Genomic DNA, 55,735 nt, shown 5'->3' with positions numbered 1-55,735 from the left:
CCGGTCTGCTGCACGACGACGTGACTACGGTGATGGGCAAAGGTTTGCGCGCGCACAGCCAGGAAGGCTTCCTGCAGGATGGTGAACTGGCGCTGCGCGACGCACCGGCCATTTCCGGCGACAGCAATGTGGTGCGCACTGTCGGCGACGCTTTCTCGGCCGATGGCGGCCTCAAGGTGCTGGCCGGCAATATCGGCCGCGCGGTGATCAAGGTCTCCGCCGTCAAGCCCGAGCATCGTGTGGTAGAAGCGCCGGCCGTGGTATTCCACGACCAGAACGAACTGATCGCGGCGTTCAAGCGCGGCGAACTCGAAAAAGACTTTATCGCGGTGATCCGCTTCCAGGGCCCGCGCGCCAACGGCATGCCCGAGCTGCACAAACTGACGCCGCCGCTGGGTGTGCTGCAGGAGCGTGGCTTCAAGGTAGCGCTGGTCACCGACGGCCGCATGTCAGGTGCCTCCGGCAAGGTGCCGGCGGCGATTCACGTCTCGCCCGAAGCGGTGCTCGGCGGTGATATCGCCAAGGTGCGCAACGGCGACCTGCTGCGTCTTGATGCCGACAAGGGCGAGCTGACCGTCCTGGTGGATGCTGCCGAATGGGCGGCGCGCGAGCATGTTGCGGCCAACCTTGACGGCAACCAGCGTGGCGTAGGCCGCGATCTGTTTGCCGGCTTCCGCCAGCTGGCCACCACGGCCGAAGAAGGCGCGATGAGCTTTGCCCACCCGCTGTGGACCAAAGCACAATAATCGGATGTTGCCGGGCGGCCATCGCCGCCCGCCTGAAAGGATGAAACCATGGATGCACTGAATCTGCTTCGTCAAAGCCCGGTGATGCCGGTGATTGTGGTCAACGATGCGGCCATCGCCGTCGACCTCGCCCATGCCCTGGTGGAAGGCGGCATCCGCACCCTCGAAATCACCCTGCGCACCAAGGCCGCGCTGGCCGCCATGCGCCGCATCCGTGACGAAGTGCCGGATGCGCTGGTTGGTGCCGGTACCGTGCGTACCCGCGCCCACCTCGAAGCGGCGCTCGACGCCGGTGCCCAGTTCGGCATCAGCCCGGGCCTGACCCACGAGTTGGCCGCAGCCGCACGCGCCTCCGGCATCCCGTTTATCCCCGGCGTGGCGACGCCGTCCGAGGCAATGCAGGCTCAGGACGAAGGCTTCAATATCCTGAAGCTGTTCCCGGCCGAAGCAGTCGGCGGCATCAAGCTGCTGAAATCACTGGCCGGCCCGCTGCCGGAAGTGCGTTTCTGCCCGACCGGCGGCATCGACATCCACAGCGCGCCCAACTATCTGGCGCTGCCGAATGTACTAGCCGTAGGCGGCAGCTGGCTGACGCCGGATGACGCCATTGCCAGTGGCGACTGGGCGCGCATTACCGCGCTGGCCAAAGAGGCCAATGCCCTGGCCAAGCGCTAAACCGCTACACCATTACTACCGTTTTTCACAAGGGCTTGCCGACTCTCCCCGGCAGGCCCTTTTTTTCGTCCATAGCCTCTTTGGGCTTGCCGTCACGACGATGGTATCCTTGATGCTGACAAACTATTCGGCGGAGAGCAGATAATGAGCATACTGGTAACAGGCGGGGCGGGTTTTATCGGCGGCAATTTCGTCCTCGACTGGTTGGCCGCACACGACGAGCCGGTGATCAATCTCGACAAGCTCACCTATGCCGGCAATCTGCAAACCCTGCAAAGCGTGCTGGACGACCCGCGCCATGTGTTCGTGCAGGGCGATATTGCGGACCGCACCTTGCTGGCCGGCCTCCTGGCCGAACACCAGCCACGCGCAGTGATCAATTTCGCCGCCGAGAGCCATGTCGACCGTTCGATCCACGGCCCCGGCGACTTCATCCAGACCAATATCGTCGGCACGTTCAATCTGCTCGAGGCGGTACGCGGCTATTGGCAGGGCCTGCCGGCGGCAGAACAGGCAGCCTTCCGCTTTCTGCATGTTTCGACGGATGAAGTCTACGGCACGCTGGGCAAAGATGATCCGGCCTTCAGCGAGCAGCATCGCTACGAGCCTAACAGCCCCTACTCGGCCAGCAAGGCCGCCAGCGATCATCTGGTGCGCGCCTGGTACCACACCTACGGCCTGCCGGTCGTCACCACCAATTGCAGCAATAACTACGGGCCTTATCACTTTCCGGAAAAACTGATTCCGCTGATGATCCTGAATGCGCTGGGCGGTAAGGCACTGCCGGTGTATGGCGATGGCCAGCAGGTGCGCGACTGGCTATATGTGAAAGACCACTGCAGCGCGATTCGCCGGGTGCTCGAGGCTGGCCGTCTGGGTGAAACCTATAATGTCGGTGGCTGGAACGAGAAAACCAACCTCGAGGTCGTGCACACTCTGTGTCAGCTGCTCGACGAACTGCAACCTCGCGCCGACGGCCAGAGCTATCGCAGCCAGATCAGTCATGTGACCGACCGGCCAGGCCACGATCGCCGTTACGCGATTGATGCGCGCAAGCTGCAGGATGAGCTCGGCTGGTTGCCGGCCGAGACCTTCGACAGCGGCATCCGCAAGACGGTTGCCTGGTACCTGGCCAACACGGACTGGGTAGCAGGCATCCAGAGTGGTGCCTACCGTGACTGGCTGAGCCGCCAGTATGGAGAATGAGATGACCCGCATTCTGCTGACCGGGGCCAGTGGCCAGGTAGGTTTCGAACTCAAACGCAGCCTCGCCCTGCACGGCACTCTGCTCTGCCCTTCGCGCCAGGAGCTGGATCTGGCGCAACCCGACAGTATCGCGCTGGCGCTCGACAATTGGCGGCCTGACATCATCGTCAACCCAGCTGCCTATACCGCGGTCGACAAGGCCGAAGACGAGCCGCAACTTGCCCATGCCATCAATAGCACGGCACCAGCAGCGATGGCGCAATGGGCCGCGGCCAACCAGGCCCTGCTGCTGCATTACTCCACCGACTATGTATTTGATGGCCAGAAACACGGCCCCTGGCGCGAGGACGATGCGGCCAATCCGCAGTCGGTCTATGGCCTGTCCAAATGGCAGGGCGAGCAGGCGATCCGCGCCAGTGGCTGTCGCCATTTTATCCTGCGCACCTCGTGGGTGGCCGGCAGCCATGGCCAGAACTTCATGAAAACCATGCTGCGCCTTGCCGCCAGCCGCGACAGCCTGTCGGTAGTGGCCGACCAGTTCGGCGCACCAACCTCAGCCAGCCTGCTGGCCGATATTGCGGCCAACCTTGTCGCACGCAGCCTGCAGCAGCACGAACAGCCCTACGGTACTTACCATGTGGCAAGCCAGGGCTGCACCAGCTGGCACGAGTACGCGAGCTTCGTGATCGCGCTGGCACGCACCGCCGCCTGGCCGCTACGCCTTTCCGGCAGCCCGACTGCCATCCCCAGCCGCGACTACCCGCAAAAAGCCAGCCGGCCCGCCAATTCGCAGCTCGATTGCCACAAACTGCAACAGACTTTCGGCCTCAACCTGCCAGACTGGCAAAGCGCCATCTTTCACTTGTTCCAGACCCTGGACTCAGCGAGAAAACCATGACACGCAAGGGCATCATCCTCGCCGGCGGTTCCGGCACCCGTCTTTATCCGGCCACCCTAGCCGTCAGCAAACAGCTGCTGCCGATCTACGACAAGCCGATGATCTACTATCCGCTGTCCACCCTGCTGCTGGCCGGCATCCGCGACATCCTGATCATCTCAACCCCGCAGGACACGCCACGCTTTGCTCAATTGCTGGGTGATGGCAGCCAGTGGGGCATTTCGCTGCAATACGCGGTGCAGCCCAGCCCGGATGGCCTCGCCCAGGCCTTCATCATCGGCGAGGATTTTCTCGCCGGCGCACCGTCGGCACTGGTGCTCGGCGACAATATCTTTTACGGCCACGACTTCCCGCGCCTGCTGCAGGCCGCCAATGACAGTACCACCGGTGCCACGGTATTTGCCTACCATGTACAGGATCCGGAACGTTACGGTGTGGTCGAGTTTGACCATGCCGGCCACGCCATCAGCATCGAAGAAAAACCGGCGCAGCCCAAGTCGAACTACGCGGTAACCGGCCTGTATTTCTACGACCAGCAGGTGGTCGACATTGCCAAAAACATCCGGCCGTCACCGCGTGGCGAGCTCGAAATTACCGATGTGAACCTCGCCTATCTGCAGCGCGACCAGCTCGATGTGCAGACCATGACGCGCGGTTATGCGTGGCTGGATACCGGCACGCATGACTCGATGCTGGAAGCCAGCCAGTTCATCGCCACCATCGAAAACCGTCAGGGCCTGAAAGTCGCCTGCCTTGAGGAGATCGCCTGGCGCAGCGGCTGGATTGACGATGCGCAGCTGGAAAGGTTGGCCGCGCCACTGAAGAAAAACGCCTACGGCCGCTATCTGCAAGGCTTGCTGGGCTGAGTCCGGACCATGGCAGGCGCGGCAACTTGCCGCGCTCGCCAAATCCGGCCGCAGGCACTAACATCGGCGGCATGACTTACATCAGGCTGACAAGATGAAACTGCTGCTTGCCGAAGACGATGCCGTACTGGCCGATGCCCTGCTGACCCGCTTTGGCCGGCTGGGCTTCAGCCTCAGCCATGCCAATGATGGTCTGCAGGCGCAAACCCTGTTGCTGGCGGAAAACTTCGATGCGGTGATTCTGGATATCGGCCTGCCCACCCTCAGCGGGCTGGAAATCCTGCGCAATGTCCGTGTGCACAAGCCGGCGCTACCCATCCTGATTCTCACCGCGCTGGACAGCATGGAAGACCGTGTCGCCGGGCTGGATGCCGGTGCCGATGATTATCTGGTCAAGCCTTTCGAATTTCCCGAGCTCGAAGCGCGCATCCGTGCGCTGCTGCGCCGCCAGCGCGCCAGCCAGCCGCTGCCGACGGCAGAACAGCAGTTCGGCAGCCTGCGGCTGGATCAGGCCGGCCAGCGCGCGTGGTCTGGCCAATCGGCACTGGACCTGTCGGCGCGCGAGCTGGAGCTGTTGCAGATCCTGTTTGACCACCGCGAACGGGTCATTACCAAGGAGCAGATTGCCGGCGAGCTTACCAGCAGCGGCGAGGAAATCGGTGCCAATGCCGTAGAAGTCTATGTACATCGCCTGCGCAAGAAACTCGACGGCAGCGATATCGTGATCAAGGCAGTGCGCGGGCTCGGTTATCTGCTGACCCGCCAGCCCGGCTAAACTGCGGCCAAGCTGTCATGGCCAAGGCCCAGCTCTCCCTGCGACGCCAGCTCACGCTGTGGCTGCTGTTGCCGCAACTGGTGCTCTGGTTGGCCGCGGCGGCACTGGCCTACACCATGACCCTGCGCTACACCGACGAGGTAATAGACCGCACGCTGGCCAAGTCTTCGCGGGCGCTGGCACGCCAGGTCAAACCCTTCGGCAACGGTTTTTACATCGACTTTCCGCGTGCTGCACGCGACATCCTCGAGCAAGATCCGAATGACCGCTTCTATTATCAGGTCAGCTCCCCACCCGAATCTTTCCTGCTCGGCGACCCGAATCTGCCACCGCCGCCAGCACTGACTTCACGCCAGCCTGGCAACACCATCTTTTACAACGGCAAAATGGGCAGTGTGGATGTGCGTGTGGTGGCGCTGTATCTGCATGCCGGCACGCCGGACCGGCCCGAAATGATGCTGGTGCAGATTGCCAAGAGCCGCGCGCTGAATGCCGAGCTGGCGCAAAAGATCCTGCTCGACATGGGCTTGCCGCTGTTTGTGCTGATGGGCATGACCAGCGTGCTGGTCTGGGCCGGTATCAGCCGCGGACTTTCACCCTTGCGTGATTTGCGCCGCACGGTGGAAAACCGCTCGGCACGCGATCTGGCCCCGATCGCCATCGATAATGCCCCCGCCGAAGTGCGCACGCTGGCGCGGGCGATCAATGATCTGCTGGACGAGGTCAACCGCCAGGTGCTGCAACAGCGCCGCTTTATTGCTGATGCCGCCCACCAGCTGCGCACGCCGCTGGCCGGGCTGAAATCTCAGGCCGAACTGCTGCAAGGCGAGCTGGCCGAGGTCGAGCCTGATCACCTGTCGCTGGCCAGACAGCTGTCGCAGCTGCAAAGCGGCGTGGCGCGCGCCATCCGCCTTGTCAACCAGCTACTGGCACTGGCTCGGGCCGAGCCGGAAGCCGGCCTGCAGATGCAGACGCTTGATCTGCTAGCCCTGGCGCGCGAAGTCGCCAGCGAGATGGTGCAAGCCGCATTGCGCAAGAATCAGGATCTCGGTCTCGAAGGCGAAGCTGACAGCCTGCCGGTAATGGGCCACGCCGGCCTGCTGCGCGAGCTGATTGCCAATCTGCTGGATAACGCCATCCAGTATTCCCCCGAAGGCAGTGAAATCACCCTGCAACTGTCGCGCCACGCCGGCATGGTCACCTTGGCCGTGCGCGATAACGGGCCGGGCATCCCGCCAGCCGAGCTTGCCCATGTGTTCGAACGCTTCTACCGCGGCAGCGCCGAAGGCCGGGGCAAAGGCTGCGGCCTCGGCCTTGCCATCGTGCAGGAAATCGCGCTGCGCCATCGCAGCCAGATCCAGCTGGAAAACCTGCCAGGCGGGGGGCTGCAATCCAGCTTTACCCTGCCACTCTCCCCATCAGCCTGAAACCGTGGCGTAGTTTGCACACTACATTCGCAGCGCAGTGCTGCGACGCACAATCCCATCCAGCCTAGCCAGACCGGCTATCCGGCGCACGACAACATCGCAGTGCAACATGTCAGTCGTCCTGTTTTCTTACAGCGCCACGCAAAGTCTTACCAATTTCTTACACAAAACTTACTAAGCAGTCTTATAGTTAGTCCAGCCAGCAAGCGCCAAACAAGAGTCAGCCCTGGCAGCCGACACAACAGGAGATAGAACATGCAACTCAAGCGTCTGACCCTGGCCATCATGGCCGCATCCCTTTTGCCAAGCATCGCATTTGCCGGTGATGTTGAAGTGCTGCACTGGTGGACCTCCGGTGGCGAGGCCAAATCCGCGGCCGAACTGAAAAAATTGATGACCGCCAAGGGTCACACCTGGAAAGACTTCGCCGTAGCCGGTGGTGGTGGTGACAACGCCATGACCGCACTGAAAACCCGTGTTGTTTCCGGCAACCCGCCAACCGCCGCCCAGATCAAGGGCCCGGCCATTCAGGAATGGGGTGCAGAAGGCGTGCTGGCTGACATCGATGCCGTGGCCAAAGCCGGCAACTGGGACAAACAGCTGCCAACCGTGGTCAGCAACGTGATGAAATACAAAGGCAAGTACGTGGCCGCCCCGGTCAACGTACACCGCGTGAACTGGCTGTGGGTGAACCCGGAAGCCTTCAAGAAGGCCGGCGCCACTGTACCGAAAACCTGGCCGGAATTCTTTGCAGCCGCCGACAAACTTCAGAAAGCCGGCATCCAGCCGATCGCTCACGGTGGCCAGCCATGGCAAGACGCTACCCTGTTTGAATCGGTGGCGCTGGGTGTAGGCGGTGCCGACTACTACAACAAGGCCTTCGTGAAACTGGACAAGGCTACCGTAGGCGGTGCGACGACCGTCAAAGTGTTCGAGACCATGGCCAAGCTCAAAACCTATATCGACAAGGGTGCCGCTGGTCGCGACTGGAACCTGGCCACCGCCATGGTGATCAACGGCAAGGCTGGCATGCAGTTCATGGGTGACTGGGCCAAGGGCGAATTTACCGCCGCAGGCAAGGTGCCGGGCAAAGACTTCATCTGTACCGATGCGCCGGGTACCCAGAATGCCTTCACCTTCAACATCGACTCCATGGCCATGTTCCAGCAGAAGTCTCCGGCCGCGGTGAAAGCCCAGGCCGACCTGGCTGCCACCATCATGAGTCCGGCCTTCCAGGAAGTGTTCAATCTGAACAAGGGCTCCATCCCGGCTCGCCTGGATACCCCGATGGCCAAGTTTGACGACTGCGCCAAGAAGTCCAGTACCGACATGAACGCCGCCGCCAAAGGAGGCAAGCTGGTACCGAGCTTTGCCCACAAGATGGCCATGCCGTCAGCTACCGAGGGTGCCATGGTGGACGTGATCTCCCAGTTCATGAACTCAAACATGACCCCGGCCCAGGCTGCCGAGCGTCTGGCCAAGGCCAGCGCAGTACGCTAAGTGCCAACACCCTGCCGCACGGGCGGCAGGGTGTTGCCTGAACCGTGTCACGACAGGCCGCCTGGCGGCCTGTCACCCGCCGCCCATGTCCGTCGTCCGTCCCGTCATGCTGCATGCTTGCGGCAGGGCGATGTGTTGCCGGCTGCTGGGCAAGCGGGCGTGTTCTCCCTAAACGAGACAGCAAGGAATCACACATGTCTGCCTCCGCATCGCAAGGCCGTCTCAGTGCACTGGCCGACCGCTGGCTGCCCAAGCTGGTACTGTCGCCGACGCTGGCTGCCAGCCTGGTTTTTGTCTATGGCTTCATCGCCTGGACCGGCTGGCTTTCCTTTACCGAATCCCGACTGATGCCCCGTTTCGAGTGGGCTGGCTTCGTGCAGTACCAGGCGCTATTCGAAAACGAGCGCTGGTGGACCGCTGCGGCCAACCTTGGCATCTTCGGCAGCCTGTTCATCCTGATCTGCCTGCTGGTGGGTCTGCTGATGGCAGTGCTGCTGGACCAGAAAATCCGTGCCGAAGGCGCGCTGCGTACTATCTACCTGTACCCGATGGCGCTGTCCTTCGTGGTAACCGGTACCGCCTGGAAGTGGATGCTGAACCCGGACATGGGTCTGCAGAAGGTGATGAACGATTTCGGCTTCGCCGACTTCACCTTCGACTGGCTGGTGAACCCGGACATGTCCATCTACACCGTGGTGATCGCCGGTGTATGGCAAAGCTCCGGCTTCGTGATGGCGCTGTTCCTGGCCGGCCTGCGCGGTATCGATGACTCCATCATCAAGGCCGCCCAGGTGGATGGCGCCAGCCTGCCCACCATCTACCGCCGCATCCTGATTCCCAGCCTGCGCCCGGTGTTCTTCAGCGTGCTGCTGATCCTGTCGCACATTGCCATCAAGAGTTTCGACCTGGTGATGGCGCTGACCGGTGGCGGCCCGGGTACCTCGTCCGACGTGCCGGCCATCTTCATGTACCAGTTCGCCTTTACCCGCGGCCAGCTGGGCCAGGGCGCGGCATCCGCGATGATGATGCTGTTCACCATCGTGGCCGTACTGGTACCGCTGATGTACATGGAAACAAGGAGTGCCAAACGTGTTTAAGAACCTTACCGTTGGCCGCGCGCTGGTCTACGCCGCGCTGCTCCTGATGGCCATTTACTACCTGCTGCCGCTGTATGTGATGCTGACCACCTCGTTCAAGAGCCTGGACGACATCCGCAGCGGCAATATGCTGTCACTGCCGCAAGTGTGGGAAGGCGGTGCCTGGGCCAAGGCCTGGGCCAGTGCCTGCACCGGCGTGGAGTGCAACGGCATGCAGGGCTTCTTCTGGAACTCCATCAAGATGACCGTGCCGGCGGTGCTGATCTCTACCTTGATCGGCGCGCTCAATGGCTACGTGGTGTCGATGTGGCGTTTCCGCGGCTCCGACGCGCTGTTCACCATGCTGCTGGTAGGCTGCTTCATCCCGTTCCAGGTGGTGCTGCTGCCGATGGCGCAACTTCTGGGCATGCTGGGCATCGCCAATACCACCACCGGCCTGGTGCTGACCCACGTGGTGTATGGCACGGCGTTTACCACGCTGTTCTTCCGTAACTTCTACATCACCGTGCCGGACGAGCTGGTGAAGGCGGCGCGCATCGATGGCGCCGGCTTCTGGACCATCTTCCTGCGCATCCTGCTGCCGATCTCTGGCCCCATCTTCGTGGTGTGCGTGATCTGGCAATTCACCCAGATCTGGAACGACTTCCTGTTCGGCGTGGTGTACGCCAGCGGTGAGGCGCAACCGATTACCGTGGCGCTGAACAATCTGGTGAACACCTCTACCGGGGTGAAGGAATACAACGTCGACATGGCCGCGGCAATCATCGCCGCGCTGCCTACCCTGTTCGTTTACATGGTTGCCGGCCGCTACTTCGTGCGTGGCCTGACAGCCGGTGCCGTGAAAGGTTAAGAAATGGCCGCACTTACCATCAACAACGTGTGCAAGACCTACGCCAACGGCACCGACGTGCTCAAAGGCATCAATATCGCCATCGAAGACGGCCAATTCCTGATTCTGGTGGGCCCGTCAGGCTGCGGCAAATCCACGCTGCTGAACATGATTGCCGGCCTCGACGACATCAGCAGCGGCGATATCGAAATCGGCGGCAAGCGCGTCAACGACCTGTCGCCGAAAGATCGCGACATCGCCATGGTGTTCCAGAGTTATGCTCTGTACCCGTCGATGACCGTGCGCCAGAACATCAGTTTCGGTCTGGAAATCCGCAAGGTGCCGCAGGCCGAAATCGACGCCACCGTACAGCGCGTGGCCGAGATGCTGCAGATCACCCATCTGCTGAATCGCAAGCCGGGCCAGATGTCCGGCGGCCAACGTCAGCGCGTGGCGATGGGCCGTGCCCTGGCGCGCAACCCGTCCATCTTCCTGTTCGACGAGCCGCTGTCCAACCTCGATGCCAAGCTGCGCGTCGAGATGCGCACCGAAATCAAGCTGATGCACCAGCGCCTGCGCTCGACCATCGTCTACGTGACGCATGATCAAATTGAAGCGATGACGCTGGGCGACAAGATCGCGGTGATGAAGGACGGCATCGTGCAGCAATTCGGCAGCCCGCAGGACATCTACGACAACCCGGCCAATCTGTTTGTCGCCAGTTTCATCGGCTCGCCGTCGATGAACTTCATCCGCGCCACCATCGAAGAGCAGGACGGCGTGCCCGGCATCGTCCTCAGCGATGGTCGTCACAGCGTGCTGCTACCACTGGCACACGAAAGCACCAGGTTGGCCGCATGGCTGGGCCGCGAGGTGATTGCCGGCATCCGCCCGGAGCAGATCACCGACACCCGCACCGCCCACCGTGCCGACCTGCCCGCCATGCAATGCCATATCGACGTGACCGAGCCGACCGGTCCGGACACCCTGGTGTTCATCACGCTCAATGGCAGCAAGGTCTGCTGCCGCAGCCACCCGCTGGAAGCCGGCCACGCCGGCGGCAATATGCAGCTGGTTTTCGACGTGTCCAAGCTGGTGCTGTTTGACCCGGCCAGCGAGACCCGCATCATCTGAACGATTTCTCCGTTTTTCCGCCAGTGTTTGCCGCGCCTTCGGGTGCGGCTTTTTTCATCGCTGTTTCATGTGAAACCACACCAGCAGCCAAGGTTGGCCGCAAGGCTGGACAAGCACCATGCCAGACGCTTAGGATGCCCTATCCCCTGTGTCGGGGGAGCGTCGCTCGGACGGTTCCGGGCGCTTACGTTGAAAGGTTCACCATGTCGTCTACCGGCAAGCGCCGCTTTGCGCGCATCGATCGTCTTCCTCCTTACGTTTTCAACATCACCGCTGAACGCAAGATGGCCGCCCGCCGCCGTGGCGACGATATCGTCGACATGAGCATGGGCAACCCCGACGGTGCCACGCCACCGCATATCGTCGCCAAGCTGACCGAAGCCGCCCAGCGGCCGGATACTCACGGCTACTCCGCATCCAAGGGCATTCCGCGCCTGCGCCGTGCCATTTCGCGCTGGTACAAAGATCGTTATCAGGTGGAAATCGACGCCGATAGCGAGGCCATCGTCACTATCGGTTCGAAAGAAGGCCTCGCCCATCTGATGCTGGCAACGCTGGATCGCGGCGACACGGTGCTGGTGCCGGATCCGAGCTACCCGATCCACATCTACGGCGCGGTGATTGCCGGTGCGGACATCCGTAGCGTGCCGATGTCGCCGGAGGTGGATTTCTTTGCCGAGCTGGAAAAAACCATTCGTGGCAGCTACCCCAAACCGAAGATGATCGTGATCGGCTTTCCGTCCAACCCGACGGCGCAATGCGTGGAGCTGGACTTCTTCGAGCGCGTGATTGCGCTGGCCAAGAAGCACGACATCTTCGTGGTGCACGATCTGGCCTACGCCGACATTGTGTTCGACGGCTGGAAGGCGCCGTCCATCATGCAGGTGCCGGGGGCAAAGGACATCGCGGTGGAGTTCTTCACCCTGTCCAAAAGTTACAACATGGCCGGCTGGCGTATCGGCTTCATGGTCGGCAATCCTGACCTCGTCGCCGCGCTGGCCCGCATCAAGAGCTACCACGATTACGGCACCTTCACTCCGCTGCAGATCGCAGCGATTGCCGCGCTGGAAGGCGATCAGCAATGCGTGAAGGACATCGCCGCCACTTACCAGAAGCGCCGCGACGTGTTGTACAAGGGCCTGATGGAGGCCGGCTGGCAGGTCGACAAGCCCAAGGCCTCGATGTACATCTGGGCGCGTATTCCCGAGCACTACCGCCAGCTGGGCTCCCTGGCCTTTGCCAACCTGTTGCTGGACAAGGCCCGCGTGTCGGTCTCGCCCGGCGTCGGCTTTGGTGACTACGGCGACGAGTATGTGCGCTTCGCGCTGATCGAAAACGAGAACCGCATCCGTCAGGCAATTCGCGGCATCAAGACCATGTTCCGTGCCGACGGTTTGCCGATTCCGGAGCAGGACAGCCTCTGATCTGCCTCTAAAAAACGGCGGCCAACTGGCTGCCGTTTTTTCTGTCTTTGCCTATCATGGATCAAGCCTGCCATCCGTGTGGCCGCTTCAAGAGACACCCGCATGAAACACCTGACCGCCGCCCTGCTGTTCGCTTGCAGTACCCAGCTGTCTGCTGCCGATCTGACCATAGGCGTCGGTGACAATCCGCCATTCAACTGGAGCGAAAAAGGCCAGCCACAAGGCATGGCCGCCCATATCACCACCGAGCTGTTCAAGCGGGCCGGCTTGTCAGTCGAGTATGTCGATCAGCCTTGGGCCAGGGTGTTCCAGAATGCGCGTAGCGAGCCGAATTTCTGTGCATTTACCCTGGGCCGCATCCCCGAACGTGAAGCGTGGTTCCAGTGGATAGGGCCGATTGCCTACAACAAATGGGCACTGTTCGCGCTACGCTCGCGCAAGCTCGAGTTGGGCAAACTGGAGGACGCCGGCAAATTGCGTATCGGCGGCCAGAACAAGGATGCCAAGGCCACCTGGCTGGAAAGCCGTGGCTATCAGCTGGACTATGGCGCCACCGAAGACCAGTCTATGCGCAAGCTGTTTGCCGGCCGCATCGACCTCTACCCGGCAGGCTTGCTGACCGGGCCTATCGTCGCCCGCCGGCTGGGGCTGGATGCCGGCCAATTGCAACCATTGCTGGTTTTCAACCAGATCGAGAATTACCTCGGCTGCAGCCTGTCCACCGATCGCAGCAAGATTTTCAAACTGCAAAAAGCCCTGCTCAGCATGCAGAAAGACAAGACGCTGGAAAAAATCTGGGATGACTACGAACACGAGGTCGCCCCCTAGCCGGCACAGCCTCGCATCCGGGCCAGTCATGACAAGGCCCATGTACGCTGACGTTTCAATCGCCCGCTATCTGCCCTGGACCTTCTGCGGCCAACCTTCCCTGCAGCATTGCTGATGCATTTGCAGGCGGCAACCAACACGCCAACGACATTAAAAATATCCTGTTTTTCGCTGCCGGATTGCCTAAGCTCAGTCTATGGCAGGAGAGCGCACACCAGACAAGGAGACCGACCATGCAAGTGACTGAGCTGTTCGACAAGGCATCCGGCAAGCTGCCGATGGTACCCAAGGTAGTCCAGGAGCTGGTCGCCAGCTTCCAGCAAAGCGATATCAATATTGACGAGATTACCGGCAAGGTCATCCACGATCAGGTACTCAGTGCACGCGTGCTGCGTCTGGCCAATACTGCCCGTTTTGGCGGCAGCCGCAAGGTCGGCTCGCTGGAAGACGCGGTGGTGATTCTCGGCTTCGACAATCTGCGGGTGCTGGTGATTGCCTCCGGCGTCACCGGGGTCAGCGCCAATATCCCGGGCTTTGACATGAAGACCTTCTGGCAGCGCAGTTTCGAAACCGCCAATACCAGCAAGCTGCTGGCCAAGATGGCCAAGCTGAACCAGCAGATTGCCTACACCTGCGGCCTGATGGCCAATATCGGCGAGCTGGTCTTGCATGTGGCCGAGCCGGAAAAAGCGGTGCAGATCGACAAGGCGGTGGTCGGCGGCGCGGCGCGCCTGCCTACCGAACAAATGGTGCTGGGCATGGATTTGACCGAAGTCGGAGCCGAGCTCGCCCGTCGCTGGAACTTCCCCGATGAGATCCAGGAGGCCATTCGCCAGCAGCACAACCTCACCCACCCGCAGCTGGTCAGCCCTTACGCTCGCGTACTCGGCCTCGCCGGCTTCATCGTGAGTGGCTTCAATAATGGCGTGAGCGAGGCCGACATGCTGGCCAGCCTGCCCACCAACCTGCTGACCTCGCTGTCGATCGACATCGGCGAGCTGGCCGGCAAGATGCATGATCTGCAGGAATCCAGCACCACTACTGACGACCTGCTGTGAAGGTTGGCCGCAAAACGACAAGGCCGCAGGCAATGCCTGCGGCCTTGTGCATGCCAAATAAGGGCGATCAGCTGCCTTCGGCTGTTGTGGCCAGCGGCTGGCGACGCTCGATCACGCTGACAAAGCGGAACTCGATTTCCTGCATCAGCTCGTCGATACGGATGATCTGCAGCTGGATGCGGTCACCCTGCGCCAGCTCTGGCAGGCCCGGAATGCGTGTACGCAGTGGCACACCGTCGATACGCACCAGATCTTCCTTGATATAGCTGGCAGTCGGCTCGCTGATGCCTTGCTGGCTGAACCAGCGCAAGCACCAGAAGTGTTCCATCTTGTCCTGGAAGCCCAGATAAGCGCTGTAGGCGGTGTCAAAATCGCGCAGCAGCGCAAACAGCATCGCATCGCCCTGCTTGTACTGCGGGGTCTCACCACGGATCATCGCGGTCAGCTGGCGCTGGTTGATAAAGTCCGACGCGCGACGCAGCGGCGAGGTACTCCATGCATATTGCTGCACCCCCAGGCCGACGTGCGGCTCGGGCTTGGTGGTCATGCGTACCTTGCCCATGCTCTGCGCGCGATACATCGCCGGGATATTGGCTTCGGCCAGCATGCGGCCCCATTCGCTATTGGCCAGAATCATCAGCTCGGACACCAGCTTGTCCATCGGCGAGCCACGCTTGCGGATGGTGATGAGCACCTTGCCGTCGATCACGTCGAAGTTGTAATCGACCTGTGGCGGACGGTTCGGATCCGGCGTCTTGCCGCGGAAGGCTTCGCGCGCATTGGCAAACTGCCACAGCCACACCAGTTCGCGCTTGAAGGCGTAATCCGGGCCAAAACCGTCTGCGGCCAACGTTTCTTCGTTGAACACCTGCTCCAGCTGATCGTGACGCAGGTTGGCCGCAATATGTACACGCTCGACACGGTTGTCGAAGGCCACCAGCTCGAAGGCCGGCGTCACCTCGACATACAGGCTCAGCGCCGGGCAGGCGCGCCCTTCCTGCAGGGTGTACAGCTGTACGACTTCGTCCGGCAGCATGGTGATCTTGCTGCCCGGGAAGTAAACAGTAGACAGGCGGTTGTGCACCACTTTTTCCAGATCGGAGCCCGGCGCGATACCCAGCGTCGGTGCGGCGATATGGATGCCGACGCGGATATTGCCGTTGTCCAGCCACACCACCGACAGCGCATCGTCGATCTCGGTGGTATTGGCATCATCAATCGAGAAAGCCTGCACTTCGGCCAGCGGCAGATCGTCCGGCAGCGTGGCAGCCGCATGGTTGCCAAAGCCGGTGCCTTTGGGGAAGTGCTCGAGCTGGAAGCCGGCCATCAGGTAATCCGGCACCGAGCTGATACCGCCGACCTTGTCCGCCAGACGCAGCGGTGGCAGGCCGGTCGCACGGCTGGCCTGATCGAAAGCCTTGAATTCGAGGGTGTTCTTGTCCGGGCGATACAAAAGCGTCATTAGCTGGCTGCGGATCGCATCCGGCAGCGTACCGGCCGCCAGTTCGGCCGCCCAGGCATCGACCTGTTCCTGCTCGCGCTTCTTGCGCTCGATGCCGGCCAGTGCCGCTTTCAGCGTGTCTTCCGGTGCCGCCTTGAAACGGCCCTTGCTCTTCTTGTAGAAGTACATCGGCGCGGCATACAGCTTGAGCAGGATCGCCGCATTCTCGAAGGCCGATGGCGCATGGCCGAAGTAGTCGGCGGCCAGCGTTTCGAAGCCGAATTCGTCTTCGCCGCAGCACTCCCACAGGAAGTCGATGTCGATATCGGCAGCAATCTTTTCCGCAGCCGGCAGGAAGGCCTGCAGATCGCTGGAAAACTCCAGGAATACGTTGGCCGCTTTCAGCTTGGTGCGTTTGCCGTGCTGGGTATCAATCTGCAGACTGGCATCTGCGCGTGATACCACGCTGCCTACCTTGAAGTTGCCGCTTTCTTCGTAAAAAACATTCATGCTGCGTGCGCCGGTTCTGGTGAAAACAAGAGCGTCAGTATACCCGAGCGGCCCGCGCTTTGCCTGCCCGACCCTGCGCGATGCACGAGCTTGTCAGCACTCGCCAGCATGAAAAACGCCACCTGCAAAAGGTGGCGTTGGCGGGCAAGTCAGCGCTCAGACCGGATCGGCCAGATACATGCGCACATTGTGATCCTGCAGCAGCTTCTTCAGGTTTTCCGGCGGCATCGCATCGGTATAGATGGCATTGAAGTCGCTGATATGGCCCATGCGCACCAGCGCATTGCGGCCGAATTTGCTGTGATCCGCCGCCAGATAGCGGTGGCGCGCATTATTCATCATCGCCTGCGCCACGCGCACTTCGCGGTAATCGAAGTCCAGCAGCGAGCCGTCATTCTCTATGCCCGATACACCGATGACCGCGTAATCGACCTTGAACTGGTTGATGAAGTCCAGCGTGGCCACACCGGTAATGCCACCATCGGAGGCACGCACTACGCCCGAGGTAATCATCACGGTAAAGTCGGGGTTGGCCGACATGATGGAGGCGACGTGAATATTGTTGGTAATCACGCGCAGGCCCTTGTGGGTGGCCGTCAGCGCCTGGGCAACCGCCTCGATGGTGGTGCCGATACTCATGAACAGCGAGGCATGATCGGGAATGTTCTCCGCGATCATGTCGGCGATGTGTGCCTTCTCGCTTTGCAGCTTGCCCTTGCGGGCGAAGTAATCTTCGTTCTCGACACTGCTGCCCAAGGCAGCACCACCGTGATAGCGGCGCAGCAGGTTGGCCTCGCACAGCTGGTTGATGTCGCGGCGGATGGTCTGTGGCGTCACGTCCAGCAGACGCGCCAGTTCTTCAATAGGCATAAAGCCGTTTTCGCGCACCAGCTGCAGGATTTTGTCGTGTCTGGGTGATCGGCTCATGATTTCACAAGTTCGCAAACGAAAATATTAGCCTAGTCTTTATCATGAAAAAGGCCATTATCGCAACGCCTGCTTGTCATAAACGAACCATTTGCCATAAATCGCCAAGGCAATGAATGCGCAGACTGCGGCAATTCCGCATCATCATGCCAATGGCTTTTCCATCATCAGATAGCTTGTGCCACCCAAGCCCGATTGGGCAAAGCCTTGTTGCCGATACAGTGCCAGACCCACGTCATTGTCTTCACGCACTTCGAGCGTGAGCTTGGCGCAGCCGCGCTGTTGCGCTTCGGCGGCTACGGCCTGCAGCAACAAGCGACCGATGCCCTTGCCACGCGCCGCCGGTAATACCGAGACATCGTGCAGATTGCACAAGGGCGCGGCGGCAAAACTGGAGAAGCCCAGCACGCACAGGGCATGGCCCAGCGGCTCGCCATCCTGCTCGGCAATCAGCGCAAACAGGCCGCCATGGCTGGCCAGCGCCTGCGGCAGCTTCTGCAGACTGGCCGCCGACAGGCCCTCACCGCCACCCATCGCATCCCGCGCATAGGCATCAGTGAGCCGGGTCAGCAGTTCGCAATCGGCCGGATTGGACAGGTCGGCCAGGCGAATCAGCGGGCCGCTCATTGGCTCTGCGCCGCTGTACTGTTTTGCGGCAGATAAAGCGGGCCTTTGTAGCCGCAGGCGACAAGACCGAACAACAACACACTGGCAATCACGAGGGTACGCATACGGATTCCGCTGGCTATGGCAAAATCGCAGTCTATCAGGCCGTCCGGCCACTCCCAAGCCATGCGGCCAACCTTTTGAAAGCTCAACATGACCGAAAGCGAATTCCTGACCCTGACCGACGACATCTTTGCACGCATCGAAAACAGCATTGATGATGCCGGCCTTGATGCCGACTACCTGCGCCAGGGCAATGTGCTGGAGCTGTCGTTTGATAATGGCAGCAAGATCGTGATCAACCGTCATGCGGCCAACTTCGAACTGTGGATCGCCGCCAAGAGTGGCGGCTTCCACTTTGCCCTGCGCGATGGCCAATGGCTGGCCGCACGGGATGGCGCCGAATTCGGCGCGACCCTGAGCGAAGTGGTACGCGCCGCCAGCGGCGAAGACTACGACTTTGTGGTCTGACTGGCCGGAAGCGGCGCTGCTGGGCGGCCTCGCGGCCTCGGCCTTTCTGTCGGCCACCCTGCTGCCCGGCAATTCGGAGCTGGTGCTGGCCGGCATCCTGCACAGTCACCCGCAACTCTTATGGTGGGCACTGCTGGTCGCCACCGTGACCAATAGTGCCGGCAGCCTGACCAGTTTCTGGCTGGGCAGCAAGGCGCCGGCCAGACCGTTGCCGCCGCGCGCGGCGCGCTGGTTTGCCCGCTTCGGCCCCGCCGCCCTGTGGCTGAGCTGGGTGCCGTTTGCCGGTGATGCGCTACCGTTGGCCGCAGGCTGGCTGCGCCTGCGCTGGCTGCCCTGCCTGTGCTGGATCCTGCTGGGCAAGGCCAGCCGCTACGCGGCGCTGGCGTGGTCGCTGCAACTGGTACGGTAAACCGTACGGCACACTCAACAGTCATCCGGATTTCCGAACGGTATATTCCCGCAGCGAAATCCGGGCTTTACTGGCATCAGTGCTGAAGTTCACTATGCTGAAAACAAATCCGGACCGGGCAAGACTGCCTGCCAGCGGGCATGGCTGCTGCACCGGTCCGACCTCAGTCAAATACTCTGGAGTCGCATGAGCTCACATATCCCGCGCAAGCGTTTTGGTCAGAATTTCCTGCAGGACAGCAAGGTCATCGACGATATCGTCAGTGCTGTCGGTGCCCAGCCCGGCGATGTCGTGGTCGAGATCGGCCCTGGCCTTGGTGCGCTGACCATCCCGCTGCTCAAGCGCCTAAACCATTTGCATGTCGTGGAAATCGACCGCGACATCATCAGCCGCCTGAAGTCCAACTTTCCGCCGGAACGGCTGACCATCCACGAAGGCGATGCCCTGGCATTCGACTTCGCCACCGTATCGGACGGCCCGTTCAAGCTGGTCGGCAACCTGCCCTACAACATTTCCACCCCGCTGCTGTTCCATCTGGCGAGCTATGGCAACCGCGTGATCGACATGCACTTCATGCTGCAAAAAGAAGTGATCGACCGCATGGTGGCCGAGCCGGGCACCGCCGATTACGGCCGTCTGACGGTAATGTTGCAGTACCGTTTCGACATGGAACAGATCTTGCTGGTACCACCAGGCGCGTTTTTCCCGCCACCCAAGGTCGACTCGGCCGTGGTGCGCATGATTCCGGATCCGGGCCGCTGCGGTATCGCACAAGACGAGACCCTGCTGGAAGAAATTGTTGCCCAGGCCTTTGCCCAGCGTCGCAAGACCCTGCGCAATAACCTGAAAGGCATCATCAGCGACGAAGCACTGCAGCAACTGGGCATAGACCCGGGCGCCCGTGCCGAAACGCTGGCCGTTACGCAATATGTGGCATTGGCAAATTATCTGGCACAGAACAGAAAAGCCTGACAACAATAAGGCCACCCATCAAGGGTGGCTGGCGGGAAAGAGGACAGAGAGAGAAATGATACGCTTCAACAATGTACATAAATGGTTCAAGGACCTGCACGTGCTCAACGGCATCGACCTGACGGTAGAACAGGGCGAAGTCGTGGTGATCTGCGGTCCGTCCGGCTCGGGCAAGTCGACGCTGATTCGCACCGTCAACCAGCTGGAAACCATCAATGAAGGCGAAATCTGGGTGGATGGCATCAATGTCACCGACCCGAAAACCGATCTCAATGCCCTGCGCGCCGAAGTAGGCTTTGTCTTCCAGCATTTCAATCTCTACCCGCACCTGTCGGTTCTCGACAACATCACCTTGTCGCCGATGCAGGTCAAAAAAATGGACAAGACCGCTGCCGAAAAACAGGCAGTCGCCTTGCTGGAAAAAGTGGGCCTCGCCCACAAGAAAGACGCCTTCCCGTCGCAACTGTCGGGTGGCCAGCAGCAACGTGTCGCCATTGCCCGTGGTCTGGCAATGGAACCCCGCGTCATGTTGTTTGATGAACCGACCTCGGCACTCGATCCGGAAATGATCGGCGAAGTGCTGAAAGTGATGAAAGACCTGGCCGAATCCGGCATGACCATGATGGTCGTCACCCACGAAATGGGCTTTGCCCGTGAAGTGGCCGATCGCGTGGTCTTCATCGATCACGGCCAGATCGTAGAGCAAGCCCCACCCGAAACTTTTTTCAAGAGCCCGCAGCACGAACGGGCCAAACAGTTTTTACGGCAGTTGCTCACGCCGATGAGCTAAGGCCACCAGCCGGCCCTGCGCACGACAGGGCCTTGATAACAGCAGCAAAACCTTAGAGATAAATGGAGAAACCCATGCGCTTTACTACTCGTCTGCTGACGACTGCAGTCATCGCTTCCGCATTCGCCGCCCCGGCCATGGCCAACACCCTGGAGAAGGTCAAGCAATCCGGCGTGATCGTTCTCGGTCACCGTGATGCTTCGATCCCGTTCTCCTACATCGGCACTGATCCGTCCGCTCCGATCGGCTACTCGCACGACCTGCAGCTGAAAGTGGTCGAGGCCGTGAAGAAGCAACTGAAGATGCCTAACCTGCAGGTGAAGTACAACCTGGTTACCTCGCAGACCCGTATCCCGCTGGTACAGAACGGTACCGTGGATCTGGAATGTGGCTCCACCACCAACAACCTGGAACGCCAGAAACAGGTTGAGTTCTCGGTAGGTATCTTCGAAATCGGTACCCGTCTGATGACTGCCAAGACTTCCGGTATCAAGGATTTCCCTGATCTGAAGGGCAAGAACGTGGTAACCACCGCCGGTACCACCTCCGAGCGTCTGCTGAAGGCCATGAACGTCGAGAAGCAACTGGGCATGAACGTGATTTCCGCCAAGGATCACGGCGAGTCCTTCCTGATGCTGGAATCCGGCCGCGCGGTTGCGTTCATGATGGACGATGCCCTGCTGTACGGCGAAATGGCCAAGGCCAAGAACCCGGCCAACTGGGTAGTTACCGGCAAGCCGCAATCCTACGAAATCTATGGCTGCATGCTGCGCAAGGATGATCCAGCCTTCAAGAAGGTAGTGGATGACGCCATCAAGGCCGTCTACAAGTCCGGCGAAATCAACAAGATCTACAACAAGTGGTTCATGAGTCCGGTTCCGCCAAAAGGCCTGAACCTGAACTTCCCGATGTCTGATGAACTGAAGGATCTGATCGCCAAGCCGACCGACAAGTCTGCTGAAGAGATGTAATTGCGCCCAGTCGCATTTTCCTTGTTGCAGGCCTATAAAAAGGCCAGCGCCAAACGGGATGGCTAGCCGGACAGTGTCCGGTTAACCATCACGAAGGGGCGCTGCTTGCGCCCCTTTTTCATTTGGAGAAGTTCATGAATTACAACTGGGACTGGAATGTTTTCTTCAAGTCCACAGGCATCGGCGACGAGATCTATCTCGACTGGTTCATTTCCGGCCTCGGCTGGACCATTGCTGTTGCCCTGGCAGCCTGGATTGTCGCGCTGGCGCTCGGCTCCCTGCTTGGCGTGATGCGCACGCTGCCGAACAAGTTGGCCGCAGGCGTCGCTACCGCCTATGTCGAGCTGTTCCGTAACGTACCGCTGCTGGTACAACTGTTTGTCTGGTACTTCCTGGTGCCCGACTACCTGCCCGAGCAGACCCAGATCTGGTTCAAGCAGGAGCTGAATCCGGCTACCTCGGCCTATCTTTCCGTAGTGGTCTGCCTCGCACTGTTTACTGCCGCCCGTGTCTGCGAACAGGTGCGTACCGGTATCCAGGCGCTGCCCAAGGGCCAGAGTGCCGCGGCACTGGCCGTCGGCTTCACCCTGCCGCAAATGTATCGCCATGTGCTGTTGCCGCAGGCTTTCCGCATCATCATTCCGCCGCTCACCAGCGAATTCCTGAACATCTTCAAGAACTCCTCGGTAGCGTCGCTGATCGGCCTGATGGAGCTGCTGGCCCAGACCAAGCAGACTGCCGAATTCAGTGCCAACATCTTTGAAGCCTTTACCCTGGCCACGCTGATCTACTTCACGCTGAACATGAGCCTGATGGCGATCATGAGCTTCATCGAGAAGAAAGTGCGCATCCCGGGCATGATGGGAGGGGCCAAATAATGGATTTCAGCCAGATTATTCCTGCCCTGCCGTCGCTGGTCGATGGCATGCTGTTGACCCTGAAACTGCTGGTAATGGCCGTGCTCGGCGGTATTGCCCTCGGCACCGTACTCGCGCTGATGCGCCTGTCCAGCAACCCGATGCTGTCGGGTTTTGCCAAGGCCTACGTCAATTACTTCCGTTCGATCCCGCTGCTGCTGGTGGTGACCTGGTTCTACCTCGCCGTGCCGATGCTGCTGAACTGGATCACCGGCGAGTTTGTCGCGGTCGGCGCATTCACCTCGTGTCTGGTGGCCTTCATCATGTTCGAGGCGGCCTACTACTGTGAAGTGGTACGCGCCGGTATCCAGTCGATTCCGAAGGGCCAGCTGCACGCGGCCTACGCGATGGGGATGACTTATGGTCAGGCCATGCGTCTGATCATCCTGCCGCAGGCCTTCCGCAAGATGACCCCGCTGCTGCTGCAGCAGTCCATCATCCTGTTCCAGGATACTTCGCTGGTTTACGCGGTAGGCCTGATGGACTTCCTGAATGCAGCACGTTCGCGCGGTGATATCGTGGGTGCCTCGCACGAGTTCCTGATTTTTGCCGGTGCAGTGTATTTTGTTATCAGTTTCGGCGCGTCCTTCCTGGTGAAGCGCCTGCAGAAGAGGTTGGCGGTATGAGCATGATTTCCATCAAGAATGTCAGCAAGTGGTACGGTGACTTCCAGGTGCTGACCGACTGCACCACTTCCGTGAAAAAAGGTGAAGTGGTGGTGGTTTGCGGCCCGTCCGGCTCGGGCAAATCCACCCTGATCAAGACCGTCAACGCGCTGGAGCCGTTCCAGAAAGGCGAGATCATTGTTGACGGCACCTCGGTTGGCGACCCGAAAACCGACTTGCCCAAGCTGCGTTCGCGCGTCGGCATGGTGTTCCAGCACTTCGAGCTGTTCCCGCACCTGTCCATTACCGAGAACCTGACCATTGCTCAGGAACGGGTACTGGGCCGCAGCAAGGACGAGGCGATGCAGAAAGGCCTGCATTACCTCGACCGCGTCGGTCTGCAGGCGCATGCCCACAAATTCCCGGGCCAGTTGTCCGGTGGCCAGCAGCAGCGCGTGGCGATTGCCCGTGCGCTGGCGATGGATCCGATCGCCATGCTGTTTGACGAGCCGACCTCGGCACTCGACCCGGAAATGGTCAACGAGGTGCTGGATGTGATGGTCGAGCTGGCGCAGGAAGGCATGACCATGATGTGCGTCACCCACGAAATGGGTTTTGCGCGCAAGGTCGCCAACCGGGTGATCTTCATGGATCGCGGTGCCATCGTCGAGGATTGCGCCAAGGAAGAATTCTTCGGTAATCCGGACGCCCGCTCCGAACGTGCCAAGCAGTTCCTCTCCAAGATCCTGCAGCACTGATCCCCCGGACAAGGTTGGCCGCATTTGCGGCCAACCTTTTTTCTGCCTGCCACACCACAGCCGGAAATACTCGCCAAAGTGTATTTTGCAGGCATAATTACCGCTCAGCTCCCTTCCCCCCAGACGCAATATGAGTACCGAGCAGGCATCCTTGTACACCACGGTCTATCTTGGCCGTCAGCCTATTGTCGATGGCCGGCAACAGAAGATTGCCTACGAGCTGCTGTTTCGCAGTGGCCCGGAAAACATGGCGCGTTTTCAGGATGACGTGAACGCCACTGCGGCCGTTATCCGCCATACTTTTATTGATCTGGGCATGGCCAAGGTGCTGGAAGGCTGCCCCGGCTTCATCAATGTCAACGAACGCCTGCTGCGCAGTCCGGTGCTGGACTTGCTGCCACCGGAAAACATCATTCTGGAGATTCTCGAAACCGTACAGCTGGACGGTGCGCTGCTGCTGCGCTGCCAGGAACTGAAACGGCGTGGCTACCGGCTGGCCCTGGACGACTTCTGCGGGCTGGAACCATCCCACCGCCCCTTCCTGCCGATTCTCGACTTCATCAAGATCGACCTGCAGCAGATTGCGCTGGCCGAGTTGCCGGCCCTGCTCGCCCAGCTGCAAGGCTTCAAGGGTCAGCTGCTGGCCGAAAAAGTGGATAGCCGGGAACAGTTCGAAATCTGCAAATCACTGGGCATAGACCTGTTCCAGGGTTATTTCTTTGCGCGGCCAACCGTGATGACGCAAAACCGCGCCAATCCGCACCGCGCACTGATGCTGAGATTGCTGGGGCTGGTGATGCAGGATGCGCCGACAACTGCCCTCGAAGAAGTCTTCAAGAGCTCGCCGGATATGGTGGTCAGCCTGCTCAAACTCGTAAACGTGGCGGAAAACTACGGCCGCGTGGTGCACTCGGTGCGCGATGCCATCTCCATGCTGGGTTCGGCAAGACTCAAGCGCTGGGCGCTGATCATTCTGTTCTCTGCCGACTGTCAGCCAGATCAAGGCCCAAGCCCCTTGCTGGAAATGGCCGCAATCCGCGGTCGGATGATGGAGGCGCTGGCCGGCCCGCAAGAGCGTGACGAAGCCTTCATGACCGGCATCCTGTCACTGGCCGATGTGCTGCTGGGCATGGAAATGAGCGAGCTGACCGCGACGCTGGCGGTCAGTGAACGCGTACGCAGCGCACTGCTGCATCAGAATGGCCAGCTCGGTCGCCTGCTGCGACAGGCGATGATTGCCGAGTATCAGGATCCGGAAGAACAGCTACCCGATATCGATGCCGAACGCTTCAACTCGGTACAGATGGAAGCGATACAGTGGGTCAGGAAAATGTGGAGCGACGAGTTCGCCAATTGAAAAAGGGCTGCCACGGCAGCCCTTTTTCATGCATCAGACGATGTCCAGATGGTCGAGACCATCCAGCGGATCCACATGTCTGCTTTCCTCACCATACAGTTTGATTTTCAGCCGCAGATCGTTGATCGAGTCGGCATTGCGCAGTGCGTCCTCATAGCCGACCAGGCCACTCTCGTACAACTCGAACAGCGCCTGGTCGAAGGTCTGCATGCCGGATTCGGTCGAACGCGACATCACTTCTTTCAGGCCCGAAATCTCGCCCTTGAAAATCATGTCCGACACCAGCGGGCTGTTCAGCAGGATCTCTACCGCCGCCGTGCGACCCTTGCTCTGTTTCAGCGGAATCAGGCGCTGCGAAATGATGGCACGCATATTCAGCGACAAATCCATCAACACCTGCTGGTGGCGCTCTTCCGGGAAGAAGTTCAGGATGCGGTCCAGCGCCTGGTTGGCGTTATTGGCGTGCAGGGTCGCCAGGCACAGGTGGCCGGTTTCGGCAAACTGCAGGCCATACATCATCGACTCGCGATCGCGGATTTCACCCATCAGGATCACATCCGGGGCCTGACGCAGGGTGTTCTTCAGCGCGATTTCCCAGCTTTCGGTATCCACCCCGATCTCGCGCTGGGTCACGATGCTTTTCTTGTGCTGATGCACGTACTCGATCGGGTCTTCGATGGTGATGATGTGGTCGGCACTGGTGCTGTTACGCCAGTCCACCAGTGCGGCCAACGAGGTCGACTTGCCAGAGCCGGTACCGCCGACAAACACCACCAGACCGCGCTTGATCATCGAGATGTCTTTCAGCACATCAGGCAGGCGCAGCTGATCCAGCGTCGGGATCTCGGTGTTGATCTTGCGCAGTACCATGCCGGCCTTGCCCTGCTGCATATAGGCACTGACGCGAAAGCGGCCGATGCCGGGTGGGCTGATGGCAAAGTTGGCCTCATTGCTGGATTCGAACTCTTCGGTCTGGCGGTCATTCATCACCGCGCGCACCAGCTCCTTGCTGTGAATCGCCGTCAGCGCCTGCGGTGCGACCGGTGTGATGCGCCCGTCTATCTTCATCGCAGGCGGAAAGTCGGCCGAAATGAAGATGTCCGACGCATTCTTGCTGATCGCGTGCTTGAGCAAGTCATGAATGAATTTTGATGCCTGATCCTTTTCCATGTCTTTTCCTTGTCCTGCCTCACGGCTCAGAACAGATCCTTGTTGCTGGCCTTGTTACGTGCCTCGGCGGTAGAAACCAGATTGCGGCGCACCAGTTCCTGCAGGCATTGATCCAGCGTCTGCATGCCATGCTGCTGACCGGTCTGGATCATCGAGTTGATCTGCGCGATCTTGTTTTCGCGGATCAGGTTGCGGATCGCCGGCGTGCCAATCATGATTTCATGCGCGGCCACGCGGCCGCTCTCGTCCTTGGTCTTCAGCAGCGACTGCGAAATCACTGCACGCAAGCTCTCGGACAACATCGAACGCACCATTTCCTTTTCACCGGCCGGAAACACGTCAACGATACGGTCGATGGTTTTGGCCGCACTGCTGGTATGCAGGGTACCGAACACCAGGTGGCCGGTTTCGGCTGCGGTCAGTGCGAGGCGGATGGTTTCCAGATCGCGCATTTCACCGATCAGGATCACGTCCGGGTCCTCACGCAGTGCACTGCGCAGGGCATTGGAGAAGCTCTGCGTCTGCGCGCCCAGCTCGCGCTGGTTGATCAGCGCACGCTTGCTGTCGTGCACGAATTCGATCGGGTCCTCCACCGTCAGGATGTGGGCGTAGCTGTTCTCGTTGATGTAGTCGATCATCGCCGCCAGCGTGGTCGATTTACCCGAGCCGGTCGGGCCGGTGACCAGCACGATGCCGCGCGGCAGGTCGGCGATTTCCTGGAAAATGCGCGGCGCACCCAGCTCCTGCAGGCTCAGTACCTTGGACGGAATCACGCGGAACACCGCGGCGATACCGCGGTTCTGGCTGAAGACGTTGACACGAAAGCGCGCAATGCCGGGTAGCTCGAAGGAGAAGTCGCACTCGAAAGTGTCTTCGAAAATCTTGCGCTGATGGTCGTTCATGATGTCGTACACCATATCGTGCACATCATGCTGAGCCATGGCTGGCAGATTGATGCGGCGGATATCGCCGTGCACCCGTATCATCGGCGGCAGGCCGGATGACAGATGCAGGTCAGATGCCTTGTTCTTGACCGTAAAGGCCAGCAGTTCCGAAATTTCCATATAATTTCTCCAAAACCCGTGCTTGCCGTCTGCGGCAGGAATGCTTGCTGCATTGTAGCGTCCACCAGCAGGCATGCCCACTGCAAGCCACCAACCCGGAAACCGCACAGGAAAGCGATATATGAGTGATCTGGCCCTCGCCCTGCAACACGTCCAGCAGCAAATCAGCGAGGCATGCGCCAAGGTTGGCCGCAAGCCTGACAGCGTGCGCCTGCTGGCCGTCAGCAAGACCTTTCCGGCCGCTGCGATTCGCGAGGCTCATGCCGCCGGCCAGACCTGCTTTGGCGAGAACTATGTGCAAGAGCTGCTGGAGAAATCCGGCCAACTGCAGGACCTGCCGCTGGAGTGGCATTTCATCGGCCCGCTGCAGTCCAACAAGACACGCGCGGTAGCCGAACACGCACATTGGGTGCATAGCGTTGACCGCCTGAAGATTGCCGAACGGCTGTCCGCCCAGCGCCCGGCTGCGCTGCCGGCACTGAATCTTTGCATACAGGTGAATGTGTCCGGCGAAGCCAGCAAGAGCGGTTGCCAGCCCGGTGAGGTACTACCGCTGGCCCAGGCGATCAGCCGCCTGCCTGGTGTTCGGCTGCGCGGCCTGATGTGCATCCCCGAGCCGAGCGAAGACGCGGCCATCCTTGCCGCCCGCTTCGGCCTGTTGCAGCAATTACAACAACAGCTGCATGATCAGGACATTGTCACGGACACGCTATCGATGGGCATGTCAGCCGATCTGGCTGCCGCCATTGCCACCGGCAGCACCATGGTGCGCGTCGGCAGTGCCATCTTTGGCAAGCGTCACTACGCCGTCTGAGCTATGCTTGGTTCCACCCCATAATTGTATACAATCTACAAAGAGAGACGGACATGCAGATCACTTTCATCGGCGGCGGCAATATGGCCAGCGCCATCATCGCCGGCCTGTATCAAGGCCAACATCAGTTGCACGTTGTCGAGTTGCACGAGGAAAAGCGCCAGCAACTGCAACAGGATTATGGCGTGAGCGCCAGCGCCGATCTGCCGACAAGCTTTGGCCCGCAAGACATCATTATTCTGGCGGTGAAACCGCAAGCCTTGGCCGAGGTGTGCCAGACACTGGCTACGAGACTCAATGGCGCACTGGTGATCTCGATTGCAGCCGGCGTACAGCTGGCCGCTCTGTCGCGCTGGCTGGGCTCGGCACGCATCATCCGCGTGATGCCGAATACCCCGGCGATGATAGGCATGGGTGCCTCAGGTCTGTTTGCGGCCAACCTTGTCGACTCGGCTGACCGCGAGGCTGCCACCACCATCATGCAGGCGGTCGGCATCACCCGCTGGCTGGAAAATGAAGGCGGCATCGACGACATTACCGCCGTATCCGGCAGCGGCCCAGCCTATGTGTTCTACTTCATCGAGAGCATGATCGAAGGTGCCATCGCCAGCGGCTTTGACGAGCCAAGCGCGCGCGAACTGGTGCTGGCGACCTTTGCCGGCGCAACCGAACTGGCCAAGCGCAGCCCGCTGCCGGTTGCAACCTTGCGCCAGAACGTGATGTCCAAGGGCGGTACCACAGAACGTGCGATTGCCCGCTTCGAACAGGATGGCGTGAAACAGGCCATCATCGCCGGCATGCACGACTGCAAACAACGCTCGCTGGAGCTGGGCGAGATACTGAGCAAGGAAAACCGAGATGCTGATTGAAACCCTGCAATTCCTGATCAAGACCATCAGCGACCTTTTCGTGATGGTCTTGCTGTTGCGCTTTTACCTACAGCTTGCCAGGGCCCCGTTCAAACACCCACTGACCCAGTTCGTCGTGGCGGTCACCAACTTTGCCGTCTTGCCGGCGCGCCGGCTGGTGCCGTCCTGGCGCGGTTATGACTCGGCCAGCATGGTGGTGGCCTGGGCCACAGCGCTGATCAGCCTGGCAATCCTGCTGTTGCTCAACCCGCTGCCTTACAATCTGCTGCATCCGCAAAATCTGCTGATGCTGTGTCTGCTGGCCCTGCTGACCGTCTTCAGCCAATCCATCTATCTGCTGATGGGCGCAGTCATTGTCTGGGCCATCATGAGCTGGGTGAATCCTTATAATGGCCTGCGCCCGGTACTCGAGGCACTCACCCGCCCCTTCCTCGCGCCATTCAGCAAGGCCAATATCGGCGGTGTCGACCTATCACCACTGGTGTTGTTCCTGATCTTGCAAGTCATCCTGATGTTGCCAGTGCGGATGCTGGAAATGTCTTTCTTGACCCAACTCAAGATTGCGGTATGACAAAACCGATATCTAGTCTCAGCTGTGTCATTATTGAAGTGGCACGACTTTTGAAACGGGAGATTCAAGCATGAAAAAAATGCTGCTGGCCGCCATCGCTCTGGGCGTACTGACTGCACCGGCCTTTGCCAATCCGCAACTGGCCCAAAAGAACGGCTGTATGGCCTGCCACTCTGTGGACAAGAAACTGGTTGGCCCGGCCTACAAGGACGTTGCCAAGAAATACGCCGGTGACAAGACTGCTGAAGCCAAACTGGCTGACAAGATCAAGAAAGGCGGCTCTGGTGTCTGGGGTGCTATCCCTATGCCTCCGCATCCGCAAGTCAGCGATGCCGACACCAAGGCTCTGGCCAAGTGGGTGCTGAGCCAGAAGTAATTCCGGCCAGGCTTGAGGAAAAAGCGCCAAGCGGCGCTTTTTCTTTTTGCATATTTCTGAAGAGTCAGCCTTTTTTATTTCAGACAAAGTTTTCTGCTCTTGAGGAAACGCGACATCACCACTATATACACAGGATATAGTCAGGCTATATCGATCAATTGACGGATTATGTTGCACTTTCCGTATGCCATCGGTAATCTTCAACGCCTGTTGACACAACTAACGCTGGAAGCATCAAATTATGGCCAAGCTGACAGAACAAGACATCATCAACTGGTCTGGCGATGATTACATGAACGCAGACCACCTCGAGTTCTTCAAGGACCGGCTGTTGAACATGCAAGCAGAACTCCTGAGCAACGCCAGCGCCACTGCCAGCCATCTGCAAGAACAGGAAGCAACGCCTGATCCGGCAGACCGCGCGACACTGGAAGAAGAATATGCGCTGGAACTGCGTACCCGCGATCGCGAACGCAAACTGCTGCAGAAGATCCAGTCCACCTTGCGTCTGATCGAAGACGGTTCTTACGGCTACTGTGAAGATACCGGCGAACCGATCGGTCTGCGCCGCCTGCTGGCCCGCCCGACAGCCTCGCTGTCTGTCGAAGCCCAGGAACGTCGTGAACGCATGAAGCGCCAGTACGCAGACTGACATCCGTTTGCTGTTCGCAAAAAAGCACCCTCGGGTGCTTTTTTTGTTTTCTGGGGCTGCGGCGCAACTTTATTTCAAAAGGCTGGCTAAATTATTCAATTGTTGAAATTAAATGCCAATTCAATTTCACAATAGGGCTAAATCAGACAAAGCTGGCACTCAATGCGCATTGCGGCTTGGCAGCCTGCCGTCAAGCGGGTAATGTTGCTATGCAAACAAGAATTCACCAAGGACTTCACCATGCATCGCCAGACAGACGACGTACGCATCCGCGAGATCAAGGAACTGCTTCCGCCGATTGCCCACCTGTATGAATTGCCGATCAGCGAAGCCGCTTCCGAACTGATCTACAACGCGCGCCGCGACATTGCCCGTCTGTTGCGTGCCGAAGATGACCGCCTGCTGGTGGTGATCGGCCCCTGCTCCATCCACGACCCGGAAGCGGCCGAAGAGTACGCGCGCAAGCTGTTGCCGCTGCGTGAAAAGTTTGCTGGCGACCTGCAGATCGTGATGCGTGTCTACTTTGAAAAACCGCGCACCACCGTGGGCTGGAAAGGCCTGATCAACGACCCGCACCTGAACGAGAGCTACGACATCAATGCCGGTCTGCGCATGGCGCGCCGCCTGCTGTTGAACCTCAATCACATGGGTATGCCGGCTGCCACCGAATTCCTCGACATGATCACCCCGCAGTATCTGGCCGACCTGATCAGCTGGGGTGCTATTGGCGCACGTACTACCGAGTCGCAGGTTCACCGTGAGCTGGCTTCCGGCCTGTCCTGTCCGGTGGGCTTCAAGAACGGTACCGACGGCAATCTGAAGATCGCCGTGGATGCCATCCGTTCCGCCAGCGTATCGCACCACTTCCTGTCGGTTACCAAGACCGGCCACTCGGCCATTGTCGAGACCGGCGGCAACCCGGATTGCCATGTGATCCTGCGTGGCGGTAAAGAGCCGAACTACGAAGCACGTTATGTCCAGGCGGCTGCCGCCGAACTGGCTGCCGTCGGCCTGCCGCAAAAGCTCATGGTGGACTTCAGCCATGCCAACAGCCGCAAGGACTATCGTCGCCAGATGGAAGTCTGCGACGATGTCGCTGCCCAGTTGGCCGCCGGCGACCAGCACATCTTCGGCGTGATGGTGGAAAGCCATCTGGTCGAAGGTCGCCAGGATCTGAAGCCGGACTGCCAGCTGGTATACGGCCAGAGCATTACCGATGCCTGCATCGGCTGGGATGACACCGAAAAGCTGTTGCAAACCCTGGCCGACGCGGTCAGCGCCCGCCGCCAGAAATTCGCCAGCGCCGGCAAGTGATTGCCCACCATGCAAAACCCCCGCGATGCGGGGGTTTTTCTTTGCCTGCGGCCAAGCTTGATCGCGACACTCAATCCTTGCCGTTGAGTAAGCCACCCAGTACACCACCCTGCTCCCCGCCCTGCTTGTTACCCAGCGAGCTGGCAGTCACGATGCGGTCCGCCATGCGCGACAGCGGTAGTGACTGCAGCCAGACACGCCCCGGGCCGGTCAGCCGTGCGAAGAACAGGCCTTCGCCACTGAACAGCGCACTCTTGAGCTTGCCGACATACTCGATATCAAAATCAACTGTCGGCTGGTAGGCCACCACACAACCGGTATCCACCCGCAACGTCTCACCCGGCTGCAGCTGACGGCTGGTCAGAGTACCGCCGGCGTGCAGGAAGACATAACCATCCCCTTCCAGTTTCTGCATGATGAAGCCCTCGCCACCGAACAGGCCGGTGCCGATCTTTTTCTGGAACGCCAGCCCCAGACTCACACCCTTGGCACCCGCCAGAAAGCTGTCTTTTTGCGCATACAGCGTACCGCCCAGCTCCAGCAGGTGCACCGGTACGATCTTGCCCGGATAGCTGGCGGCAAACGCCACCTTGCGCTTGCTGCGGCCAACGTTCTGGTACACGGTGGTAAACAGCGATTCGCCGGTAATCAGCCGCTTGCCCGCGCCCAGCAGCTTGCCAAACAAGCCGCCCTCGCTGGCCGAGCCGTCACCGAACACGGTATCCATGCGGATCTCGTCTTCCATATAGTAAAGCGCGCCTGCCTCGCCGACGGCGGCTTCGCCCGGGTCCAGCTCGACCTCGACATACTGCATGTCGTCGCCGAAAACTTCGTAGTCGATTACATCCATTGCCATGATTTTCTCCCGATTCCGTCGCCAGCCCTTGTCAGGCGATTAACTGATTGACCCCGCCTTGCCAGCCGTTTACTTCTTGCCCGCTTCATCATCCGGCCTGGGCCCTTTTGGCGGACGCAGCAACATGATCCACAAATGAAACACCATACCGGCCAGCGGCACCAGCCCCAGGATGATCACGAAAACCCACTCCAGCGGGCTGAACAGGTCGGCAAGCAGCATGAAGACTCCCCAAGGTTGGCCGCAAAGCAAAAAAGGCCGCCCTCGGGCGGCCTCAACGACAGGTGCTTACTTAACGATTTGCGTCAGCGCGCCCTGCAGGTACAGATTCGCCATCTTGTCGAGGCTGACCGGCTTGATCTTGCTGGCCATGCCGGCAGAGCCGAAGGCTTCGTAACGCGCAATCACGATGTCACGCATGGCGACAGTGCTGGCCGCCAGATACTTGCGCGGGTCGAACTCTTTCGGGTGCTGTGCCATGAAGCGGCGGATGGCACCGGTCGAGGCCAGACGCAGGTCGGTGTCGATGTTCACCTTGCGCACGCCGTGCTTGATGCCTTCCACGATTTCTTCGACCGGCACGCCGTAGGTCTCGCCCAGATCGCCACCGAATTCATTGATGATGGCCAGCCACTCTTGCGGCACGCTGGACGAGCCATGCATCACCAGGTGGGTATTCGGAATGCGTGCGTGGATTTCCTTGATGCGGTCGATACGCAGCACATCGCCAGTCGGCTTCTTGGTGAACTTGTAAGCGCCGTGGCTGGTGCCGATGGCAATCGCCAGTGCGTCCACACCGGTGTCCTTCACAAAGCGGGCGGCTTCTTCCGGGTCGGTCAACAACTGGCTATGGTCCAGTACGCCTTCCGCGCCCACGCCGTCTTCTTCGCCGGCCATGCCGGTTTCCAGGCTGCCCAGACAACCGATTTCGCCTTCAACCGACACGCCACAAGCGTGTGCGAAGTTGACCACAGTACGGGTAACGTCCACGTTGTAGTCGTAATCGGCCGGGGTCTTGCCGTCGGCTTTCAGCGAGCCGTCCATCATCACCGAGCTGAAGCCCAGCTGAATCGAGCGCTGGCACACATCCGGGCTGGTGCCATGATCCTGGTGCATCACCACCGGGATATGCGGAAACTCTTCTACTGCCGCCAGGATCAGGTGACGCAGGAAAGGCGCACCCGCGTATTTGCGTGCACCGGCCGAAGCCTGCACGATCACCGGCGCATCAACCTTGTCAGCGGCTTCCATGATGGCGCGCATCTGCTCGAGGTTGTTGACGTTAAAGGCCGGCAGGCCGTAGCTGAACTCCGCTGCATGATCGAGCAGCTGGCGCATCGAAACGAGTGCCATGTTTTGTCTCCAGTTTGAATCGTTTGCCGGCAAGGCCGGCAAGAAAAAAGGTTGGCCGCAATCAGGCGCGGCTGACGGTGCCCAGCGCCACACCGGCCGCCATGAAGGAACCGCCGGCAAAGCGGTTCATCAGGCGCTGGCGCAGCGGGCTGGTCAGCCACACGCGCAGGCGTGCGCCACCAAAGGCATACATCAGCTGCCATGCCCCCTCGATGACATAGAACGTGCCCGCCAGCACCATCAGCTGTGGCAGCTGGGGCACATCGGCACGCATGAATTGCGGGAACAAAGCAGTAAAGAACACAAAGGCTTTCGGGTTGCTCATCGCCACCAGAAAACCGGTGCGGAAACGCTGCCAGTAACTGCTCTCTCCTTCAGTCACTTCGGCATCGCCGACTTCACCCCCTACCGGCGCGCGCCAGGCCTTGTAGCCCAGATACACCAGATAGGCAGCGCCCAGATATTTCACTACCGAAAACAGCAGCTCGGAAGTCGCCAGCAAGGCGCCCAGACCAGCCGCCGAAGCCGCCATGATCAGGCCCAGAGCCAGCAACAAGCCCGCCATGGTCGGCAAGGCACCGCGCACGCCGAAACGGATGCCGTGCGTCATCGCCAGCAACATATTCGGCCCGGGTGTCGCCGACACGAAAAACACGGTCACGACAAATACCAGCCAGATTTCCAGTGACATGACAGACTCCTCGTGCTGCTTTCGATAGGGCAATAGCCCGCACCACCGGTACGGGCCGGACAATCAGACTCAGGCGCGCGCTGCGAGAATCGCCACTGCCGGCAGTTCCTTGCCTTCGAGGAACTCGAGGAAGGCACCACCACCGGTAGAGATATAGCTGATCTTGTCGGTCAGCTCGTACTTGGCAATCGCGGCCAGGGTGTCGCCACCACCGGCAATCGAGAAGGCCTCGGCATTGGCAATCGCCTCGCCCAGCACGCGGGTGCCTTCGGCAAACTGCGCAAACTCAAATACGCCTACCGGGCCGTTCCACACCACGGTACCGGCTTTGGCCACGATGGCCGCCAGCGCCTGGGCAGAATCCGGGCCGATGTCGAGAATCATGTCGTCGGCAGTCACCTCAGCCACGGTCTTGAGCGTGGCCGCAGCGGTTTCGGCGAACTCGCTGGCGCAAACCACATCGCTCGGCAACGGTACATCGCCGCCGCGGGCACGGATCTTGGCAATCACGCGCTTGGCATCTTCAACCAGATCGGCCTCGGCCAGCGATTTGCCGATGGCGTAGCCTTCGGCCAGCAGGAAGGTGTTGGCAATACCGCCACCGACGATCAGCTGGTCAACCTTGTCAGCCAGGCTCTCGAGGATGGTCAGCTTGGTCGAGACCTTGGAACCAGCCACAATCGCCACCAGCGGACGTGCCGGAGCCAGCAGGGCCTTGCCCAGCGCATCGAGTTCGGCAGCCAGCAGGATGCCGGCGCAAGCCAGTGGCGCGAACTGTGCTACGGCATGCGTGGAAGCCTCGGCGCGGTGCGCGGTGCCGAATGCGTCGTTGACGAACACATCGCACAGGCCGGCGTAAGCGCGGCCCAGCTCTTCGTTATTCTTTTTCTCGCCCTTGTTCAGGCGAACGTTTTCCAGCATCACCACCTGGCCTGCGGCCAACTCGAGGCCGGACTGCCAGCTGTCGGTCACGGTGACGGTCTGGCCGAGCAGTTCGGACAGGCGCGCAGCAACGGGTGCCAGGCTGTCTTCCGGCTTGGGCTCACCTTCGGTCGGACGGCCCAGATGGGTCATCAGGATCACGCTGGCACCGGCCTTCAGGCAGTGCTCGATGGACGGCAGGCTGGCGCGGATGCGGGTATCGTCACCGATCACGCCATTCTTCACCGGCACGTTCATATCAACGCGGATCAGCACGCGTTTGCCGGCCAGATCCTGTTCAGTCAGCTTCAGAAATTTCATTGCTTAGCCTTTTCGGACAAGTAAAAACAAGCTGCTTCTTCAAGCTTGGCTGACCTGCCTTGTGGCAGGCCGATTATTGTTCTGTCGCAATCAGCAGTGTGCGCCAATTCATGCCGTTTGGCACTGCATCATGTCAATGACACAGCCGGCAGGCGCAAGAAACCGCGGTTGCCCGGTGACTATTGTCGCACCGAAACAACCGTGGCGGATAATGCAGCTAGCCTGCGGCCAGGGTTGGCCGCAGCAATGACATTACTTGGCTTCGAACATCGCACGAGCGGTCTTCAGCATCTGCTGGCAGAAGCCCCACTCGTTGTCGTACCAGGCCAGTACCTTCACCATATTGCCGCCGGTGACCTTGGTCAGGGTGGCGTCGAAGAAGGAGCCTTCGGTAGTGTGGTTGAAGTCGCTAGAAACCAGCGGCAGGGTGTTATAACCCAGCGTGCCGCGCATAGCGCCTTCGGATGCCTTCAGGACGATCTCGTTGATCTCGTCTTTGGTAGTGTCACGGCTGGCAGTGAAGGTCAGGTCAACCAGCGACACGTTGATGGTCGGTACACGTACGGCGAAGCCATCCAGCTTGCCTTTCAGTTCCGGCAGCACCAGACCGACGGCCTTGGCGGCACCGGTCTTGGTCGGGATCATGTTGTCGGTAGCGGAACGCGCACGGCGCAGGTCCTTGTGACGCACGTCGGTCAGCACCTGGTCGTTGGTGAAGGCATGAATGGTGGTCATCAGGCCTTTCTTGATGCCGATGGCGTCGTTCAGCGCCTTGGCAACCGGGGCCAGACAGTTGGTGGTGCAGGAAGCGTTGGACACCACGGTCATGTCGGCAGTCAGGATGTCGTGGTTCACGCCGAACACGATGGTGGCATCAACGTCATCACCACCCGGGGCGGAGATCAGCACCTTCTTGGCGCCGGCATTCAGGTGAGCCTGGCACTTTTCCTTGGTGGTGAACGAGCCGGTGCATTCCAGCACCAGATCCACCTGCAGCTTGTCCCATGGCAGTTCGGCCGGGTTGCGGGTGGAGAAGAACGGGATCACGTCACCGTTGACGATCAGGTTGCTCTCGTCGTGGCTGACTTCGGCATCAAAACGACCGTGTACGGTGTCGAACTTGGTCAAGTGAGCGTTGGTCGCCAGGTCGCCGGAGGCATTGACGGCGACGATGGTGAACTGGTCCTGCAGCTTGTATTCGTAAATCGAGCGCAGGGCTTGGCGGCCGATACGGCCGTAGCCGTTGATGGCGATACGGATAGTCATAAAAATTCTCTCCCGAAGAAATCAAGGCCTGCCAGCTGGCTGTCTGCTCTGTTTTCTGGTGGCGACAGTCCGGCACCGGCAGGTAATAAAATGGCCGCCCGTGTTTCCGGGCGGCCTTGTTTTTTATGCGCTGATTACGCGCTTGGTCGTGGCAACAACATTCTCCACGGTGAAACCGAACTCCTTGAACAGCACGCCGGCCGGAGCGGATTCACCGAAATGATCGATACCGATCACTTCACCGTCCAGACCCACATACTTGCGCCAGATATCGGTTACACCAGCCTCGATCGCCACGCGCGGCAAGCCGGCCGGCAGCACGGAGGCGATATAAGCCTTGTCCTGCTTGTCGAAGGCATTGGTGCACGGTACGGAAACCACGCGCACGGCCACACCTTCTGCGGCCAACGCTTCCTGCGCCTTCAGTGCCAGCTCGACTTCAGAGCCGGTTGCCAGCAGTACGGCTTGCGGGCCCTCCGCATCACGCAGTACGTAACCACCTTTCTTCACGCCTTCGATCTGCGCCGCGTCGCGGGCGACGAAAGGCAGGTTCTGACGGCTGAAGATCAGGCAGGACGGATGATCCTTGGCCGACAGTGCCTCAGCCCACGCCACCATGGATTCCACGGTGTCACATGGACGCCATACCGCCATGTTCGGGATCAGACGCAGGGTCGCGATCTGCTCGACCGGCTGGTGAGTCGGGCCGTCTTCGCCCAGACCGATGGAGTCGTGGGTGAACACGAAGATCGGGTTGATCTTCATCAGCGCAGCCATACGCAGAGCATTACGCGCGTATTCGCTGAACATCAGGAAGGTCGCGCCGAACGGCTTCACGCCGCCGTGCAGGGCCAGGCCATTCATGATGGCAGCCATGCCGAATTCGCGTACGCCGTAGTGCAGGTAGTTACCGCCGGTTTCGGCAGTCACGGCCACCGAACCTGGCCAGTTGGTCAGGTTGGACGGGGTCAGGTCGGCAGAGCCACCCACCAGTTCCGGCAGTACTTCGGCAAACGCGGCGATGGCGTTCTGCGAGGCCTTGCGGGTGGCGATGGTTTCGGCCTTGTCGTTGACCGCAGCAATCTTGGCGGCAACATGCTGATCCCAGCCGGCCGGCAGCTCGCCAGCCATACGGCGGGTGTATTCGGCAGCCAGCTCAGGGTAAGCGGCAGCGTAGTCAGCAAACAGCTTGTCCCAGGCGCTTTCCAGCTCGCTGCCCTTGGCCTTGCAATCCCAGGCGGCGTACATTTCCTGCGGGATCACGAATGGCTCGTAAGCCCACTGCAGGTTGGCACGTGCCGCAGCGATTTCGGCACTACCCAGTGGGGCGCCGTGCACGTCGTGGCCACCTTGCTTGTTCGGTGCGCCCTTGCCGATCACGGTCTTGCAGCAGATCAGGGTCGGACGGTCGGCTTTCTTGGCGGTCGCGATAGCGGTCTGCAACTCTTCGACGTCGTGGCCGTCTACATTGCGGATAACCTGCCAGCCGTAAGCTTCGAAGCGAGCCGGGGTGTCGTCGGTGAACCAGCCTTCAACATCGCCGTCAATGGAGATGCCGTTATCGTCGTAGAAGGCGATCAGCTTGGACAGGCCCCAAGTGCCGGCCAACGAGCAGGCTTCGTGCGAGATGCCTTCCATCAGGCAGCCATCGCCGAGGAATACGTAGGTGTGATGATCAACCACCGGGAAACCGTCGCGGTTGAATTCGGCAGCCAGCATTTTCTCGGCCAGCGCGAAGCCGACTGCATTGCTGATGCCCTGACCCAGCGGGCCGGTAGTGGTCTCAACGCCTGGCGCATAGCCGTACTCCGGGTGACCCGGGGTCTTGCTGTGCAACTGGCGGAAGTTCTTGAGGTCCTCGATCGACAAGTCATAGCCAGTCAGATGCAGCAGGCTGTACAGCAGCATGGAGCCATGGCCGTTGGACAGTACGAAACGGTCGCGGTTGGACCAATCCGGATTGGCAGGGCTATGCTTCAGGTGATCACGCCACAGGACTTCGGCGATGTCAGCCATGCCCATCGGGGCGCCAGGGTGACCGGATTTGGCTTTTTCCACTGCGTCCATGGACAGGAAACGCACGGCGTTGGCAAGCTCGGTACGGGAGACCATTCGGGGAGAACCTCAGTGTTGGGGTAAGCGGTACAGCGGTTTGTCATCTGGCTATGCCATGAGGCTCCGCTGCAAATCTCGGGAATTATCGCTGATTTTACGGTATTGCGGCAACCGCACATCTGCAGCCATGCTGCTGTTTTATAAGTAATAAAACTACTCTCCCGCCTGCGGGAGTCTGGAGAATATCTTTGATCGACCCAAGCAATCTGATCGATAACACGCCGCGCAAAGTCCCGTTCTACCATGGCTGGTACTGGATCAGGGATGCGTTCTTTCTGGTGCGCGAGCAACCGCTGACCTGGATACTCTATTCGGCAATTTATCTATTGCTTCAAGTGCTTGCCAATATGATTCCGGGTGTCGGCCAGCTCTTGGCCATGGTTGCCGTGCCGGTATTTACCGGCAGCTTTGTGCTGCTGGCACAACGAGCCAGCCAAGGGGAGACACTGCGCATAAGCGACCTGCAAACCGGCCTGAAACAGTATCCACGCCCGCTGATCGGCCTGGGTTTTGCTTATGTCGGCTTGCTGATGGCGGCCATGTTGCTGGCCATTCTTTTGTTTGCCGGCGGCAGCATGCCGGGCAAGCACATGAGCCAGATGCCGTTTGGCGAGATGTTGGCCGCAGCCGGGCTGATGCTGATTGCCATGATTACCGCCACGCTGCTGTACTGGTTTGCACCGGCCGCGGTGGTGCTGGCCGGGCAAAAGCCATGGCAAGCGATGAGGCTCAGCCTGCAAGCCGGTGTACGCAATACCGGTGCCATCCTGTTTTGCGGCAGCCTGCTGGCCATCACCATGCTGCTGGCCATGCTGCCCTGGGGGCTGGGCCTCGTACTGTGGCTGCCCATCATGTTCGTATCGGTGTTTACCGCGTGGCAGGATGTCTTTCCTGCCCGCGGTATCCCGACCGAAACCGGCAAGGTGGAAAACTAGACCTGATAACGGCGGATGGCGCTTTCCAGTTCACTGCCAAACTGGCGCAAGCGCTGTCCTTCCTCAGCCGTCGCCACCGCCGAGGCACTGTTCTCCTCGCTCATCTGCGCCACTTTCTCGACTTGCTGCGCCATCGCCGAACTGGCACTGCTCTGCTCGCGCATCGCGCCGGTAATCTCGCTGACTTGCGACACCACCTCCTCGGCACTATTGCGGATCGCCCTTATCGCATCACTGGCCTTCTGCGCGTGGCCAACCCCGGCATCTACCTGCAATACTGCCTGCTGCATGATGGCTACCGTGGCGCTCGCCTCAGACTGGATGGCATTCACCGTACCGATAATCTCCTGGGTTGAAGAGGCCGTCCGTTCCGCCAGTTTGCGTACCTCGTCCGCTACCACGGCAAAGCCCCGTCCCTGCTCACCGGCACGCGCGGCTTCGATCGCGGCGTTCAGCGCCAGCAGATTGGTCTGGTCGGCAATATCCTTGATCACATTGACCACCGCGTTGATCGTGGTGGTTCGTTCTTTCAGCGCATCAATCTGCACCGCCGAGTCTTTTACCTGCTCGGCAATCTGGTTGATGCTGGTAATCGTCTCGTCAATCACCTTGCCGCCGGTCAAGGCCAGCTCGCCTGCCTTGCGGGCGGTCTGGTCAGTCTCCTGCGCGCGGTCGGCCACGTGACCGATACTGACAGTCACCTGCTCGATCCCCGCGGCCATGCTGGAAGTCGACTCGCTGACAATGCGTGAAGAATTGGACATGCGCTGGCTGGTATCTGACAGCGTATGCACCGACACGGAAACATCCTGCCCTACTCGTGCCAGTTGCTGCATGCTGCCCTGTAACACATCCAGCAGCTTGTTGACTGCGTGCAAGGAAGCACCGATTTCATCCTGACTCTTCACTTCCACTCGCCGGGTAAAGTCAAAATTCTGGCTGATACCGGTCAGGAAGTCCTGCAGCTTGGCCAACGGTGCGGCGATACTGCGGGTAATCAGCCAGCCGAGAATCGCACTGACCAGCACGCCAACCAAGCCCAACACCACCAACTGAATCTTGACCGCATACATATCGGACTCGGCATCCGTAACCATTTGCTGGTTTTCATCATGAATCAGCTTGGCATGCTCGCGCAGCAAGGTGTTCAGCTTGCCCATTGAAGGCGAAGCAAATGACGAAATCTGCACCTTGGCTTCGGCATCCTTTTGCTCCAGCGCAAAGGCCATGGCTTTGTCCGCATGTTCGAATGCCGTAGGCTGCCAATCGGTTGCCTTTTGCAGGCTGGCCTGACTCGCTGCAGATGGCGGGTAAGCCGGATCGGCCATCACCTGCTTCAGCTCGGTCATCAGTTCCAGAAATGACTTCTGTGCGCCTTGGTATTTGTCACGGGTTTTTTGCCGGGTTTCCATCGTGTCATCCAGCACGATCTGGCGGTATTGCACACGCATCTCTTGCGAACGATCGATCATGCTCGATGCCAGCTCGATCTGCCGCGAGCTTGACTGCACCAGTATCCGCAAGTTTGCCTGCAACTCGAGCAAGCCACGAATGGCAACCAGATCCGCCACCAGCAACAGCACCACTGCACAGGCAAAACCCAGACTTAACCGCTTGGCCACCGAAACATTGAACATGACCATCCCCTCCTTCGTCATTGATGCAAGCTCATCTCTACATAACAACGCTAGCAGAGCAGGTAAGTGCTTGCCGACTTTCTGAGCCAACTGGCGCATTAATGCCGATCAGCATATAAACCTTGCCGAACAACAACTTATGCAAATAGGGATATCTGTATAAAACCGGTTCAGGGCTTGCTGACAACAGCCAGGTATCTGGCTTGAATGGCACGGATCTCGCCGCTGGCGTGCATGCTTTGCAATTGCTTGTCCAGTTGCAGGCGAAAGTCGTTCTTGAACGCAAACGCAGCCGCACGCGCGGCATAACCGATATGTCCGGTTTCCCGGCCCAACACCGGCCCGCCAAGCAATTCCAGCCGCGTCCCGTCCGGCTTGCGCAGCCGCCGGCGATAAATCTCGTATTGCACCGCAAGCGGATCACCCAGATAACAGTCCGCACGACCTGCCGCTATCATGCGCAGGCTGGTAACGGTATCAGCGGCTTCATCCAGCCTGATGATGCCCTTGCTGACCGCTGCTTGTACGGCCTCGCCGCCAACCAGAAAGCCGCTGTTTCGCAAGAAACGCAATCCCGAAAAATCATCAGGAAAATACGCAGGATTGGCAGGCTTGTACTGGGCCGGCAACAGGCATAGTGGCTGGGTGACTTCCTCGAGAATCGCCACTGAATAGCGGTCGATGAAAGGACGTTCGGCAAAACGCTGATATGGCGGGTAAAACGCAAAATAGTGACCGAGACTGACCTGGGCCAGAATGCGCTTCCAGGGCTCGGCCTTGATGGTGACCTGGTAAGCCGGCATGCGCGAAAAAGCCAGTTTGAGGATATCGGTATAGATTCCGCGCACCTGGCCATCCTCGACATAGGAATACGGCGGATAGCCGGCGTCTGCGTACACGGTAACGGGCGTCACGCCTGCTGCTTCCAGACATACCGGAAACAGCAGGCCAAGCAGGATACCCCGCCAGCGGCTGCCCATGTGCATGTCCCCGTCAGATCCGGAACCGCGCCAGCAGGCTGTCCTGCTGGGCTACCTTGCCAGACGTTTCATCACAATGCTGCAGCTGAATTTCTGCCCCGCCGGCGACTTTCTCGCCGATCTGGCGGATGTTGGCCGCACTGTCGCTGATCTCGCGGGTCATGCTGCCCTGACGCTGGATAATGCCCGCGATCTCGGCATTCTTGCCGTTGATATCGGCAATCACATCCTGCACCCGCAGCAGCAGCTGGTTGATCTGTTCGGCATCGCGCACGGTACTGCCCGCTTTCTCGCGGCTTTCTTCCATCTTTTGGTGCGCCAGCGCGACACCACGCTGCAGCTGCTCGATCATGCCGCGGATTTCCTTGGTTGATTGCTGGGTCTGCGAAGCCAGTGTGCGCACCTCGTCGGCCACCACGGCAAAGCCGCGCCCCATCTCCCCGGCGCGGGCGGCCTCGATCGCGGCATTCAAGGCCAGCAGATTGGTCTGCTCGGCAACGCCGGTAATCACTTGCACAATCGATTCGATGTTCTTGCTGAATGCGGCCAACTCGTTCATCGAACGCGAGGTCTCGTCCATGGTTTCGGCCAGCTTGCGTACCGTATCGCTGGAACGCGCCACCAGCTGCATGCGGCTGTCGGTCTCTTCGTGGGCCTGCCGCGCAGCGCTGGCCACGGCAGAGGCATTACCGGTCATGTCCAGCGCCGAATCCGCCACCTGCTGGATAGCCTGGGCCAGATCTTCCAGCTCATGCTGCAAGCGCGCCGCATCGTCACGGCTCTGCCTGGCCTCGTGTGCACTCAGGTCTGTGCCATCGTGGACATGCCGTGCAATCTGCTTGATATCCCCGACCAGCTGCTGCAGATAGGCAAGAAAGCGATTGAGCTCCTCCGCCACCTCGTAAAACTCATTACCGGCGTTTACCGTTACCCGGCGAGTCAGATCGCCATCGCCGCTATTGATCTGCGCCAGCGACATCTTGAGCTGCATGATCGGCGTCTGCAGCAGGCGTGACAGCAAGGTGCTCAACACCAGCATGCTTAGCAACACCCCGACCACGGCCCCGCCGATGGCCTGCATGCCCAGCTCTCGTACATCAGCCAGTACCTTGTCGGAATCGAGCACGATGCCGACCAGCCACTTGGCGTTGCGCAGATTCGCCAGCGGCTGGAAAGCCACCATCAGCTTGTGGCCATCCACCTCGATTTCCTGCAGCTCCGGGCTCAGCTTGGGCGTCTGGCCGGCAAACAGCTCGCCGATAGTTTTGCCGTTCAGCTTGCCATCAGGGTGACTGATGATCTTGCCGTCGGCCGAGAGCAGAAAGGCATAGCCGGCCCCGTCAAAGTCGACGGTATTCAGCGCCACGGAAACGGTTTTCAGGCTCAAATCACCACCAAAAGCACCTTTGAACTGGCCTTTGTCGCTGAGTTTGGCCACCGCCGAGATCAGGATTTCGCCACTGGCGGCATCCGGATAAGGCTCGGTCAGCGCCGCCTGCGGTGCGTCCTTGGCTACCGGATACCACGGCCGCTTGCGCGCATCCCAACCGGGCGGGTCCCAGGACGGATCATTGGTGATGCGTTTGCCATCGCTATCCAGCCCGCCAAAAATCAGCAGGAATTCCTGCTTGAGCTGGGGCCGGTTGAAGACTTCCTGAATGCGTTCGGGGCTGAAGCCCGAATCGATGGTCTGCGCCATCAGATCTATCTGAGCGAGTTTGCCGTTCAGCCAGTTCTCGATCTGGGCGGCCAGCACCCGTCCGGTCTGGCTGATTTCCTGCTGCTTGCCATCGCGGACACTGCTGGCGATGCTCTGGTACTGCCACCAGGACAAGGCTGAAATCGTAACCGCCAGCACCAGCGCAGAAATCAGGCCGGCCTTGTGTGCAATCTTCATGGTTAGCTCCTGCCAGGCAAAACGACACCCTTAACCATAGACAAGATTACAGATCAGCCGGCCAGTTTATATATCGACATTAAGCCTGCCTGCAGTTGGCCGCATGGCTGTGCGCCTTATGACTCTTTGCGCATGTCGACGTGCGGAATGCCGCCGTCGTCGTACGGTGCCGACACCGCGACAAAACCGAAGCTGGCGTAGAAGGGCTGGCGATCAGCCTGCGAAGAGAGCATCAGCGGGAAACCGGCAAACAGCTGCTGGCAATGACGAATAGCCTGGCTCATCAGCGGTTTGCCGATGCCGCTGCCACGCAGGCGCGGTGGAATCACCACGCGGCCGATCGCTGCCGCATCGGCATAGGTCAAGCCAGGCGGAATCAGTCGTGCATAAGCCACCAGCCGGCCGGTCTCGTCACGCGCCGACAAGTGCCAGCATTTCTGGTCGACACCATCGACATCACCATAAATGGATTGCTGCTCTACCACAAACACCTGATCGCGCAGCTGCAGCACCTCGTACAGCTCGATCGTCGTGAATTCGGCAAAGTCGTGGCAACGCCACTGCAGTTGACCGGCCATAGTACAATTCCCCATTAAGTGAAAACGAAACTACCATAGCACAGCCACTATCTGTCTGTTGCCTGGAGCACCATGAACCACGACGACCTGTTTGCCCACCCGACCAGCGATGCCGGCCAGCCGCCGGCACCACCCGCCCCGCCTGCGGCCAACCTTGCCGATGAAGACGGCAATATCGCGCTCGATCTTTACGCCGAACGTGCCTATCTCGAATACGCGATGAGCGTGGTCAAGGGCCGCGCCCTGCCCGAGGTGGCCGACGGCCAGAAGCCGGTACAACGCCGCATCCTGTACGCGATGCGCGATATGGGGCTGGTGCATGGCGCCAAGCCGGTGAAATCCGCCCGTGTGGTTGGTGAAATCCTGGGTAAATACCACCCGCACGGCGACAGCTCGGCCTACGAGGCCATGGTGCGCATGGCGCAGGACTTCACCCTGCGCTACCCGCTGATCGACGGCCAGGGCAACTTCGGTAGCCGCGACGGCGACGGCGCGGCGGCCATGCGTTACACCGAAGCGCGCCTGACGCCGATTGCCGAACTGCTGCTGTCCGAAATCGACATGGGCACCGTGGACTTCGTGCCCAACTACGACGGTGCATTCGAAGAGCCGGCACTGTTGCCGGCGCGTCTGCCTATGGTGCTGCTCAATGGTGCCTCCGGCATCGCGGTCGGCATGGCCACCGAGATTCCGCCGCACAATCTGAAAGAAGTCGCCGAAGCCTCGCTGGCACTGCTGGCGAATCCGGACCTGACCACCGCCGAGCTGATGCAATACGTGCCTGGGCCGGACTTCCCCGGTGGCGGCCAGATCATCACCGCCGCCGAAGACATTCAGGCCGCGTATGAAGTTGGCCGCGGCAGCGTGCGCGTGCGCGCCAAGTGGGAGGTGGAAAAGCTGGCGCGCGGCCAGTGGCGTGTGATCGTGTCCGAGCTGCCGCCAGGCTCCAGCGCACAGAAAGTGCTGGCCGAAATCGAAGAGGCCACCAACCCCAAGCTCAAATCCGGCAAGAAGGCACTGACGCAGGAGCAGCAAAACCTGAAGAGCCTGATGCTGTCGCTGCTCGATCGCGTGCGCGACGAATCCGACAGCGAGCAACCGGTGCGACTGGTATTCGAGCCGAAATCCAGCCGTCAGGATCCGGACGAATTCATGAACATCCTGCTGGCGCAGACCAGTCTGGAAGGCAATGCCTCGCTCAATCTGGTGATGATAGGCATGGACGGCCGTCCGGCGCAGAAAGGCCTGAAGACCATCCTCGCCGAATGGCTGGACTTCCGTCAGCACACGATCACTCGCCGCCTGAACTACCGTCTCGGCCAGGTCGACAAGCGCATCCATATTCTCGAAGGCCGCATGATTGCCTTCATTCATATTGATGAAGTGATCCGCGTGATCCGCGAATCGGACGAGCCCAAGCCGGAGCTGATCAAGGCCTTTGGTCTGTCCGAGGCACAGGCCGAAGACATTCTCGAAATCCGCCTGCGTCAGCTGGCGCGTCTCGAAGGCTTCAAGCTGGAGAAGGAACTGGCCGATCTGCGCAAGGAGCGCGATGGCCTGCGTCATCTGCTGGATAACGAAGGCGCGCTGCGCGGCAAGATGGCCGAAGAAATCCGCAGCGATGCGGTGAAATACGGCGATGCGCGCCGCAGCGAAATCAAGGTGGCCGAACGCGCGGTGCTGACCCAGACCGTGGCCGACGAACCGGTCACCATCATCCTGTCGCAAAAAGGCTGGGTGCGCGCACGGGTTGGCCACAATGTCGATCTGTCGGCGCTCTCGTTCAAGGATGGCGACGCGCTGCATACCGTGGTCGAGACGCGCACCGTGTGGTCGCTGATCGTGCTCGACAGCAAGGGCCGCGCTTACACTATCGACCCGGCCGATGTGCCGACCGGTCGCGGTGACGGCGTGCCGGTGGCCAGTCTGGTCGAGCTGCAGGATGGTGCCAAACCGGCGCAGATGCTGTCGGGCAAGGATGAGGCGCGCTTTGTCATCGCCGGCAGCGGCGGCTACGGCTTCATCGCCAAGATCGGCGATATGGCCGGCCGCGTCAAAGCCGGCAAGGCCTTCATCACGCTGGATGCGGGCGAGACCGTGCTGGCACCGGTGCCGGCTGCGGCCAAGCTTGATGGCGTACGCCTCGTTGCCGCCAGTGACGGCGGCCGCCTGCTGGCCTTCCCCGCCGGCGAGCTGAAAGAGCTGGCCAAGGGCCGCGGCCTGATGCTGATCGCGCTGGACGAGGGCGAAGTGCTGACCGCCGTCGGCCTCGTCAGCGGCGAAAAAGCCGTGCTGGCCACCACCTCGGTACGCGGCAAGGTCGGCGATGAAAAGCTGGCTCTGGCCGAGTTCGACGGCAAGCGTGGCCGCAAAGGCAAGTTGCTGCCGAAGAAGTGGCTGATCAGCCGCATCGGCAATCCGGAAAGCTGAGCGATGAGCGCGGGCAGTACGCGTCCTTTGCGTTTCTTCAATCTGTTCCGCCTGGCGCTCGTCGGCGTGCTGTTGCTGATGACGCAGTGGGCGCTGCCCGCCTATCGCCTGCCGGCAGACTGGCTGCAGCTGTGGCTGCTGGCTTTTGCCATTGTCAGCGCCAGCCTGCCGCTGGCGCAGCAATACCGGCAATCGACCAATCGCATCGTCACCGGCATGTTGCTGGCCGATCTGCTGCTGATCGGCCTGCTGCTGCAGCATTATGGTGGCGTTCGCAGCGGCTTCGGTATGCTGCTGCTGCCCTTCCTCGCCGTCGGCGGCATGCTGGTTTCCGGCCGGCTGGCGCTGTTTCATGCCGCCATCGCCACCTTTGTGCTGTTTACCGCCACCATCTCTACCGACAGCCATCTGGATAGCGGCGAGCTGTTCCAGACCGCAATGCTTGCCATTGCCTGCTTTGTCACCAGTACCAGCACCTGGCTGCTGGGCAGGCAGGCACGACTGTCGGAACAGCTGGCCGCCAGACGCGGCAGCGAGATTGCGCGCCTGCACCGGCTGAATGCGCTGGCCCTGCAGAACCTGCGCGAAGCGGTGATCGTCAGCGACAGTCGCGGTGCCATCCAGCAATTCAATCTGGCCGCCAGCCAGTTGCTGGGCACGCTGCACCGCGAACAGCCACACGACATCCTGCAACCGCTGCTGGCCGAATGGCGGCTGGCCGGCAGCCCGCTGGTAGCGCGCGACATCCGCTGCGACTGGCAGGGTCAGCCGCTCTGCGGCCGGCTGGTGGCGCTGGCCAGCGATGAAGACGTGCTGCTGGTGCTGTTTCTGCAGCCACAAAGCCTGCTCGACGAAGAAGCGCGCCAGACCAAGTTGGCCGCACTCGGCCGGCTGACTGCCAGCATGGCGCACGAAATCCGCAACCCGCTGTCGGCAATCAGCCACGCCAGCGAGCTGCTGCTGGAAGAGAGCGAAAACCCCTACCAGCACAAGCTCGGCCGCATGGTGCAAGACAACACCCGCCGCATCAACCGGTTGGTGGAAGAAGTGCTGGTGCTCAACCGCCGCGACCGCGTGCAGCCGGTGTGGCTGCAAGGCAGCGTGGTGCTGGAAGAAATCCTGTCCGACTTCGCCATGGCTCACCCCGACTGGCGCCACTGCCTCGACTGGCAGCTCGCCGGCGATTGCAGCCTGCTGTTTGACCGCGGCCACCTGCAACAGATCGTCAGCAATCTGCTGGCCAATGCCTGCCGTCACGGCAGCGGTGCGGCCGGCAGCGTGTTCCTGAGCCTGGCCGACGGCAAGCTGCTGGTACGCGATGACGGCCCCGGCCCGGACAAAACCGTACAGCAACACCTGTTTGAACCGTTCTTTACCACCGCCAACCAGGGCACCGGCCTTGGCCTGTATATTGCGCGCGAGCTGGCGCTGGCCAATGGCGCCAGCCTCGACTACCTGCCGCCTGGCGGCTGTTTCCAACTGCTATTCGGTTCCGCCAAATGACGATGACGCCCGCCTGTGTATTGATCGTGGATGATGAGGCCGACCTGCGCGAGCTGGTCGACATGACCCTGCAGAAAATGGGGCTGGCCACCGCCCAGGCGGCCAACGTTGGCGAGGCGCAAAAGCTGCTGGCGAAACAGCGTTTCGATCTGGTGCTCACCGATATGCGCCTGCCCGATGGCGAAGGCCTGCAGGTGGTGCAGTACATCAGCGAACACGCGCTGGATATTCCGGTGGCGGTGATTACCGCCTACGGCAATACCGAGAATGCCGTGGCGGCAATGAAGGCCGGTGCCTTTGATTACCTGTCCAAGCCGCTGAGTCTGGCCGCGCTGCGCAGTCTGGTGAAATCGGCGGTACGCCTGCCCGCGGCCAACCTTGCCGGCAGCCAGCGGCTGCAAGGCCAGGCAGCGGCGATGCAGGAAGCGCGCCGGCTGATTGCCAAACTGGCCTGCAGCCAGGCCGCCGTCCACATCAGCGGCGAATCCGGCAGCGGCAAGGAACAGGCCGCGCGCAGCATCCACGAACAGGGCAAACGCGCCGACAAGCCCTTTGTCGCCGTCAACTGCGGCGCGATTCCCGAGGCGCTGATGGAGAGCGAATTCTTCGGCAGCAAGAAAGGCGCGTATACCGGTGCCGAGGCCGACCGCCCCGGTTTCTTCCAGCAAGCCGACGGCGGCACGCTGTTTCTCGACGAGGTGGCCGACCTGCCGCTGGCGATGCAGGTCAAGTTGCTGCGCGCCATCCAGGAAAAATCGGTACGCCGCCTCGGCGCAACACAGGAAGAAGCCATCGATGTGCGCATCCTGTCTGCCAGCCACAAGAATCTGGCGCAGGCAGTCGCCGAGGGCCGCTTCCGGCAGGATCTGTACTACCGCCTCAATGTGATCGGCCTGGCGATGCCGCCGCTGCGCGAAATGCGCGAGGACCTGCCGCAGCTGATCGCCGCCCTGCTGACCCGCTTTGCGGCTGGCGACACCCCGCCACAGCTCGCGCCCGCCGCCGCCGCCCAGCTGCTGACCTACGACTATCCCGGCAACTTCCGCGAGCTGGAAAACATCCTCGAACGCGCGGTGGCACTGTGCGATGGCAGCCTCATCCAGTGTGACGACCTGCAGCTGCGCCCTGCGGCCAACCTTGACGAGGGCGGCAGCGACAGCGGCCAGCCCGGCAGCGGCGAAACCCTGCAGGACTATCTCGACCGCGTCGAGCGCGGCGCGCTCGAACAGGCGCTGCAGCAAAGCAATGGCAACCGCACCCAGGCCGCACGGCTGCTGGGCATCAGCTTCCGCTCGATGCGCTACCGACTCGAGCGGCTGGGCTTCAAGGACCATCAGGACTGAGGGTGGCTGCCATGCAAAAAGCCGGTTTCACGTGAAACCGGCTTTTTGTTTACCCAGCGACAAGTCCGGCCTCAGCCATGTGCACCCGGACGCAGCTTGATTGCCAGCCCTTTGAGCAGATAGCGCAAGAACTGGTCACCACAATTACGGAAGTGCTTGTGATCAGGCTTGCGGAACAGTGCGCCGACTTCGGCGCTCGACACCTGCAGGCCGGCCTTGGCGATCAGCGCCTCGATATCGTCCTGCTTGAGCTCGAAGGCGACGCGCAGCTTTTTCAGGATGTCGTTATTGCTCAGCCGCAACATCGGCGCAACCGGTGCCGCGCCTTCGCGGCGACCGCGACGCTCGATGATCAGGCCATCGAGAAAGGCCGACAGCAACTCGTCGCTGCACACACGAAAACCGGCTTCGTCGTCCTTTTTCAGCATGGCGGCAAAGTCGTCATCGGCGTGCGGCTCAACATGCCGCAGGATGGTCAGCATATGCTTGTCGGAGCAATTCAGGATAAAGCGCACACTGCGCAGGATGTCGTTGTGGATCATGTCCGGCTACTCAAGGTTGGCCGCAAGCGGCTGGCGGCCAACCTTGCGGCTTGATGGCGTCTTGCCGTCGCTGCCGGGCTCGACAGCGCAGGAAAGCGCCAGTTTGGTGAACTTCATGGCATGTCTGGCCGAATTACCCATATTGGCCAGCGTGTCATTCGCGGTGTGAATGTGCGGATTGTAATCGCTAAACCGTGACGCGAACGGCAAAGTTGCGGCACATCACACCACGCACCTCATGCTCTTACGGTGCCAGTCGCTGTCGCAGCCATTGCGCATCGTCTTGCAGGCTGTACAGCACACGGTCGTGCAGGCGGCTCGGGCGGCCCTGCCAGAATTCGATGCGGTCCGGCACGATGGCGTAACCGCCCCAGTGCGGCGGACGCGGTACGCTGAGCGGGTGTTTGATGCCGACCGCCGCCGCGCGGCTGACGAGTACGGTCTTGCTGTCGATTACCGTACTCTGCTCGCTGGCCCAGGCACCGATACGGCTGGTATACGGCCGGCTGGCGAAATAGGCGTCGGACACCTCCGGTGCCAGCTGCACCACCCGCCCCTCCACCCGCACCTGACGCTCCAGCTCCGGCCAGAAGAAGGTAACGGCGGCAAAAGGGTTGGCCGCAAGGCTCTGGCCTTTGCGGCTCAGGTAATTGGTGTAGAACAGCAGCTGGCCGTCTTCCAGCCCTTTCAGCAGCACGATGCGGCTGTTTGGCCGGCCATCGGTGCCGACGGTGGCCAGATTCATCGCGGTCGGCTCGTTGACCTTGGCGGCGATGGCTTCCTGCAGCCACTGATCCAGCTGGGCGAGCGCGTCCGGCAGGCAATCATCGGGCGAGAGTTCTTTTTGGCTGTATTCGAGACGGATATCGGCAAGATTGAGGGCCATGGACAAGCTCCTGTAGGAATGACGGCACAGGCCGTGTGGCAAGAGAAATCGCCGCCATCATACCCTGACTGCCCGCTTATGGTGCCGCCGTCCCGCCGGCCGCCTGATCCGCAGCAAGGTTGGCCGCAAGGAAATCCACCAGCATGCGCACCTTGGGCGACAACTGGCGGTTGGCGGGATACAGCGCCCAGATGCCCTCGTCGGCTTCCTGATAGGCACCAAGCAGCGCCACCAGCGCGCCGCTTTGCAGATGACGGGCGACATAGTAATCGGGCAGCTGCACGATGCCGACGCCCTGCAAGGCGGCATCGGCCAGCACGTGGCCGTTATTGCAGCGCAGCTTGCCGTGCACGCGCAGCAGCCGCCGCCGGCCATGCTCCTGCACATGCCAGGCATCGTTGCTGCCCAGCAGGCAGTTGTGCTGCTCCAGTTCGGCCAGCGTATTCGGGATACCGTGGCTGGCCAGATAAGCCGGCGAGGCGCAGATGTATTGCCGGCGCGAGGCCAGCCGCCGCGCCACCAGCGAGGAGTCGGGCAGATGGCCGATGCGGATCGCCAGGTCATAACCCTCATGCACCAGATCCAGCACCTGATTGCTCAGCTGCAGATTGATTTCCAGCGCCGGATACTGGCGGCCGAAACGGGTCACCAGCGGCGCGATATGGCTTTCGCCATAGGCCAGCGGCGCGGTGATTTTCAGGCTGCCTTGTGGCTGTGCCAGATGCTGCGACAGCGCCTGCTCGGCCACGGCCAGGCCTTCCAGCAACTGGCGGCAATGCTGCAGATAGAGCTGGCCAGTCTCGGTCAGCGTCACCTGGCGCGTAGTGCGATACAAAAGCTGGGTGCCCAGCCTCGCTTCCAGCCGCGTCACCTGCCGGCTGATGTGGGCTACCGATAGCGCCAGCTGTTTGGCGGCGCGGGTAAAGCTGCCCTGCTCGGCCACGCTGACGAACTCACACATCCCTTCCCAAGCCAGCATTATTACCACCTGTAAAAAATCATTTACCAAATGACAGGATTATCACCAGAAATGCCGGTAATACAATGAACGATTACTGACTCCGCACCTGCCAAGGAAAACATCATGAGCGAGATCATCCAGTGCAAGGCCGCCGTGGCCTGGGCCGCCGGCCAGCCATTGTCCATCGAAGACATCGAGGTGATGCCACCGCAAGCCGGCGAGGTGCGCGTGCGCATCGTTGCCAGCGGCGTGTGCCACACCGATGCCTTCACCCTGTCCGGTGAAGATCCGGAAGGCATCTTCCCCTGTATTCTCGGCCACGAGGGCGGCGGCATTGTGGAGTCGGTCGGCGAAGGCGTGACCAGCGTTGCCGTTGGCGATCACGTGATTCCGCTGTATACGCCGGAATGTGGCGAGTGCAAGTTCTGCAAATCGGGCAAGACCAATCTGTGCCAGAAGATCCGCGCGACCCAGGGCAAGGGCCTGATGCCGGATGGCACCACCCGTTTCCGCAGCAAGGACGGCCAGCCTATCTACCACTACATGGGCACCTCGACTTTCAGCGAATACACCGTGCTGCCGGAGATCTCGCTGGCCAAGGTCAATCCGGCGGCGCCGCTGGAAGAAGTCTGTCTGCTCGGCTGTGGCGTTACCACCGGCATGGGCGCGGTGGTCAACACCGCCAAGGTCAAGGCCGGTGACAGCGTGGCGATTTTCGGTCTTGGCGGCATCGGCCTGTCGGCCATCATCGGCGCGCGCATGGCCGGCGCCGGCCGCATCATCGGCATCGACATCAACGAGAGCAAGTTCACGCTGGCACAGAAGCTGGGCGCCACCGACGTGATCAACCCGAAAAACTTCGACAAGCCTATCCAGGACGTGATCGTGGAGATGACCGACGGCGGCGTGGATTTCTCCTTCGAGTGCATCGGCAACGTCAACGTGATGCGTTCGGCGCTGGAATGCTGCCACAAGGGTTGGGGCGAATCGGTGATCATCGGCGTGGCCGGTGCCGGCCAGGAAATCAGCACTCGTCCGTTCCAGCTGGTGACCGGTCGCGTGTGGCGCGGCTCGGCCTTTGGCGGCGTGCGCGGCCGCTCCGAGCTGCCGGATTATGTCGAGCGTTACCTGAAGGGCGAATTCCGCCTCGACGACTTCATCACCCACACCATGCCGCTGCAGGACATCAATACCGCCTTCGACCTGATGCACGAAGGCAAGAGCATCCGCTCGGTGATTCACTACAGCAAATAAACCATCCGCGCCTGCGGCCAACCTTGGCCGCAGGCTGCGTCGGGAGACAGACCAGATGAATCTGGAAATGATCGCCAGCAACAAGAGCTTCGGTGGCTGGCACAAGCAATACCGCCATGATTCGGCCGTGCTCGGCTGCCGCATGCGCTTTGCCATCTACCTGCCGCCGCAGGCCGCCAGCGGCCAGCCGGTACCGGTGTTGTACTGGCTGTCGGGGCTGACCTGCACCGACGAGAACTTCATGCAGAAAGCCGGCGCCCAGCGCCTCGCCGCCGAGCTGGGCATCGCCATCGTCGCACCGGATACCAGTCCGCGCGGCGAAGAGGTCGCCGACGATGCCGGCTATGATCTCGGCCAGGGGGCCGGCTTCTACCTCAATGCCACGGAAGCGCCGTGGATGCGTCACTACCGCATGTACGACTACATCAGCCAGGAGCTGCCGGCGCTGATTGCCGCGCATTTTCCGGTCAGCGAACGGCGCGCCATCGCCGGCCACTCGATGGGCGGGCATGGCGCACTCATCTGTGCGCTGAAACGGCCGCAGGACTACGTGTCGGTATCGGCGTTCAGCCCGATCGCCAATCCGGTCAACGCGCCGTGGGGGCAGAAGGCATTCAGCACCTATCTGGGCAGCTACCCCGCCACATGGCAGCAATGGGATGCCAGCGTGCTGATGGCGGCCGCCAGCGCCGACACGCGGCTGCCATGCCGCGTCGACATTGGCCTGGCTGACGGTTTCCTCGCCGAACAGCTGCAACCGGAAGCGCTGGAATGTGCGGCCGCCGCCAGTGGCTATCCGCTGCAGCTGCACCGCCACGACGGTTACGACCACAGCTACTATTTCATTGCCAGTTTCATCGAGGCGCAGCTGCGCTTTCACGCGCAGCATCTGTTTGCCCAGGCGGTGACAACAGATTGAGTTGTAAAGGGTTGGCCGCAGCAAGCGTTGCGGCCAAGCCCCTCGCCTGCCCTGTTTTGGGCTAGAATAGCCCGTTTCCTACTGCGGCTTTTCTTTGCACTCATGCATCTGGTTGCCTTTGGACTGAACCACCATACCGCGCCGCTGGCGATACGCGAACGGCTGGCTTTCCCTGCAGAAACGCTGCCAGGCGCCTTGTCACAGCTGGTCGAGTCCAAGGCTGCCCGCGAGGCGACCATCGTATCCACCTGTAATCGCAC

56 protein-coding genes (2 of these 56 cut by a window edge) are annotated in these 55,735 nt (G+C 60.6%); 36 read left to right on the top strand and 20 right to left on the bottom strand.

Annotated elements, in window-relative coordinates; all coding sequences use genetic code 11:
* The 14 genes from edd to ACZ9W6_RS06515 form a co-directional block, all read left to right on the top strand.
* A protein-coding gene (edd, locus tag ACZ9W6_RS06580) for a phosphogluconate dehydratase (RefSeq protein ID WP_465190293.1) crosses the window boundary here: on the top strand, positions 1 to 746 show its 3' portion. 1,096 nt of this gene lie to the left of the window's left edge; 746 of the gene's 1,842 nt are visible here — the last part of the coding sequence; the start codon falls outside the window, past its left edge; it ends in the stop codon at positions 744 to 746.
* 48 nt (positions 747 to 794) lie between these two features.
* Positions 795 to 1,421 (top strand): bifunctional 4-hydroxy-2-oxoglutarate aldolase/2-dehydro-3-deoxy-phosphogluconate aldolase, encoded by a 627-nt coding sequence (locus ACZ9W6_RS06575; protein ID WP_465190292.1) that lies wholly within the window; start codon positions 795 to 797, stop codon positions 1,419 to 1,421.
* Between the two features lie 144 nt (positions 1,422 to 1,565).
* Positions 1,566 to 2,627, top strand: a complete 1,062-nt coding sequence (gene rfbB, locus ACZ9W6_RS06570) for a dTDP-glucose 4,6-dehydratase (protein ID WP_465190291.1) — start codon at positions 1,566 to 1,568, stop codon at positions 2,625 to 2,627.
* A gap of 1 nt (position 2,628) precedes the next feature.
* The gene (gene rfbD / locus ACZ9W6_RS06565) at positions 2,629 to 3,525 is read left to right on the top strand and encodes a dTDP-4-dehydrorhamnose reductase (protein ID WP_465190290.1); all 897 of its coding nucleotides are present in this window, start codon (positions 2,629 to 2,631) and stop codon (positions 3,523 to 3,525) included.
* Positions 3,522 to 4,391 (top strand): glucose-1-phosphate thymidylyltransferase RfbA, encoded by an 870-nt coding sequence (gene rfbA, locus ACZ9W6_RS06560; protein WP_465190289.1) that lies wholly within the window; start codon positions 3,522 to 3,524, stop codon positions 4,389 to 4,391. The genes rfbD and rfbA overlap by 4 nt, the downstream gene beginning before the upstream one ends.
* A 94-nt stretch (positions 4,392 to 4,485) precedes the next feature.
* Positions 4,486 to 5,166 carry a response regulator transcription factor gene (locus tag ACZ9W6_RS06555; RefSeq protein WP_465190288.1) on the top strand — a complete coding sequence of 227 codons (681 nt, stop codon included), beginning with the start codon at positions 4,486 to 4,488 and terminating at the stop codon, positions 5,164 to 5,166.
* A gap of 17 nt (positions 5,167 to 5,183) precedes the next feature.
* Positions 5,184 to 6,593: a sensor histidine kinase N-terminal domain-containing protein gene (locus ACZ9W6_RS06550; protein ID WP_465190287.1), complete on the top strand. Its 1,410-nt coding sequence runs from the start codon at positions 5,184 to 5,186 to the stop codon at positions 6,591 to 6,593.
* 255 nt (positions 6,594 to 6,848) lie between these two features.
* On the top strand, positions 6,849 to 8,093 hold the full coding sequence (locus ACZ9W6_RS06545) for an ABC transporter substrate-binding protein (RefSeq protein WP_465190286.1): 1,245 nt from the start codon (positions 6,849 to 6,851) through the stop codon (positions 8,091 to 8,093).
* A gap of 194 nt (positions 8,094 to 8,287) precedes the next feature.
* Positions 8,288 to 9,190 carry a carbohydrate ABC transporter permease gene (locus ACZ9W6_RS06540; protein ID WP_465190285.1) on the top strand — a complete coding sequence of 301 codons (903 nt, stop codon included), beginning with the start codon at positions 8,288 to 8,290 and terminating at the stop codon, positions 9,188 to 9,190.
* Positions 9,183 to 10,040 carry a carbohydrate ABC transporter permease gene (locus ACZ9W6_RS06535; RefSeq protein ID WP_465190284.1) on the top strand — a complete coding sequence of 286 codons (858 nt, stop codon included), beginning with the start codon at positions 9,183 to 9,185 and terminating at the stop codon, positions 10,038 to 10,040. The genes ACZ9W6_RS06540 and ACZ9W6_RS06535 overlap by 8 nt, the downstream gene beginning before the upstream one ends.
* Positions 10,041 to 10,043: 3 nt before the next feature.
* On the top strand, positions 10,044 to 11,153 hold the full coding sequence (locus ACZ9W6_RS06530) for an ABC transporter ATP-binding protein (RefSeq protein ID WP_465190283.1): 1,110 nt from the start codon (positions 10,044 to 10,046) through the stop codon (positions 11,151 to 11,153).
* A 203-nt stretch (positions 11,154 to 11,356) separates the two neighbouring features.
* Complete coding sequence (alaC, locus tag ACZ9W6_RS06525; RefSeq protein ID WP_465190282.1) at positions 11,357 to 12,577, top strand: alanine transaminase; 1,221 nt, start codon at positions 11,357 to 11,359, stop codon at positions 12,575 to 12,577.
* Positions 12,578 to 12,679: 102 nt separating this feature from the next.
* On the top strand, positions 12,680 to 13,405 hold the full coding sequence (locus ACZ9W6_RS06520) for a substrate-binding periplasmic protein (RefSeq protein WP_465190281.1): 726 nt from the start codon (positions 12,680 to 12,682) through the stop codon (positions 13,403 to 13,405).
* A gap of 233 nt (positions 13,406 to 13,638) precedes the next feature.
* Positions 13,639 to 14,463 carry an HDOD domain-containing protein gene (locus ACZ9W6_RS06515; protein WP_465190280.1) on the top strand — a complete coding sequence of 275 codons (825 nt, stop codon included), beginning with the start codon at positions 13,639 to 13,641 and terminating at the stop codon, positions 14,461 to 14,463.
* Between the two features lie 67 nt (positions 14,464 to 14,530).
* On the opposite strand, the gene ACZ9W6_RS06510 is transcribed toward ACZ9W6_RS06515, so the two are convergent.
* From ACZ9W6_RS06510 to lptM, 4 genes are all read right to left on the bottom strand, one after another.
* A complete protein-coding gene (locus ACZ9W6_RS06510; RefSeq protein ID WP_465190279.1) occupies positions 14,531 to 16,414 on the bottom strand; it encodes a ribonuclease catalytic domain-containing protein in 1,884 nt (627 codons plus the stop codon).
* A gap of 156 nt (positions 16,415 to 16,570) precedes the next feature.
* Positions 16,571 to 17,341: a DeoR/GlpR family DNA-binding transcription regulator gene (locus ACZ9W6_RS06505; protein ID WP_465190278.1), complete on the bottom strand. Its 771-nt coding sequence runs from the start codon at positions 17,339 to 17,341 to the stop codon at positions 16,571 to 16,573.
* A gap of 144 nt (positions 17,342 to 17,485) precedes the next feature.
* Entirely contained in the window at positions 17,486 to 17,968 is a 483-nt protein-coding gene (locus ACZ9W6_RS06500; RefSeq protein ID WP_465190277.1) for an N-acetyltransferase family protein, read from the bottom strand.
* On the bottom strand, positions 17,965 to 18,162 hold the full coding sequence (gene lptM / locus ACZ9W6_RS06495) for an LPS translocon maturation chaperone LptM (protein WP_465190276.1): 198 nt from the start codon (positions 18,160 to 18,162) through the stop codon (positions 17,965 to 17,967). Before lptM ends, ACZ9W6_RS06500 begins: the two co-directional genes overlap by 4 nt.
* Here lptM and cyaY point away from each other — a divergent pair.
* From cyaY to ACZ9W6_RS06450, 9 genes are all read left to right on the top strand, one after another.
* A complete protein-coding gene (cyaY, locus tag ACZ9W6_RS06490) occupies positions 18,161 to 18,478 on the top strand; it encodes an iron donor protein CyaY (protein ID WP_465190275.1) in 318 nt (105 codons plus the stop codon). The genes lptM and cyaY overlap by 2 nt on opposite strands.
* A complete protein-coding gene (locus ACZ9W6_RS06485) occupies positions 18,468 to 18,887 on the top strand; it encodes a YqaA family protein (RefSeq protein ID WP_465190274.1) in 420 nt (139 codons plus the stop codon). The genes cyaY and ACZ9W6_RS06485 overlap by 11 nt, the downstream gene beginning before the upstream one ends.
* Before the next feature lie 186 nt (positions 18,888 to 19,073).
* Positions 19,074 to 19,859: a 16S rRNA (adenine(1518)-N(6)/adenine(1519)-N(6))-dimethyltransferase RsmA gene (gene rsmA, locus ACZ9W6_RS06480; RefSeq protein WP_465190273.1), complete on the top strand. Its 786-nt coding sequence runs from the start codon at positions 19,074 to 19,076 to the stop codon at positions 19,857 to 19,859.
* A 55-nt stretch (positions 19,860 to 19,914) separates the two neighbouring features.
* On the top strand, positions 19,915 to 20,649 hold the full coding sequence (locus tag ACZ9W6_RS06475; protein WP_465190272.1) for an amino acid ABC transporter ATP-binding protein: 735 nt from the start codon (positions 19,915 to 19,917) through the stop codon (positions 20,647 to 20,649).
* A gap of 74 nt (positions 20,650 to 20,723) precedes the next feature.
* Positions 20,724 to 21,620, top strand: coding sequence for a glutamate/aspartate ABC transporter substrate-binding protein (locus ACZ9W6_RS06470; protein ID WP_465190271.1), 897 nt, complete (start codon positions 20,724 to 20,726; stop codon positions 21,618 to 21,620).
* A gap of 134 nt (positions 21,621 to 21,754) precedes the next feature.
* Complete coding sequence (locus ACZ9W6_RS06465) at positions 21,755 to 22,498, top strand: amino acid ABC transporter permease (RefSeq protein WP_465190270.1); 744 nt, start codon at positions 21,755 to 21,757, stop codon at positions 22,496 to 22,498.
* Entirely contained in the window at positions 22,498 to 23,163 is a 666-nt protein-coding gene (locus ACZ9W6_RS06460) for an amino acid ABC transporter permease (RefSeq protein WP_465190269.1), read from the top strand. The genes ACZ9W6_RS06465 and ACZ9W6_RS06460 overlap by 1 nt, the downstream gene beginning before the upstream one ends.
* A 2-nt stretch (positions 23,164 to 23,165) precedes the next feature.
* Positions 23,166 to 23,900: an amino acid ABC transporter ATP-binding protein gene (locus tag ACZ9W6_RS06455; RefSeq protein ID WP_465190468.1), complete on the top strand. Its 735-nt coding sequence runs from the start codon at positions 23,166 to 23,168 to the stop codon at positions 23,898 to 23,900.
* Between the two features lie 130 nt (positions 23,901 to 24,030).
* Complete coding sequence (locus tag ACZ9W6_RS06450; protein WP_465190268.1) at positions 24,031 to 25,257, top strand: EAL and HDOD domain-containing protein; 1,227 nt, start codon at positions 24,031 to 24,033, stop codon at positions 25,255 to 25,257.
* A gap of 33 nt (positions 25,258 to 25,290) precedes the next feature.
* Here the strand turns inward: ACZ9W6_RS06450 and ACZ9W6_RS06445 are convergent, their stop codons facing one another.
* Positions 25,291 to 26,427: a PilT/PilU family type 4a pilus ATPase gene (locus ACZ9W6_RS06445; RefSeq protein WP_465190267.1), complete on the bottom strand. Its 1,137-nt coding sequence runs from the start codon at positions 26,425 to 26,427 to the stop codon at positions 25,291 to 25,293.
* Between the two features lie 26 nt (positions 26,428 to 26,453).
* Complete coding sequence (locus ACZ9W6_RS06440) at positions 26,454 to 27,491, bottom strand: type IV pilus twitching motility protein PilT (protein ID WP_465190266.1); 1,038 nt, start codon at positions 27,489 to 27,491, stop codon at positions 26,454 to 26,456.
* Between the two features lie 121 nt (positions 27,492 to 27,612).
* On the opposite strand from ACZ9W6_RS06440, the gene ACZ9W6_RS06435 reads away from it, so the two are divergent.
* The 6 genes from ACZ9W6_RS06435 to aroG all read left to right on the top strand — a co-directional run bounded on the left by ACZ9W6_RS06435 (position 27,613) and on the right by aroG (position 32,087).
* Positions 27,613 to 28,305, top strand: a complete 693-nt coding sequence (locus ACZ9W6_RS06435; protein ID WP_465190265.1) for a YggS family pyridoxal phosphate-dependent enzyme — start codon at positions 27,613 to 27,615, stop codon at positions 28,303 to 28,305.
* 53 nt (positions 28,306 to 28,358) lie between these two features.
* Entirely contained in the window at positions 28,359 to 29,174 is an 816-nt protein-coding gene (gene proC / locus ACZ9W6_RS06430) for a pyrroline-5-carboxylate reductase (protein ID WP_465190264.1), read from the top strand.
* Positions 29,164 to 29,745, top strand: coding sequence for a YggT family protein (locus ACZ9W6_RS06425; protein ID WP_465190263.1), 582 nt, complete (start codon positions 29,164 to 29,166; stop codon positions 29,743 to 29,745). The genes proC and ACZ9W6_RS06425 overlap by 11 nt, the downstream gene beginning before the upstream one ends.
* Positions 29,746 to 29,815: 70 nt before the next feature.
* Positions 29,816 to 30,121, top strand: a complete 306-nt coding sequence (locus ACZ9W6_RS06420; RefSeq protein WP_465190262.1) for a c-type cytochrome — start codon at positions 29,816 to 29,818, stop codon at positions 30,119 to 30,121.
* 241 nt (positions 30,122 to 30,362) lie between these two features.
* Positions 30,363 to 30,773: an RNA polymerase-binding protein DksA gene (gene dksA / locus ACZ9W6_RS06415; protein ID WP_465190261.1), complete on the top strand. Its 411-nt coding sequence runs from the start codon at positions 30,363 to 30,365 to the stop codon at positions 30,771 to 30,773.
* Positions 30,774 to 31,013: 240 nt separating this feature from the next.
* Positions 31,014 to 32,087 (top strand): 3-deoxy-7-phosphoheptulonate synthase AroG, encoded by a 1,074-nt coding sequence (gene aroG, locus ACZ9W6_RS06410; protein WP_465190260.1) that lies wholly within the window; start codon positions 31,014 to 31,016, stop codon positions 32,085 to 32,087.
* A gap of 70 nt (positions 32,088 to 32,157) precedes the next feature.
* On the opposite strand, the gene ACZ9W6_RS06405 is transcribed toward aroG, so the two are convergent.
* The 7 genes from ACZ9W6_RS06405 to tkt all read right to left on the bottom strand — a co-directional run bounded on the left by ACZ9W6_RS06405 (position 32,158) and on the right by tkt (position 39,607).
* Positions 32,158 to 32,943 carry a TIGR00266 family protein gene (locus ACZ9W6_RS06405; RefSeq protein WP_465190259.1) on the bottom strand — a complete coding sequence of 262 codons (786 nt, stop codon included), beginning with the start codon at positions 32,941 to 32,943 and terminating at the stop codon, positions 32,158 to 32,160.
* A gap of 69 nt (positions 32,944 to 33,012) precedes the next feature.
* Positions 33,013 to 33,165, bottom strand: a complete 153-nt coding sequence (locus ACZ9W6_RS06400; RefSeq protein WP_465190258.1) for a hypothetical protein — start codon at positions 33,163 to 33,165, stop codon at positions 33,013 to 33,015.
* Between the two features lie 66 nt (positions 33,166 to 33,231).
* Positions 33,232 to 34,296: a class II fructose-bisphosphate aldolase gene (fba, locus tag ACZ9W6_RS06395; RefSeq protein WP_465190257.1), complete on the bottom strand. Its 1,065-nt coding sequence runs from the start codon at positions 34,294 to 34,296 to the stop codon at positions 33,232 to 33,234.
* Between the two features lie 61 nt (positions 34,297 to 34,357).
* Complete coding sequence (locus tag ACZ9W6_RS06390; protein WP_465190256.1) at positions 34,358 to 34,987, bottom strand: LysE family translocator; 630 nt, start codon at positions 34,985 to 34,987, stop codon at positions 34,358 to 34,360.
* A gap of 69 nt (positions 34,988 to 35,056) precedes the next feature.
* Entirely contained in the window at positions 35,057 to 36,229 is a 1,173-nt protein-coding gene (locus ACZ9W6_RS06385) for a phosphoglycerate kinase (protein WP_465190255.1), read from the bottom strand.
* 252 nt (positions 36,230 to 36,481) lie between these two features.
* A complete protein-coding gene (gene gap / locus ACZ9W6_RS06380; RefSeq protein WP_465190254.1) occupies positions 36,482 to 37,495 on the bottom strand; it encodes a type I glyceraldehyde-3-phosphate dehydrogenase in 1,014 nt (337 codons plus the stop codon).
* A 123-nt stretch (positions 37,496 to 37,618) separates the two neighbouring features.
* Positions 37,619 to 39,607 (bottom strand): transketolase, encoded by a 1,989-nt coding sequence (gene tkt / locus ACZ9W6_RS06375; RefSeq protein ID WP_465190253.1) that lies wholly within the window; start codon positions 39,605 to 39,607, stop codon positions 37,619 to 37,621.
* Positions 39,608 to 39,798: 191 nt separating this feature from the next.
* Between tkt and ACZ9W6_RS06370 the strand changes: the two genes are divergently transcribed.
* Positions 39,799 to 40,545: a BPSS1780 family membrane protein gene (locus ACZ9W6_RS06370; RefSeq protein ID WP_465190252.1), complete on the top strand. Its 747-nt coding sequence runs from the start codon at positions 39,799 to 39,801 to the stop codon at positions 40,543 to 40,545.
* Here ACZ9W6_RS06370 and ACZ9W6_RS06365 read toward each other — a convergent pair.
* The 4 genes from ACZ9W6_RS06365 to ACZ9W6_RS06350 all read right to left on the bottom strand — a co-directional run bounded on the left by ACZ9W6_RS06365 (position 40,542) and on the right by ACZ9W6_RS06350 (position 45,637).
* Entirely contained in the window at positions 40,542 to 42,182 is a 1,641-nt protein-coding gene (locus ACZ9W6_RS06365; RefSeq protein WP_465190251.1) for a methyl-accepting chemotaxis protein, read from the bottom strand. The two genes, ACZ9W6_RS06370 and ACZ9W6_RS06365, sit on opposite strands and share 4 nt — an antisense overlap.
* Positions 42,183 to 42,352: 170 nt before the next feature.
* Positions 42,353 to 43,168, bottom strand: a complete 816-nt coding sequence (locus tag ACZ9W6_RS06360; protein WP_465190250.1) for a substrate-binding periplasmic protein — start codon at positions 43,166 to 43,168, stop codon at positions 42,353 to 42,355.
* 7 nt (positions 43,169 to 43,175) lie between these two features.
* The gene (locus tag ACZ9W6_RS06355; RefSeq protein WP_465190249.1) at positions 43,176 to 45,059 is read right to left on the bottom strand and encodes a methyl-accepting chemotaxis protein; all 1,884 of its coding nucleotides are present in this window, start codon (positions 45,057 to 45,059) and stop codon (positions 43,176 to 43,178) included.
* Between the two features lie 116 nt (positions 45,060 to 45,175).
* Positions 45,176 to 45,637, bottom strand: a complete 462-nt coding sequence (locus ACZ9W6_RS06350; protein ID WP_465190248.1) for a GNAT family N-acetyltransferase — start codon at positions 45,635 to 45,637, stop codon at positions 45,176 to 45,178.
* Between the two features lie 72 nt (positions 45,638 to 45,709).
* On the opposite strand from ACZ9W6_RS06350, the gene parC reads away from it, so the two are divergent.
* From parC to ACZ9W6_RS06335, 3 genes are read left to right on the top strand one after another with little or no spacing between them, the layout of a single operon-like run.
* The gene (parC, locus tag ACZ9W6_RS06345; RefSeq protein ID WP_465190247.1) at positions 45,710 to 48,067 is read left to right on the top strand and encodes a DNA topoisomerase IV subunit A; all 2,358 of its coding nucleotides are present in this window, start codon (positions 45,710 to 45,712) and stop codon (positions 48,065 to 48,067) included.
* 3 nt (positions 48,068 to 48,070) lie between these two features.
* The gene (locus ACZ9W6_RS06340; RefSeq protein WP_465190246.1) at positions 48,071 to 49,570 is read left to right on the top strand and encodes a two-component system sensor histidine kinase NtrB; all 1,500 of its coding nucleotides are present in this window, start codon (positions 48,071 to 48,073) and stop codon (positions 49,568 to 49,570) included.
* Positions 49,567 to 50,913 carry a sigma-54-dependent transcriptional regulator gene (locus tag ACZ9W6_RS06335; protein WP_465190245.1) on the top strand — a complete coding sequence of 449 codons (1,347 nt, stop codon included), beginning with the start codon at positions 49,567 to 49,569 and terminating at the stop codon, positions 50,911 to 50,913. Before ACZ9W6_RS06340 ends, ACZ9W6_RS06335 begins: the two co-directional genes overlap by 4 nt.
* Before the next feature lie 71 nt (positions 50,914 to 50,984).
* On the opposite strand, the gene ACZ9W6_RS06330 is transcribed toward ACZ9W6_RS06335, so the two are convergent.
* The 3 genes from ACZ9W6_RS06330 to ACZ9W6_RS06320 form a co-directional block, all read right to left on the bottom strand.
* Positions 50,985 to 51,455, bottom strand: coding sequence for a YehS family protein (locus ACZ9W6_RS06330; RefSeq protein WP_465190244.1), 471 nt, complete (start codon positions 51,453 to 51,455; stop codon positions 50,985 to 50,987).
* A gap of 244 nt (positions 51,456 to 51,699) precedes the next feature.
* Positions 51,700 to 52,341, bottom strand: coding sequence for a pyridoxamine 5'-phosphate oxidase (pdxH, locus tag ACZ9W6_RS06325; RefSeq protein WP_465190243.1), 642 nt, complete (start codon positions 52,339 to 52,341; stop codon positions 51,700 to 51,702).
* A gap of 76 nt (positions 52,342 to 52,417) precedes the next feature.
* Entirely contained in the window at positions 52,418 to 53,320 is a 903-nt protein-coding gene (locus tag ACZ9W6_RS06320; RefSeq protein WP_465190242.1) for a LysR substrate-binding domain-containing protein, read from the bottom strand.
* A gap of 105 nt (positions 53,321 to 53,425) precedes the next feature.
* Here ACZ9W6_RS06320 and ACZ9W6_RS06315 point away from each other — a divergent pair, with 105 nt between their 5' ends.
* The 3 genes from ACZ9W6_RS06315 to hemA all read left to right on the top strand — a co-directional run.
* Positions 53,426 to 54,556 carry an S-(hydroxymethyl)glutathione dehydrogenase/class III alcohol dehydrogenase gene (locus tag ACZ9W6_RS06315; RefSeq protein WP_465190241.1) on the top strand — a complete coding sequence of 377 codons (1,131 nt, stop codon included), beginning with the start codon at positions 53,426 to 53,428 and terminating at the stop codon, positions 54,554 to 54,556.
* Positions 54,557 to 54,617: 61 nt separating this feature from the next.
* Positions 54,618 to 55,475, top strand: a complete 858-nt coding sequence (gene fghA, locus ACZ9W6_RS06310) for an S-formylglutathione hydrolase (protein ID WP_465190467.1) — start codon at positions 54,618 to 54,620, stop codon at positions 55,473 to 55,475.
* A 102-nt stretch (positions 55,476 to 55,577) separates the two neighbouring features.
* Positions 55,578 to 55,735: the 5' portion of a glutamyl-tRNA reductase gene (hemA, locus tag ACZ9W6_RS06305; protein WP_465190240.1), read on the top strand. 1,096 nt of this gene lie beyond the right edge of the window; 158 of the gene's 1,254 nt are visible here — the first part of the coding sequence; the start codon lies at positions 55,578 to 55,580; its stop codon lies beyond the right edge, outside the window.

It is taken from the genome of Vogesella lacus (assembly GCF_979366295.1).
This window is presented reverse-complemented; position numbering and strand designations above follow the sequence as displayed.

Excerpts from the sequence above, each read along its gene's own strand:
- ACZ9W6_RS06575 (WP_465190292.1), top strand. The coding sequence starts at position 795 with ATGGATGCACTGAATCTGCTTCGTCAAAGCCCGGTGATGCCGGTGATT.
- rfbB (WP_465190291.1), top strand. The coding sequence starts at position 1,566 with ATGAGCATACTGGTAACAGGCGGGGCGGGTTTTATCGGCGGCAATTTC.
- rfbD (WP_465190290.1), top strand. The coding sequence starts at position 2,629 with ATGACCCGCATTCTGCTGACCGGGGCCAGTGGCCAGGTAGGTTTCGAA.
- rfbA (WP_465190289.1), top strand. The coding sequence starts at position 3,522 with ATGACACGCAAGGGCATCATCCTCGCCGGCGGTTCCGGCACCCGTCTT.
- ACZ9W6_RS06555 (WP_465190288.1), top strand. The coding sequence starts at position 4,486 with ATGAAACTGCTGCTTGCCGAAGACGATGCCGTACTGGCCGATGCCCTG.
- ACZ9W6_RS06550 (WP_465190287.1), top strand. The coding sequence starts at position 5,184 with ATGGCCAAGGCCCAGCTCTCCCTGCGACGCCAGCTCACGCTGTGGCTG.
- ACZ9W6_RS06545 (WP_465190286.1), top strand. The coding sequence starts at position 6,849 with ATGCAACTCAAGCGTCTGACCCTGGCCATCATGGCCGCATCCCTTTTG.
- ACZ9W6_RS06540 (WP_465190285.1), top strand. The coding sequence starts at position 8,288 with ATGTCTGCCTCCGCATCGCAAGGCCGTCTCAGTGCACTGGCCGACCGC.
- ACZ9W6_RS06530 (WP_465190283.1), top strand. The coding sequence starts at position 10,044 with ATGGCCGCACTTACCATCAACAACGTGTGCAAGACCTACGCCAACGGC.
- alaC (WP_465190282.1), top strand. The coding sequence starts at position 11,357 with ATGTCGTCTACCGGCAAGCGCCGCTTTGCGCGCATCGATCGTCTTCCT.
- ACZ9W6_RS06520 (WP_465190281.1), top strand. The coding sequence starts at position 12,680 with ATGAAACACCTGACCGCCGCCCTGCTGTTCGCTTGCAGTACCCAGCTG.
- ACZ9W6_RS06515 (WP_465190280.1), top strand. The coding sequence starts at position 13,639 with ATGCAAGTGACTGAGCTGTTCGACAAGGCATCCGGCAAGCTGCCGATG.
- ACZ9W6_RS06510 (WP_465190279.1), bottom strand. The coding sequence starts at position 16,414 with ATGAATGTTTTTTACGAAGAAAGCGGCAACTTCAAGGTAGGCAGCGTG.
- ACZ9W6_RS06505 (WP_465190278.1), bottom strand. The coding sequence starts at position 17,341 with ATGAGCCGATCACCCAGACACGACAAAATCCTGCAGCTGGTGCGCGAA.
- ACZ9W6_RS06500 (WP_465190277.1), bottom strand. The coding sequence starts at position 17,968 with ATGAGCGGCCCGCTGATTCGCCTGGCCGACCTGTCCAATCCGGCCGAT.
- cyaY (WP_465190275.1), top strand. The coding sequence starts at position 18,161 with ATGACCGAAAGCGAATTCCTGACCCTGACCGACGACATCTTTGCACGC.
- lptM (WP_465190276.1), bottom strand. The coding sequence starts at position 18,162 with ATGTTGAGCTTTCAAAAGGTTGGCCGCATGGCTTGGGAGTGGCCGGAC.
- rsmA (WP_465190273.1), top strand. The coding sequence starts at position 19,074 with ATGAGCTCACATATCCCGCGCAAGCGTTTTGGTCAGAATTTCCTGCAG.
- ACZ9W6_RS06475 (WP_465190272.1), top strand. The coding sequence starts at position 19,915 with ATGATACGCTTCAACAATGTACATAAATGGTTCAAGGACCTGCACGTG.
- ACZ9W6_RS06470 (WP_465190271.1), top strand. The coding sequence starts at position 20,724 with ATGCGCTTTACTACTCGTCTGCTGACGACTGCAGTCATCGCTTCCGCA.
- ACZ9W6_RS06465 (WP_465190270.1), top strand. The coding sequence starts at position 21,755 with ATGAATTACAACTGGGACTGGAATGTTTTCTTCAAGTCCACAGGCATC.
- ACZ9W6_RS06460 (WP_465190269.1), top strand. The coding sequence starts at position 22,498 with ATGGATTTCAGCCAGATTATTCCTGCCCTGCCGTCGCTGGTCGATGGC.
- ACZ9W6_RS06455 (WP_465190468.1), top strand. The coding sequence starts at position 23,166 with ATGATTTCCATCAAGAATGTCAGCAAGTGGTACGGTGACTTCCAGGTG.
- ACZ9W6_RS06450 (WP_465190268.1), top strand. The coding sequence starts at position 24,031 with ATGAGTACCGAGCAGGCATCCTTGTACACCACGGTCTATCTTGGCCGT.
- ACZ9W6_RS06445 (WP_465190267.1), bottom strand. The coding sequence starts at position 26,427 with ATGGAAAAGGATCAGGCATCAAAATTCATTCATGACTTGCTCAAGCAC.
- ACZ9W6_RS06440 (WP_465190266.1), bottom strand. The coding sequence starts at position 27,491 with ATGGAAATTTCGGAACTGCTGGCCTTTACGGTCAAGAACAAGGCATCT.
- ACZ9W6_RS06435 (WP_465190265.1), top strand. The coding sequence starts at position 27,613 with ATGAGTGATCTGGCCCTCGCCCTGCAACACGTCCAGCAGCAAATCAGC.
- proC (WP_465190264.1), top strand. The coding sequence starts at position 28,359 with ATGCAGATCACTTTCATCGGCGGCGGCAATATGGCCAGCGCCATCATC.
- ACZ9W6_RS06425 (WP_465190263.1), top strand. The coding sequence starts at position 29,164 with ATGCTGATTGAAACCCTGCAATTCCTGATCAAGACCATCAGCGACCTT.
- ACZ9W6_RS06420 (WP_465190262.1), top strand. The coding sequence starts at position 29,816 with ATGAAAAAAATGCTGCTGGCCGCCATCGCTCTGGGCGTACTGACTGCA.
- dksA (WP_465190261.1), top strand. The coding sequence starts at position 30,363 with ATGGCCAAGCTGACAGAACAAGACATCATCAACTGGTCTGGCGATGAT.
- aroG (WP_465190260.1), top strand. The coding sequence starts at position 31,014 with ATGCATCGCCAGACAGACGACGTACGCATCCGCGAGATCAAGGAACTG.
- ACZ9W6_RS06405 (WP_465190259.1), bottom strand. The coding sequence starts at position 32,943 with ATGGCAATGGATGTAATCGACTACGAAGTTTTCGGCGACGACATGCAG.
- ACZ9W6_RS06400 (WP_465190258.1), bottom strand. The coding sequence starts at position 33,165 with ATGCTGCTTGCCGACCTGTTCAGCCCGCTGGAGTGGGTTTTCGTGATC.
- fba (WP_465190257.1), bottom strand. The coding sequence starts at position 34,296 with ATGGCACTCGTTTCGATGCGCCAGCTGCTCGATCATGCAGCGGAGTTC.
- ACZ9W6_RS06390 (WP_465190256.1), bottom strand. The coding sequence starts at position 34,987 with ATGTCACTGGAAATCTGGCTGGTATTTGTCGTGACCGTGTTTTTCGTG.
- ACZ9W6_RS06385 (WP_465190255.1), bottom strand. The coding sequence starts at position 36,229 with ATGAAATTTCTGAAGCTGACTGAACAGGATCTGGCCGGCAAACGCGTG.
- gap (WP_465190254.1), bottom strand. The coding sequence starts at position 37,495 with ATGACTATCCGTATCGCCATCAACGGCTACGGCCGTATCGGCCGCCAA.
- tkt (WP_465190253.1), bottom strand. The coding sequence starts at position 39,607 with ATGGTCTCCCGTACCGAGCTTGCCAACGCCGTGCGTTTCCTGTCCATG.
- ACZ9W6_RS06365 (WP_465190251.1), bottom strand. The coding sequence starts at position 42,182 with ATGTTCAATGTTTCGGTGGCCAAGCGGTTAAGTCTGGGTTTTGCCTGT.
- ACZ9W6_RS06360 (WP_465190250.1), bottom strand. The coding sequence starts at position 43,168 with ATGCACATGGGCAGCCGCTGGCGGGGTATCCTGCTTGGCCTGCTGTTT.
- ACZ9W6_RS06355 (WP_465190249.1), bottom strand. The coding sequence starts at position 45,059 with ATGAAGATTGCACACAAGGCCGGCCTGATTTCTGCGCTGGTGCTGGCG.
- ACZ9W6_RS06350 (WP_465190248.1), bottom strand. The coding sequence starts at position 45,637 with ATGGCCGGTCAACTGCAGTGGCGTTGCCACGACTTTGCCGAATTCACG.
- parC (WP_465190247.1), top strand. The coding sequence starts at position 45,710 with ATGAACCACGACGACCTGTTTGCCCACCCGACCAGCGATGCCGGCCAG.
- ACZ9W6_RS06340 (WP_465190246.1), top strand. The coding sequence starts at position 48,071 with ATGAGCGCGGGCAGTACGCGTCCTTTGCGTTTCTTCAATCTGTTCCGC.
- ACZ9W6_RS06335 (WP_465190245.1), top strand. The coding sequence starts at position 49,567 with ATGACGATGACGCCCGCCTGTGTATTGATCGTGGATGATGAGGCCGAC.
- ACZ9W6_RS06330 (WP_465190244.1), bottom strand. The coding sequence starts at position 51,455 with ATGATCCACAACGACATCCTGCGCAGTGTGCGCTTTATCCTGAATTGC.
- pdxH (WP_465190243.1), bottom strand. The coding sequence starts at position 52,341 with ATGGCCCTCAATCTTGCCGATATCCGTCTCGAATACAGCCAAAAAGAA.
- ACZ9W6_RS06320 (WP_465190242.1), bottom strand. The coding sequence starts at position 53,320 with ATGCTGGCTTGGGAAGGGATGTGTGAGTTCGTCAGCGTGGCCGAGCAG.
- ACZ9W6_RS06315 (WP_465190241.1), top strand. The coding sequence starts at position 53,426 with ATGAGCGAGATCATCCAGTGCAAGGCCGCCGTGGCCTGGGCCGCCGGC.